50 protein-coding genes, 1 tRNA gene and 1 pseudogene (2 of these 52 only partly in view) are annotated in these 56,995 nt (G+C 60.7%); 28 read left to right on the top strand and 24 right to left on the bottom strand.

Annotated elements, in window-relative coordinates; translation table 11 throughout:
• The 5 genes from mnmE to rpmH all read right to left on the bottom strand — a co-directional run.
• Positions 1-1,118 carry the 5' portion of a tRNA uridine-5-carboxymethylaminomethyl(34) synthesis GTPase MnmE gene (mnmE, locus tag BUC24_RS24960; RefSeq protein WP_073223203.1) on the bottom strand. It extends 262 nt beyond the left edge of the window, so only the first 1,118 of its 1,380 coding nucleotides appear in the window; it begins with the start codon at positions 1,116-1,118; its stop codon lies off the left edge, out of view.
• 159 nt (positions 1,119-1,277) lie between these two features.
• Positions 1,278-2,951: a membrane protein insertase YidC gene (yidC, locus tag BUC24_RS24955; protein ID WP_073223201.1), complete on the bottom strand. Its 1,674-nt coding sequence runs from the start codon at positions 2,949-2,951 to the stop codon at positions 1,278-1,280.
• Positions 2,952-2,962: 11 nt separating this feature from the next.
• Positions 2,963-3,223: a membrane protein insertion efficiency factor YidD gene (yidD, locus tag BUC24_RS24950; protein WP_073223199.1), complete on the bottom strand. Its 261-nt coding sequence runs from the start codon at positions 3,221-3,223 to the stop codon at positions 2,963-2,965.
• Positions 3,220-3,612, bottom strand: a complete 393-nt coding sequence (gene rnpA / locus BUC24_RS24945) for a ribonuclease P protein component (RefSeq protein WP_073223198.1) — start codon at positions 3,610-3,612, stop codon at positions 3,220-3,222. Before rnpA ends, yidD begins: the two co-directional genes overlap by 4 nt.
• Before the next feature lie 32 nt (positions 3,613-3,644).
• Positions 3,645-3,779, bottom strand: a complete 135-nt coding sequence (gene rpmH / locus BUC24_RS24940) for a 50S ribosomal protein L34 (RefSeq protein ID WP_010401996.1) — start codon at positions 3,777-3,779, stop codon at positions 3,645-3,647.
• Between the two features lie 435 nt (positions 3,780-4,214).
• On the opposite strand from rpmH, the gene dnaA reads away from it, so the two are divergent.
• The 4 genes from dnaA (at position 4,215) to BUC24_RS24920 (ending at position 10,425) form a co-directional block, all read left to right on the top strand.
• Positions 4,215-5,618 carry a chromosomal replication initiator protein DnaA gene (dnaA, locus tag BUC24_RS24935; protein ID WP_073223196.1) on the top strand — a complete coding sequence of 468 codons (1,404 nt, stop codon included), beginning with the start codon at positions 4,215-4,217 and terminating at the stop codon, positions 5,616-5,618.
• Between the two features lie 179 nt (positions 5,619-5,797).
• Positions 5,798-6,904 carry a DNA polymerase III subunit beta gene (gene dnaN, locus BUC24_RS24930; protein WP_026172098.1) on the top strand — a complete coding sequence of 369 codons (1,107 nt, stop codon included), beginning with the start codon at positions 5,798-5,800 and terminating at the stop codon, positions 6,902-6,904.
• Between the two features lie 174 nt (positions 6,905-7,078).
• The gene (gene gyrB, locus BUC24_RS24925; RefSeq protein WP_073223194.1) at positions 7,079-9,571 is read left to right on the top strand and encodes a DNA topoisomerase (ATP-hydrolyzing) subunit B; all 2,493 of its coding nucleotides are present in this window, start codon (positions 7,079-7,081) and stop codon (positions 9,569-9,571) included.
• Positions 9,572-9,696: 125 nt separating this feature from the next.
• Complete coding sequence (locus tag BUC24_RS24920) at positions 9,697-10,425, top strand: hypothetical protein (RefSeq protein ID WP_073223192.1); 729 nt, start codon at positions 9,697-9,699, stop codon at positions 10,423-10,425.
• 18 nt (positions 10,426-10,443) lie between these two features.
• Here BUC24_RS24920 and BUC24_RS24915 read toward each other — a convergent pair whose 3' ends face one another.
• A complete protein-coding gene (locus BUC24_RS24915) occupies positions 10,444-11,586 on the bottom strand; it encodes an alpha/beta fold hydrolase (protein WP_083599142.1) in 1,143 nt (380 codons plus the stop codon).
• 455 nt (positions 11,587-12,041) lie between these two features.
• Between BUC24_RS24915 and BUC24_RS24910 the strand changes: the two genes are divergently transcribed.
• A complete protein-coding gene (locus BUC24_RS24910; RefSeq protein WP_073223191.1) occupies positions 12,042-14,036 on the top strand; it encodes a histone H1-like repetitive region-containing protein in 1,995 nt (664 codons plus the stop codon).
• Positions 14,037-14,208: 172 nt separating this feature from the next.
• Here BUC24_RS24910 and BUC24_RS24905 read toward each other — a convergent pair whose 3' ends face one another.
• Complete coding sequence (locus BUC24_RS24905; protein ID WP_073223189.1) at positions 14,209-14,976, bottom strand: hypothetical protein; 768 nt, start codon at positions 14,974-14,976, stop codon at positions 14,209-14,211.
• Between the two features lie 195 nt (positions 14,977-15,171).
• On the opposite strand from BUC24_RS24905, the gene BUC24_RS24900 reads away from it, so the two are divergent.
• Complete coding sequence (locus tag BUC24_RS24900; protein ID WP_073223187.1) at positions 15,172-15,486, top strand: TM2 domain-containing protein; 315 nt, start codon at positions 15,172-15,174, stop codon at positions 15,484-15,486.
• The gene (locus tag BUC24_RS24895; RefSeq protein WP_073223186.1) at positions 15,464-15,781 is read left to right on the top strand and encodes a DUF2752 domain-containing protein; all 318 of its coding nucleotides are present in this window, start codon (positions 15,464-15,466) and stop codon (positions 15,779-15,781) included. The genes BUC24_RS24900 and BUC24_RS24895 overlap by 23 nt, the downstream gene beginning before the upstream one ends.
• Here the strand turns inward: BUC24_RS24895 and BUC24_RS24890 are convergent.
• On the bottom strand, positions 15,778-16,671 hold the full coding sequence (locus BUC24_RS24890) for an SDR family NAD(P)-dependent oxidoreductase (protein WP_073223184.1): 894 nt from the start codon (positions 16,669-16,671) through the stop codon (positions 15,778-15,780). The two genes, BUC24_RS24895 and BUC24_RS24890, sit on opposite strands and share 4 nt — an antisense overlap.
• A 149-nt stretch (positions 16,672-16,820) precedes the next feature.
• Between BUC24_RS24890 and BUC24_RS24885 the strand changes: the two genes are divergently transcribed.
• On the top strand, positions 16,821-17,621 hold the full coding sequence (locus BUC24_RS24885; RefSeq protein ID WP_083599140.1) for an HNH endonuclease: 801 nt from the start codon (positions 16,821-16,823) through the stop codon (positions 17,619-17,621).
• Between the two features lie 42 nt (positions 17,622-17,663).
• Here the strand turns inward: BUC24_RS24885 and BUC24_RS24880 are convergent, their stop codons facing one another.
• The 3 genes from BUC24_RS24880 to BUC24_RS24870 form a co-directional block, all read right to left on the bottom strand.
• Positions 17,664-18,857, bottom strand: coding sequence for a DUF3103 family protein (locus BUC24_RS24880; RefSeq protein ID WP_073223180.1), 1,194 nt, complete (start codon positions 18,855-18,857; stop codon positions 17,664-17,666).
• Between the two features lie 204 nt (positions 18,858-19,061).
• Positions 19,062-20,276 (bottom strand): GGDEF domain-containing protein, encoded by a 1,215-nt coding sequence (locus tag BUC24_RS24875; RefSeq protein WP_073223178.1) that lies wholly within the window; start codon positions 20,274-20,276, stop codon positions 19,062-19,064.
• 156 nt (positions 20,277-20,432) lie between these two features.
• Positions 20,433-20,987 carry a DUF4142 domain-containing protein gene (locus tag BUC24_RS24870; RefSeq protein ID WP_229448724.1) on the bottom strand — a complete coding sequence of 185 codons (555 nt, stop codon included), beginning with the start codon at positions 20,985-20,987 and terminating at the stop codon, positions 20,433-20,435.
• Positions 20,988-21,162: 175 nt separating this feature from the next.
• Between BUC24_RS24870 and BUC24_RS24865 the strand changes: the two genes are divergently transcribed.
• The 7 genes from BUC24_RS24865 (at position 21,163) to BUC24_RS24835 (ending at position 28,376) form a co-directional block, all read left to right on the top strand.
• The gene (locus BUC24_RS24865) at positions 21,163-21,753 is read left to right on the top strand and encodes a DUF4410 domain-containing protein (protein ID WP_083599138.1); all 591 of its coding nucleotides are present in this window, start codon (positions 21,163-21,165) and stop codon (positions 21,751-21,753) included.
• A gap of 141 nt (positions 21,754-21,894) precedes the next feature.
• Positions 21,895-21,968 (top strand) — tRNA-Cys (locus BUC24_RS24860).
• 26 nt (positions 21,969-21,994) lie between these two features.
• Complete coding sequence (locus tag BUC24_RS24855) at positions 21,995-23,122, top strand: right-handed parallel beta-helix repeat-containing protein (RefSeq protein WP_073223176.1); 1,128 nt, start codon at positions 21,995-21,997, stop codon at positions 23,120-23,122.
• Positions 23,123-23,462: 340 nt separating this feature from the next.
• A complete protein-coding gene (locus tag BUC24_RS24850; protein WP_073223174.1) occupies positions 23,463-25,343 on the top strand; it encodes a carbohydrate-binding module family 20 domain-containing protein in 1,881 nt (626 codons plus the stop codon).
• Between the two features lie 68 nt (positions 25,344-25,411).
• Positions 25,412-26,704 carry a cation:proton antiporter gene (locus tag BUC24_RS24845; protein ID WP_073223172.1) on the top strand — a complete coding sequence of 431 codons (1,293 nt, stop codon included), beginning with the start codon at positions 25,412-25,414 and terminating at the stop codon, positions 26,702-26,704.
• 95 nt (positions 26,705-26,799) lie between these two features.
• Complete coding sequence (locus BUC24_RS24840; RefSeq protein WP_229448720.1) at positions 26,800-27,876, top strand: lipid A deacylase LpxR family protein; 1,077 nt, start codon at positions 26,800-26,802, stop codon at positions 27,874-27,876.
• 38 nt (positions 27,877-27,914) lie between these two features.
• A complete protein-coding gene (locus BUC24_RS24835) occupies positions 27,915-28,376 on the top strand; it encodes a hypothetical protein (RefSeq protein ID WP_073223170.1) in 462 nt (153 codons plus the stop codon).
• Positions 28,377-28,387: 11 nt separating this feature from the next.
• Here BUC24_RS24835 and BUC24_RS24830 read toward each other — a convergent pair whose 3' ends face one another.
• Complete coding sequence (locus BUC24_RS24830) at positions 28,388-29,401, bottom strand: aldo/keto reductase (protein ID WP_073223168.1); 1,014 nt, start codon at positions 29,399-29,401, stop codon at positions 28,388-28,390.
• 100 nt (positions 29,402-29,501) lie between these two features.
• Here BUC24_RS24830 and BUC24_RS24825 point away from each other — a divergent pair, with 100 nt between their 5' ends.
• Positions 29,502-30,386: a LysR family transcriptional regulator gene (locus BUC24_RS24825; protein WP_073223166.1), complete on the top strand. Its 885-nt coding sequence runs from the start codon at positions 29,502-29,504 to the stop codon at positions 30,384-30,386.
• A 44-nt stretch (positions 30,387-30,430) separates the two neighbouring features.
• On the opposite strand, the pseudogene BUC24_RS24820 reads toward BUC24_RS24825, so the two are convergent.
• Positions 30,431-30,706: pseudogene (locus BUC24_RS24820) on the bottom strand (transposase); the annotation flags it as partial.
• Between the two features lie 56 nt (positions 30,707-30,762).
• Positions 30,763-32,130 (bottom strand): thioredoxin family protein, encoded by a 1,368-nt coding sequence (locus BUC24_RS24815; RefSeq protein ID WP_073223162.1) that lies wholly within the window; start codon positions 32,128-32,130, stop codon positions 30,763-30,765.
• Positions 32,131-32,320: 190 nt separating this feature from the next.
• Here BUC24_RS24815 and BUC24_RS24810 point away from each other — a divergent pair, with 190 nt between their 5' ends.
• Complete coding sequence (locus BUC24_RS24810; RefSeq protein WP_073223160.1) at positions 32,321-34,054, top strand: AsmA family protein; 1,734 nt, start codon at positions 32,321-32,323, stop codon at positions 34,052-34,054.
• A 78-nt stretch (positions 34,055-34,132) separates the two neighbouring features.
• On the top strand, positions 34,133-34,924 hold the full coding sequence (locus BUC24_RS24805) for a hypothetical protein (RefSeq protein WP_073223158.1): 792 nt from the start codon (positions 34,133-34,135) through the stop codon (positions 34,922-34,924).
• Positions 34,925-34,928: 4 nt separating this feature from the next.
• Here the strand turns inward: BUC24_RS24805 and nudC are convergent, their stop codons facing one another.
• Positions 34,929-35,741 carry an NAD(+) diphosphatase gene (gene nudC / locus BUC24_RS24800; RefSeq protein WP_073223260.1) on the bottom strand — a complete coding sequence of 271 codons (813 nt, stop codon included), beginning with the start codon at positions 35,739-35,741 and terminating at the stop codon, positions 34,929-34,931.
• Between the two features lie 115 nt (positions 35,742-35,856).
• Here nudC and BUC24_RS24795 point away from each other — a divergent pair, with 115 nt between their 5' ends.
• The 3 genes from BUC24_RS24795 to BUC24_RS24785 are packed head-to-tail and all read left to right on the top strand — an operon-like array spanning position 35,857 to position 39,913.
• Complete coding sequence (locus BUC24_RS24795; RefSeq protein ID WP_073223156.1) at positions 35,857-37,539, top strand: carbamoyltransferase family protein; 1,683 nt, start codon at positions 35,857-35,859, stop codon at positions 37,537-37,539.
• Positions 37,536-38,885, top strand: a complete 1,350-nt coding sequence (locus BUC24_RS24790) for a N,N-dimethylformamidase beta subunit family domain-containing protein (protein WP_073223155.1) — start codon at positions 37,536-37,538, stop codon at positions 38,883-38,885. Before BUC24_RS24795 ends, BUC24_RS24790 begins: the two co-directional genes overlap by 4 nt.
• Complete coding sequence (locus tag BUC24_RS24785; protein ID WP_073223153.1) at positions 38,876-39,913, top strand: glycosyltransferase family 9 protein; 1,038 nt, start codon at positions 38,876-38,878, stop codon at positions 39,911-39,913. Before BUC24_RS24790 ends, BUC24_RS24785 begins: the two co-directional genes overlap by 10 nt.
• Before the next feature lie 230 nt (positions 39,914-40,143).
• Here BUC24_RS24785 and BUC24_RS24780 read toward each other — a convergent pair whose 3' ends face one another.
• From BUC24_RS24780 to BUC24_RS24755, 6 genes are all read right to left on the bottom strand, one after another.
• Positions 40,144-41,208 carry a glycosyltransferase family 9 protein gene (locus BUC24_RS24780; RefSeq protein WP_073223151.1) on the bottom strand — a complete coding sequence of 355 codons (1,065 nt, stop codon included), beginning with the start codon at positions 41,206-41,208 and terminating at the stop codon, positions 40,144-40,146.
• Positions 41,205-42,017 carry a glycosyltransferase family A protein gene (locus BUC24_RS27415; protein WP_073223149.1) on the bottom strand — a complete coding sequence of 271 codons (813 nt, stop codon included), beginning with the start codon at positions 42,015-42,017 and terminating at the stop codon, positions 41,205-41,207. Before BUC24_RS27415 ends, BUC24_RS24780 begins: the two co-directional genes overlap by 4 nt.
• Entirely contained in the window at positions 42,014-42,631 is a 618-nt protein-coding gene (locus BUC24_RS27410) for a DUF4254 domain-containing protein (protein ID WP_073223147.1), read from the bottom strand. Before BUC24_RS27410 ends, BUC24_RS27415 begins: the two co-directional genes overlap by 4 nt.
• Positions 42,632-42,743: 112 nt before the next feature.
• Entirely contained in the window at positions 42,744-42,980 is a 237-nt protein-coding gene (locus BUC24_RS24765) for a DUF2795 domain-containing protein (RefSeq protein WP_083599148.1), read from the bottom strand.
• 65 nt (positions 42,981-43,045) lie between these two features.
• Positions 43,046-44,185, bottom strand: coding sequence for a GGDEF domain-containing protein (locus BUC24_RS24760; protein WP_073223143.1), 1,140 nt, complete (start codon positions 44,183-44,185; stop codon positions 43,046-43,048).
• Between the two features lie 85 nt (positions 44,186-44,270).
• A complete protein-coding gene (locus tag BUC24_RS24755; RefSeq protein WP_073223141.1) occupies positions 44,271-45,020 on the bottom strand; it encodes a substrate-binding periplasmic protein in 750 nt (249 codons plus the stop codon).
• A 200-nt stretch (positions 45,021-45,220) separates the two neighbouring features.
• Between BUC24_RS24755 and BUC24_RS24750 the strand changes: the two genes are divergently transcribed.
• The 4 genes from BUC24_RS24750 to BUC24_RS24735 all read left to right on the top strand — a co-directional run bounded on the left by BUC24_RS24750 (position 45,221) and on the right by BUC24_RS24735 (position 49,762).
• Positions 45,221-46,270: a DUF3466 family protein gene (locus BUC24_RS24750; RefSeq protein WP_073223139.1), complete on the top strand. Its 1,050-nt coding sequence runs from the start codon at positions 45,221-45,223 to the stop codon at positions 46,268-46,270.
• 243 nt (positions 46,271-46,513) lie between these two features.
• Positions 46,514-47,920, top strand: coding sequence for an N-acetylglucosamine-binding protein GbpA (gene gbpA, locus BUC24_RS24745; RefSeq protein WP_073223137.1), 1,407 nt, complete (start codon positions 46,514-46,516; stop codon positions 47,918-47,920).
• Between the two features lie 76 nt (positions 47,921-47,996).
• Positions 47,997-48,536 (top strand): PadR family transcriptional regulator, encoded by a 540-nt coding sequence (locus tag BUC24_RS24740; protein WP_073223135.1) that lies wholly within the window; start codon positions 47,997-47,999, stop codon positions 48,534-48,536.
• Positions 48,533-49,762: an MFS transporter gene (locus BUC24_RS24735; protein WP_073223133.1), complete on the top strand. Its 1,230-nt coding sequence runs from the start codon at positions 48,533-48,535 to the stop codon at positions 49,760-49,762. The genes BUC24_RS24740 and BUC24_RS24735 overlap by 4 nt, the downstream gene beginning before the upstream one ends.
• An 11-nt stretch (positions 49,763-49,773) precedes the next feature.
• Here BUC24_RS24735 and BUC24_RS24730 read toward each other — a convergent pair whose 3' ends face one another.
• The 3 genes from BUC24_RS24730 to BUC24_RS24715 all read right to left on the bottom strand — a co-directional run bounded on the left by BUC24_RS24730 (position 49,774) and on the right by BUC24_RS24715 (position 53,261).
• A complete protein-coding gene (locus tag BUC24_RS24730; protein WP_178372617.1) occupies positions 49,774-51,384 on the bottom strand; it encodes a hypothetical protein in 1,611 nt (536 codons plus the stop codon).
• A 109-nt stretch (positions 51,385-51,493) separates the two neighbouring features.
• The gene (locus tag BUC24_RS24720) at positions 51,494-52,438 is read right to left on the bottom strand and encodes a PEP-CTERM sorting domain-containing protein (RefSeq protein ID WP_073223127.1); all 945 of its coding nucleotides are present in this window, start codon (positions 52,436-52,438) and stop codon (positions 51,494-51,496) included.
• A 58-nt stretch (positions 52,439-52,496) separates the two neighbouring features.
• Complete coding sequence (locus BUC24_RS24715) at positions 52,497-53,261, bottom strand: SDR family oxidoreductase (RefSeq protein ID WP_073223125.1); 765 nt, start codon at positions 53,259-53,261, stop codon at positions 52,497-52,499.
• Positions 53,262-53,557: 296 nt separating this feature from the next.
• Between BUC24_RS24715 and BUC24_RS24710 the strand changes: the two genes are divergently transcribed.
• The 3 genes in view from BUC24_RS24710 to BUC24_RS24700 are tightly spaced (at most 57 nt apart) and all read left to right on the top strand, a layout consistent with a single transcriptional unit that may run on beyond the window.
• The gene (locus BUC24_RS24710; protein WP_178372616.1) at positions 53,558-54,403 is read left to right on the top strand and encodes a c-type cytochrome; all 846 of its coding nucleotides are present in this window, start codon (positions 53,558-53,560) and stop codon (positions 54,401-54,403) included.
• Positions 54,404-54,436: 33 nt separating this feature from the next.
• On the top strand, positions 54,437-56,572 hold the full coding sequence (locus tag BUC24_RS26780; protein ID WP_073223121.1) for a DNRLRE domain-containing protein: 2,136 nt from the start codon (positions 54,437-54,439) through the stop codon (positions 56,570-56,572).
• Positions 56,573-56,629: 57 nt separating this feature from the next.
• Positions 56,630-56,995: the 5' portion of a tetratricopeptide repeat protein gene (locus tag BUC24_RS24700; RefSeq protein ID WP_073223120.1), read on the top strand. 459 nt of this gene lie beyond the right edge of the window; 366 of the gene's 825 nt are visible here — the first part of the coding sequence; it begins with the start codon at positions 56,630-56,632; its stop codon lies beyond the right edge, outside the window.

Below are 56,995 nucleotides of genomic sequence, written 5' to 3'. Positions count from 1 at the left end.
CGCAGCAGATCGATGCCAATGTGCTCGTGCGCGGACAGGTAGACATGGGTGGCATCCGCCGCTTCCGCGACCGACGGCTTGTGCCCCGACAAGTCGATCTTGTTCCAGATGCGAATGACGGGAATGCCGTCCGGGAAGGCTTTGATGATGTCGTCATCGGCCCTGGCAGGACCGTGGGCGGCGTCGAGCAAATGCATGATGACGTCGGCCTTGGCCACTTCGCCCCAGGTCCGTTCAATGCCAATGCGTTCAACCACATCCACCTGGTCATCAATGAGGCGAATGCCGGCGGTGTCGATGATGTTGAGCGGAATGCCTTCGATTTGAATGGTTTCACTGACCTTGTCGCGCGTGGTGCCGGCGATGGGTGTCACGATGGCCACATCGGCGCCAGCCAGCGCATTTAGTAGTGAGGACTTACCTACGTTGGGTTGCCCCACCAGCACCACATTCAGGCCCTCGCGCAGCAGCGCACCTTGCGATGCCTGCTGGAACACGGCTTCCAGCGAATCGACGATCACGGCCAGCTGGCCGCGCGCGTCTGACTTTTCCAGGAAGTCGATTTCTTCTTCCGGGAAATCCAGCGTTGCTTCCACCAGCATGCGTAAGCCGATGGTCTGCTCGACCAGCTTGTTGACCGTCTTGGAGAACGCGCCCGACAGCGACTGTGTCGCCGAGCGGGCCGCTGCCTCGGTCGAAGCATCGATCAGATCAGCCACGGCTTCTGCCTGGGCCAGATCGAGCTTGTCGTTCAGATAGGCGCGGCGCGTGAATTCTCCGGGCTCGGCCAGACGCAGACCGCTTTCCACACCCGCTTCCAGCACGCGCGTGAGCAGCATCTGCAGCACCACCGGGCCGCCGTGGCCTTGTAGTTCGAGCACATCTTCGCCCGTGTAGGAATGGGGACCGCGGAAGTAGAGCGCAATGCCCTGATCAATGATGCTGCCATCGGCACTGCGAAACGGCAGATAGGTCGCGCGCCGCGGTGCCAGCGTGACGTCAGGGAACAGGGCGGTCATCAGCGGCGCCAGCGACTTGCCGGAGGCGCGGACGACGCCAATCCCGCCGCGGCCGGGTGCGGTGGCAATGGCGGCGATGGGGGAAGTGTCGAGTTTCATGGGGCGATTGTATGTTATTCACGCTGGAAAGCAAAAAGCCCGTGCATAGGCACGGGCTTTTTGCACCGTCGCCCTCGCGGAGGCGGGGGCCTATAGCACGTTACCGAATTCGTTCAGCGTGCTATGGGCCCCCGCCTCCGCGAGGGCGATGGTGTGGCATTACTTTTTCTTGGCAGCAGCGTCTTCGAACTTCTTGGTGATGACCCACTGCTGGGCAATCGACAAGATGTTGTTGACCACCCAGTACAGCACCAGGCCGGACGGGAAGAAGATGAACATGACCGAGAACGCCAGTGGCATGAACAGCATCATCTTGGCTTGAATCGGATCGGCCGGGGCCGGATTCAGCTTGGTGGTGATGAACATCGAAATTGCGTACAGCACCGGCAGGATGAACAGCGGATCGGGCTGGGTCAGATCGGTGATCCAGCTGATCCACGGCGCGCCGCGCATCTCGGCCGAGGCCGACAGCACGTAGTACAGCGCAATGAACACCGGCATCTGCACCAGAATCGGCAGACAGCCGCCGAGCGGGTTGATCTTCTCGGTCTTGTACAGTTCCATGGTGGCCTGGTTCATCTTGGCCGGGTCGCCTTTGTACTTTTCGCGGATCGCCTGCATCTTTGGCGTCACCACCTTGATGCGCGCCATGCTCTTGTAGCCAGCGGCGGACAGCGGGAAGAACAGCAGCTTGATGGCGATCGTGAAGGCAATGATGGTCCAGCCCCAGTTACCGATGTAGCTGTGCATCTTGTCCATCACCCAGAAGATCGGCTTGGCGATCATCACCAGCCAGCCATAGTCCTTGACCAGTTCCAGGCCAGGGGCAATCTGCTCGAGCCGGTTCTCGTCTTGTGGACCCGAGTACAGGCGCACATCGGTCGACACAGTCGCGCCCGGTGCGATCTGGCCCAGCGGCAGCTTGGTGGCGATGGCGTACAGGTTGGCGGCATCGGTGCGGGTTTCAATATCACGCGGCATATTTTGCGGCGGCAGGAAAGCCGACACGAAATAGTGCTGCGAAATAGCGATCCAGCCATCGTTGGCCTTCTTGACGTGGTCGGCCTTCTTCTTTTCAATATCCTTGAACTGCAGCTTTTCGTACTTGTTGATCGAGGTATACATGGTCGGACCGGTGTAGCTCGAAGTAAAGAACGAGTCGCCTTCCGGTGGGTTGCCATCGTGTTGCAGCTGCAGATACAGCAGCGGGCTGATCGGCGCGCTACCGTTGTTGGTGACCTGGTGCAGCATGTCGATCACATAATTGCCGCGCTTGAAGGTGAAGGTCTTGGTCAGCTTGATGCCGTCCTGCACTGCCTCCAGAACCAGCTTGACCTCGTTTGCATCGTTGAGCATGCGCGGACCTGGCACAGCCACGAATGGCGTGGTGTGATTCGGTGGCACCGGGCCAGCAACGGTATTGACCAGGCCGGTCTGGGCCAGGTACGTACCTTTGTCGCTCACGTTCATCAGGACTTGATTCTTCTTCTGGTCGATCTTGTCGCGGAACTTCAGCAGTTCCAGACGTTTGATCACGCCACCATTGGTGTCGATGTCGACCTTGACCACGTCAGTGGTGATGGTCACGACTTCGGTCTTGATGGGCGCTGCGGCGCCCGGCACCGCAGGAATGGCCGCGCCCGTGATACCCGAAGGCACACCAGAATTGGTCTGGGCTGCTGCGCCGGCCGGCGTTGCAGGCGCGACCTTGGCTGGCGGCGGCGTCATCGAGAAGAAGGATGGATTTCCTTGCGAAACCATCCAGCTGTCCCACAGGAACGCCAGCGAAATGGAAAACACGATCCACAGGATAGTACGTTTATTGATATCCATTGAGGTATTGGTCAGGAGTGGTGGCAACCGCAAGCGGTTGTAGATGAATTCTTGTCATGCGCGGGCGGCACCGGATCGAAACCGCCCTCGTTCCATGGATGGCAGCGGCCAACGCGGCGTGCCGCGAGCCAACTGCCGCGCGCGGCGCCATGGGTGTTGATCGCCTCGATGGCGTAGTGCGAACAGCTGGGATAAAAACGGCAACGCTGGCCCAGCATGGGCGACAGCACCAGCTGGTAGGCGCGCAGGATCCAGACCAGCAAGGTGTTCACGACGCCGCTTTCGGCGGTCGCCCGGCCTGCGAAGAGAACAGGCGCGCAATTTCAGCGCGCAGGGCGGCCTTGAGCGCGGCCGTCGTGGCCGGCCCGTCCTTGCTGTTGACCGGCCGCGCCAGACGCACGATGCAATCCATCGCGGGCAGCTTGGCACAGCGGAACAGTTCGCGGGTGACGCGCTTGATCGTGTTGCGCGTGACTGCGCGCGGGGCAAAGCGCTTGGCCACCACGACGCCCAGCCGCGCATGCGGCAATTCATTCGAGCGTGTGTAGAGCACAAAGTGCGCCGACTTTTGGGCAGGGCGCAAACGAAAAACGGATGAAAATTCATCCGTTTTAACGATACGCCGAACGCGCGCGAAGTCTTGTGAGTCTTCGCTAGTCATAGCCAACCGCGATCCAGCAGTAAGTGCCAGACTTATACAGCCAGGCGTTTGCGACCCTTGGCGCGGCGTGCGTTGAGCACATCGCGACCGCCACGGGTAGCCATACGTGCGCGGAAGCCGTGCGTGCGCTTGCGACGAACGACGGAAGGTTGGTAAGTACGTTTCATGGTGGTCTCGCTTAAAGCAAAATTAAATGCAAAATCGGGTCTGACGTCCCGTCAGTCTCTTTTACCCGCTAAGCCAAACCAACAAGCCGTAAAAGACCTATTTGCACGGAGTACGGGCGGGGAACCCTGAATTAGACACGATTTTGAGTCCCGCTGTCAAGGTATTGGGGTGATTAGAGGAGTCTCTCTGTGCACGGATGCTATAGGCCCCCGCCTGCGCGAGGGCGATGTACTGACAAAACATCGTCCTCGCGAAGGCGGGGACCTATACCACGGTTGAGCTTGCCACTTAATCAATTAATTCCTCTCTCCCACCCCCAAAATACCGCACGTGCCTGTGGATAACTCGGCCCATGGCGGGTAGAATAGCGTGTTACGTGTGGCGCACCGCTATCATCGAACCGCCCCTCCACACCTTATTCAGACAGACGATTCATGGAAAATTTCTGGCAGACCTGTTCCGCGCAGTTGGAACTGGAGCTGACACCGCAACAATTCAGTGCGTGGATCAAACCGCTGGTCGCTCTCGATTACGAAGACGGCAAGCTGCGCATCGCTGCGCCCAATCGATTCAAGCTGGACTGGGTCAAGACGCAATTCGCCACCCGCATTACCGAGCTGGCCTGCCAGTTCTGGGAAGCGCCGACCGAAGTGCAGTTCGTGCTCGACCCCAAGAATGCCCTGCCGAAAAAAGCGGTGGCGCCCCATCCGGCCCCGAACGACGGCCCCATGCCAGGCACCATCAACAACGGCAACAGCAACGAAGCGCAGCCAGGTACGCCAGAGATGTTCAACATCGGCAATCCGCCCCGGCGTGAACAAAGCCGCGTGAACACCGAGCTGACCTTTGACAGCTTTGTGACCGGTAAGGCCAACCAGCTGGCGCGCGCTGCCGCGATTCAGGTTGCCAACAACCCGGGCGTGTCGTACAACCCGCTGTTCTTCTACGGTGGCGTGGGCCTGGGCAAAACCCACTTGATCCATGCGATCGGCAACCAGGTGATGGCAGACCAGCCAGGCGCGCGCATTCGCTACATCCACGCCGAGCAGTATGTGCGTGATGTTGTGACAGCGTACCAGCGCAAAGGTTTCGACGATTTCAAGCATTACTATCATTCGCTGGACATGCTCCTGATCGATGATATTCAATTCTTTGGCGGCAAAAGCCGTACCCAGGAAGAGTTCTTCTATGCGTTCGAGGCACTGATTGCCGCGAAGAAGCAAATCATCATCACCAGCGATACCTATCCCAAAGAAATCACGGGCATGGACGACCGCCTGATCTCGCGTTTCGATTCCGGCCTGACGGTGGCCATCGAGCCGCCGGAGCTGGAAATGCGGGTGGCGATTCTGCTGAAAAAGGCGCAGTCGGAAGGCGTGACCTTCTCCGATGACGTGGCCTTCTTTGTGGCCAAGCACCTGCGTTCGAACGTGCGCGAACTGGAAGGCGCGCTGCGCAAGATCCTGGCGTATTCGCGCTTCCACGGCAAGGACATCACCATCGATGTGGTGAAAGAAGCGCTGAAAGATTTGCTGTCAGTGCAGAACCGCCAGATTTCTGTTGAGAACATCCAGAAGACAGTGGCGGACTTCTTCAGCATCAAGGTGGCGGACATGTATTCGAAGCGCCGGCCCGCCAATATTGCGCGCCCACGCCAGATTGCGATGTATCTGGCCAAGGAGTTGACGCAGAAGAGCTTGCCGGAAATTGGCGAGCTGTTTGGCGGACGCGACCATACGACCGTGCTGCACGCAGTGCGCAAGATTGCGCTGGACCGTACCAAGAATGCCGAGTGCAACCACGAGCTGCACGTGCTGGAACAGACCTTGAAAGGTTGAGTCGCTCACATCGCCCTCGCGAAGGCGGGGGGCCATGCCATGCTGAACAACTTCGGCGCAGTGGTATAGGCCCCCGCCTTCGCGAGGGCGATGTAGAGGTAGGCTCAAAAATTTCTGGCAAAATATAGTGTTTGAAGCAAGCTTATAAGTAACATTCTGACAACCTACCGAGGATTACTATGCAATTGGTCAAAACCACCCGAGATACCCTTCTCCGGCCACTGCAGATCGTGAGCGGTATTGTCGAGCGTCGGCACACTATGCCGATTCTGGCCAATATCCTCATCCGCAAGGACGGCGAAAGCGTCTCGTTCCTTTCAACCGACACCGAAGTGCAGATCACCACGCACGCCAACATCGGCTCGGGTGCCGAAGTTGCCGGTACCACCGTCGCGGCGCGCAAGCTGCTCGACATCCTGCGCGCGCTGCCGGAATCGGGCGACGTGACGATGAAGCTGGAAAACAAGCGCCTGACGGTCCAGACCGGCAAGTCGCGCTTCGCCCTGCAAACCCTGGCGGCCGAAGAGTTCCCGACGGTTGCCGTCGCTGACACCTACAACGCCACCGTCACGCTGCCGCAAAAGACCTTGAAGCACCTGTTCAACATGGTGCACTTCTCGATGGCGCAGCAAGACATTCGCTATTACCTGAACGGTCTGCTGCTGGTGCTGGACGGCCGCAACGTGATTGCCGTGGCAACTGACGGCCACCGCCTTGCCTTCTGCCAGGTTGAAACCGAACAGGAATTCACGCGCCAGGAAGTCATCATTCCGCGCAAGACCATCATTGAACTGCAGCGTCTGCTGGAAGAAAGCGACGAGACCGTGCAGCTGGATATTTCCGCATCCCAGGTCAAACTGACGTTTGCCGACATCGAGCTGGTCTCCAAGCTGGTGGAAGGCAAGTTCCCTGACTACACGCGCGTGATTCCAAAGGGTTACAAGAACGACTTCACGATTGGCCGCGACGAACTGCTGCGTTCCCTGCAGCGCGCCGCGATCATGACGAGCGACAAATTCAAGGGCGTGCGCTGCATCATCACCCCAGGCAGCATGAAGATCAGCTCGACCAATGCCGACCAGGAAGAAGCGGTTGAAGAACTCGAGATCGACTACGGTGGCGACAGCGTGGACATCGGCTTCAACGTGACCTATCTGCTTGACGTGCTGAACAACCTGAAGTGCGACCAGATCAACATCTCGTTGGGCGACTCGAACTCGTCGGCGCTGATTTCGATTCCGGATAACGCCGACTTCAAGTACGTCGTGATGCCGATGCGTATTTAAAAATAGGGGCGGAGCATGCTCCGCCACTTATATCGCCCTCGCGCAGGCGGGCTCGCATGCGAGCCCCCCATACCACGGTACCGAATTCGGTGACATGGTATAGGTCCCCGCCTTCGCGAGGACGACGGCAACACCCCCAGTACCCGATACATCAGTTATTTGAGAAAGCAGTCCATGTCCGAGAACACACCAGCAATTCCCGCCAAGATCGAAGAATACGGCGCCGCCTCGATTCAGATCCTCGAAGGTCTGGAAGCGGTGCGCAAACGCCCCGGCATGTACATTGGCGACACTTCGGATGGCACCGGCTTGCACCACCTGGTGTTCGAAGTACTGGACAACTCGATCGACGAATCGCTGGCCGGTCACTGCACCGAGATCCACGTCACGATCCACTCGGATAACTCGATCTCCATCACCGACAACGGCCGCGGCGTACCAACGGGCCTGAAGTTCGACGACAAGCACGAGCCAAAGCGCAGCGCGGCCGAAATCGTGATGACCGAACTGCACGCCGGCGGCAAGTTCGACCAGAACTCGTACAAGGTATCGGGCGGCCTGCACGGCGTGGGGGTGTCTTGCGTGAACGGCTTGTCCAAGCTGCTCAAACTGACCATCCGCCGCGACGGCAAAGTCCACTACATGGAATTTGTGCGCGGCGTACCGCAGAACCGCGAAATCGAAATCCGCGACGGCGTAGCTGTCTCCCCGATCAAAGTCATCGGCGAAACCGACAAGCGCGGCACCGACGTGCACTTCTGGGCTGACGAAGAAATCTTCACCCACGTCGAATTCCACTACGAGATTCTGGCCAAGCGGATTCGCGAACTGTCGTTCCTGAATAACGGCGTGAACATCAAGCTGACCGACCAGCGCACCGGCAAGGAAGAAGTATTCGCCTTCGAAGGCGGCACCCGCGGCTTCGTTGAATACATCAACAGCGCCAAGACCGTGCTGCACCCAACGGTGTTCCAGGCCACTGGCGAACGCATGTCGGACCAGAGCACCAACATCACAGTGGACGTGTCAATGCAATGGAACGACACCTACAACGAACAGGTACTGTGCTTCACCAATAACATCCCGCAGCGCGATGGCGGCACCCACCTGACCGGTTTGCGCGCGGCCATGACGCGCGTGATTAACAAGTACATCGACGAACACGAGTACGCCAAAAAAGCCAAGGTGGAAATCACCGGCGACGACATGCGCGAAGGCCTGACCTGCGTGCTGTCGGTCAAAGTGCCCGAGCCGAAGTTCTCGTCGCAGACCAAGGACAAGCTGGTGTCGTCAGAAGTACGCGGCCCGGTTGAAGAGATCGTCGCCAAGACCCTGACCGACTACCTGGCCGAAAAGCCAAACGACGCCAAGATCATCTGCGGCAAAATCGTCGAAGCCGCGCGTGCGCGCGAAGCGTCGCGCAAGGCGCGCGACCTGACCCGCCGCAAAGGCGTGCTCGATGGCCTGGGCCTGTCGGCCAAGCTGGCCGACTGCCAGGAAAAAGACCCTGCCCTGTCCGAACTGTACATCGTCGAGGGTGACTCCGCAGGCGGCTCCGCCAAGCAGGGCCGCGACCGTAAGTTCCAGGCGATTCTGCCACTGCGCGGTAAAGTGCTGAACGTGGAAAAGGCGCGCTTCGAAAAAATGCTGTCGTCGGAACAGATCACCACCCTGATCGCCACGCTGGGCACCTCGATCGGCCCGGACGAATTCAACGTTGAAAAACTGCGCTACCACCGCATCATCATCATGACCGATGCGGACGTCGACGGCGCCCACATCCGCACCCTGCTGCTGACGCTGTTCTATCGCCAGATGCCGCAGCTGGTCGAACGTGGCCACATCTACATTGCGCAGCCACCGCTGTACAAGGTCAAGGCCGGCCGCGACGAACGTTATCTGAAAGATGACGTCGAAGAAGCGAGCTACATGATGACCGTGGCGCTGAACACCGCAGCGCTGACGCCGCGCGAAGGCGCGCCCGCGATTGAAGGTGAAGCGCTGGCCGAACTGGTACGCCAGTTCAACCTGGCCAACGCGATCATGATGCGCCTGACCCGCGTGATCGACCGCGCTGCGCTGACTGCCATCATGACCGGTGTTGAACTGAACCTGGACACGATCGAAAACGCGGAAGCGTCGGCCAAGGCCATGGAAGCGACCATTGGCGACAAGGCGGTCAAGATCCTGGTGCGCTCCGATGACCTGAGCGAAAAGCACGCGCTGCGCATCGAGCGTATGCATCACGGTAATGTGAAGGTCAGCTCGATCGACGCCGACTTTGTACAGGGCGGCGACTACGCCACCCTGGCCAATGCAGCGGCCACGTTCAAGGGCTTGATCGGTGAAGGCGCATTCATTCGCCGCGGTGAAGGCGACCGGGTGAAAGAATCGGCAGTCGACGACTTCCACCACGCGATGCAGTGGCTGCGTGATGAAGCCGAGCGGACCGTGACGAAGCAGCGCTACAAGGGTCTGGGCGAGATGAATCCAGAGCAGCTGTGGGAAACCACCATGGATCCAACCGTGCGCCGTTTGCTGAAGGTGCAGATTGAAGACGCGATTGCTGCGGACCAGATCTTCACCACGCTAATGGGTGATGAGGTGGAACCGCGCCGGAACTTTATTGAGTCGAATGCGCTGCGCGCGGGGAATATCGACGCGTAATCGCGTCGGGCTGCTGTCCCATCCTGCATAAAAACGCCCGGTCACACCGGGCGTTTTCGTTTTCGGCGGAGGAGATTCAGTTTACATGCTGACGACATGCCTGGCTTCGTCATCCATAACGTCCTATGATCCACGTTTTCGATGCATACATTGATTCGATGAACGAAATTATTGACCCGTTGAATATTCACACACGCGAGACGGCATCCCCTGCCGGGCCATTGCTCTTGCGTTCCACCATTGATTCCGCCAGCATTGGCCGCCTGGAGGAAGCGCTCACCGATTTGTTCTATGGGCGCTTGTTGGAAGACCGTCGACGACGGTTTGGCCGCGCCGAGGGCTTAATCCGGACTCAACCAAAAATCGTTCTTTGGCTAAGTGTTACTGGTATTTTAGTAGCGCTCGGTCTCGCCATGACAGGCGGCCTGCCTTACCAGGGCTATCGCTTGGAATTGCTGTTTGCCTTGTTTTTTGCAGCGACCGGTATGCTGAGCTTCCTCCTCACGCGTTGCCACCGGTGGCTCATCACGCCATCTCCTTCGTTCTGGCGCAGCATCGCAAAAAAGCTCGCGCGCAATTTGCTCAAGGCAGCGCGCGAGGCAGCGCCGTTCGATGCGGAGTACACGTTGGACGGCGATTCCGTGACGTATTTCCGAACCGTCAACGGAGTTAAGAAGGTGGCTTGGCAGAGGCCATTGCGCGGACGGCGTGTTTCCGGTGCCGGGTTCACACTGCTCCTCAACGACGAGCGTGCGATCGCGCCGTCGCTCATCATCCTGCATCAGCCATCGGCAGAGATGGACGCCTGGCTCGACCGGCACGGTTGTTTCGCCCCTTCCGTCGAGCAGGTGTGAGCGGCGCGACGCCCGGCTTCATTCCGTTTGCTTCGTAATCGGCACAACTCGCGTCGCCAGGGTGCGCAACTGCGTGTCAAGCATGGTCGCGTTTGGATCATGTCCGGTATGCGGCAACCAAATGAACTCTTTCACTGGCCCGACGATCGAATCGAAATAGCGCTTGGCCACTGCGGGCGTGGTAACCAGATCTTCCGTTCCCTGCAGCAGAAAAACAGGCACATCAAAGTTCGCACCCAGCTTGTGCAGGTCAATCGTTGACAGCATACCGTCGCCCTTAAACCCAACAAACTGCAGGAACGAATATTCCTCGCCTGCTTCATAGTCCAGCTCCGCTTCGCGAGTGGAATACAAGTCGGCTGGCGTCCACCAAGATTTGGGCGGCGGGGTGCTTGTTTTTGCCTCGTACACCCGGGTCGCTTTGCGAACCATGCCGAACGCCCGTGGGTTTTTCCACGGTGGTGCGCCCAACGATTCGAGCATGGCAACGGTCTTGGTATCCGTGGCAGCCCGCGCCATGACCAACAATGTCTCGTAAGTGCTCCGTTCATTCTCGGTGTAATGCACTATCTGGCCAGTGCCCATGTACGCGTGGAACAGCTCAGGGCGCACTTTAACCATGTGTACGCCCAGCGCCGATCCCCACGAACCACCCACCAGGATCACCTTGCGCTGCCCCAGCCGGGCCGCCGAGTAACTGGCCACTTCCACGCCATCCTGGGTCAGCTGTGCGATCGTCAGCGGCGGAAGCGCTTCGAGTTGTTCGGGTGTCCATTTACGGGAATCGGGTTCGGGCAGCAGCCGGTTGCGGCCGTAGGTCCGGCCGGCACCGCGCTGGTCCCACTGGACGATGGTGAACTGTTTGGTCCAGGAACCGTAAATAGCGTCGCTGTAAGGGGTCATCGGGTTGCCCGGTCCGCCATGAACGATCAGAACGATGGGATTGGCGCAGTTGGTGCCGCTGATCGTGACCCACTGTTCGATTCCACCAATGCGCACGAACTTCTCTTCGCGGATTGATCGGGGCGCTGAGTCCTTCGTGTCGGTCGGGCACAAACTGCCGGACGCCGCCAGCGCATCAGTGCCAGCCAGGCTGGCTAAAAGAAATGCGAAAGGCGCGATAAAGCGGCGAACGCTAGTGGCAAAAAAAGAATGGATCATGCTGGGCCTCAAGGTGAGTGGAAAGTGACCCGAGTATGGTTTTGGCAGCCAAAGCTGGCGCCTCAACTTATGATTTGCGCCCTTTTGCGACTGATTCCCGTCACAGACAGAAATAAAATCCGCCAATGACTGCGCGATTGCCTCTCTTTTTTACAATAAAAAAAGACATTCAACATGGGGCGGAAATTCACGGCTCTGCGTTTGCATCGCGACGTTTTCGCCGACAGAGCGGGTGCTTACCGTACGAGGACGCGCTGTGACAGCGACGATTCAGTTCCAATCTATCAACAAATCAATCCCTTGTGATAGCATCGCGGGATTCCTTGCCTTCTTGGCATCTCTGCGATCACAGTCATGGCCAAGTTTTTCTACCTTGAACCAACATCAAGCACCGCCCTGAAGCGCCTGAATACGCCGCCGCATGAAAGGTTTTCGGTTTGAGCTCGGCGCTTTACATGCCGGCCGACCCAAGACGAATGAGCACGGCGTTGGTGATTTCGCTGCTCATGCACGCGCTGCTTTTAAGTCTGGCGATTGGCGGTCAGACTTTCGGGCTGCCCGGTTTGCAATTCCCATGGAAAGAAAAGCGCCTGGGCGCAAGTGACTTGCGTATTCTTCTTGCGCCTGCAGTATCGCCAACGCCTCCCCCGGTTCAAGCCGAGATTTCTCCTGCAGAGCCGGCCAAGATCGCGCAGCCACCGGTATCGCGCCCGTTTGATGCGCCGTCGGCCAAGGTTCCCGCCACTGAACCTAAGGCGGCCGCCGCGCACCTCGTCCCAGCACCAGTGCCTGTTCAGGCTCCATTGCCGCCGAGTGCCCCTGCGGCTGCCGTCGAACCAGTCACGACCGCGAACAAACGTCCAGATGTGAATCTGCCTGTCGCCCCGAATGCGCCAAAGGTCCGGGCGCCGGCGAACAATATCGAACAGGATATTCCTGTTCAGGCAAGCGAGATGCCCGTTCCTGCGGATGCGGGCGACGCGGCACAGAAGAAATTGGAGCAGCAAACCAGGGCGCGGGCGCTGGAGCAAGCCCGGGTGGAACAAGAAAAGGAAATGGCGGACCGGCAGCGTCTGGCAGAAACGGCCTTGGCCGCACAGCGCGAGGTGGCGCGGCAAGAACAACTGCGACAGGAGACGGCGCGCGCGGAACAAGCCGCCATGAACGAAGCGGCACGAGTCGAATCTGAACGTAGAGAGTCGGCACGCCTGGAAAATCTGCAGCAGGAAGCGCAACGACAAGAGCAAGCCAGACGGGCCGAGAAAGCACTGCAAGATGCAGCGCGCACAGAGCAGGAGCGGGTCGAGACTGCGCGTCTCGACGCTGCGCGCAAAGAAACCATGCGACAGGAGCAGGCAAAGCAAGCGCAACTTGAAACGGCCCGCCGGGAACAAGCACTCGCTGACGCGAAACAAAAGGCGCTCGAGCAGGAAGCGGCACGCCAAGAAGTATTGAAGCAGGAGTTAGCCCGGCAGGAAGCAGCCAAGCAAGAGGCCGCGCGTCAGGATGCTGTTCGCCGTGAAGCTACCCGTCAAGAAACTGCAAGGCAAGAGGCGGCAAGACAGGACGCACTGAATCAAGAAGCTGCACGACGTGAAGCAGCCAAGCAAGAGGCTGCGCGCCAGGAAGCTGCGCGGCAAGAAATAGCGCGCCAGGAAGCGGCCAGACAGGAAGCCGCGCGCCAGGATGCAGTGCGCCGCGAAGCAGCACGACAAGAAACAGCACGACAGGAAGCCGCTCGGCAAGAGGCAGCGCGGCAGGACGCACAGAATCAAGAGTCAGCACGCCGAGAGGCAGCAAAACAGGAAGCGGCGCGTCAGGAAGCAGCAAAGCAAGAGGCCGCGCGTCAGGACGCCCAGAATCAGGAAACTGTGCGCCGGGAGGCGGCAAGACAGGAAGTCGCGCGTCAGGAAGCCGCAAAACAGGAGGCTGCCCGCCAGGAGCGCGCAAAGCAAGACCAGGCACAGCAGGATCGCGCCAAGCAGGAAGCGGACCGCGAAGAGCGTCTGCGCGCCATCGGCAAACAGCTGAACGAAGAAGCCGCCCAGCGCGATGCGGCGAATACGCCGTCCAAGTCACTGCTGCCGACGGTCAGCGGTTTGCGCCGAGGCTGGCTGCTCGGCCGTGCTGATCCCAATGCGGATCTGGTGCTCTATGCAGAAACCATGAGCCGCAAGATCGAGATGAACATGACTCTGGACATGATCCGGAACATCGTCAGGCAACGCCATGTGGCGCCGACTGTCACCGTGGCGGTTCGTGCTGACGGTACCGTGGAAAAAATCACGTTCGTGGTGTCGAGCGGGGTGCCGGCGATTGATGAGGCCATCCGAAATGTCGTGGCCAGTCAGGCGCCGTATGGGGCGTTCCCACCTGCGTTGGCACGGCAGTATGACGTAATCGAGATCCGGCGTACCTGGATCTTTGACACCGCGATTCGGCTTCAGTGAGTTGCGATCACCCCAGGAGCGGTGACATCGTTCACTGTTGCATCAGGCAGTGACCATCCCACGTAAAGCCAGGGGAGCAACAGAAAGCCACACCGACGGCTTCCTCAAGACTCCATTGATCAATCATGCTTCCCCTGCCTTTAACTACCGGTTATCCTCGCTTCACCATGCGTCAAGGGACAACAAACCGCTTTGTCCCGAACGCGATCCTTTTTGCCGCTCCGTCATTGACCATTGCTGCAACGATGTACTCTTTTCCCTTGGCCAGAACGGCGGGCATGGCAGCAACGTTGAGCGACGCTGTCTTGCCCATTACGATCGTTTGAAACTTGACTGGATTGCCAGCGCCCGCTTTCGCCGCAGCGGGATCAATGACGTACACGAGCGTCATCGCAGCATTGGGCAGTGCATTCCAGGAAACTTTCGACGGCGATACTGCCACCTTGAATGAGGCCGGCTGATTCTGCTCGACCGGGAACATCTCCCAGGTTCCGTTCGGACCAATGTAATACTGAACGCAGTTTTCAATCTTCTTGAACTGCTTCCCCCCGGATACCGAATACACACCCTTGTAGGAGCCGGTCGCAGGATCGTATGTGCCCTTGTATGGGCCTGACTGCATGCTGTTGTCCACGTTGCCCGACCACGTGCCGCTCAAGTTATAGCCTGCTTTTGCACCCTTCACGTCACCCACGTTGCTGTTCTGGCAGCCTACAAACGTAAAGAACATCGCACCGCCAAATGCAGCATCGCTCTCGGGCAGGGTCAGCACGAACGCACCAGGCGTGGGATCTTCCGGATTGGCGAGTGGGTCTTCCTGGTAGTAGCCCACATAAAGGCCACCGGGTGCGGCCTTGTCGGCCGCAAGAGCACCACTTGCCGTGGTGATGGCCAGACACGCCAAAGCAGTTCGGGCAAATTTGGACAGGGCTGCAGTCATCGTTGTTTCTTCCTTTGGGTTGGGTTTGACTGATGCCAGGATCGATCATCGTCGCACTTATTTTATCAACCAGAATGAACAAGGAAGATTCAAATCCATGGCAAAAGAATCATGCTTTAACCGATGTATTTGATTACCACATCGGTTATTCTGTCTCTAAATTGCTAGTCGGCAATTCATAAGGAGATTTTAACCATGCCGTTCTGTCATTCCTGTGGTGCTGAAGTCGGCAACAATGCCGTTGTTTGCGTCAAATGCGGCGTCGCCGTCAATAACGCTAATATCTCGACGCAAACGGGCCCGGTCTCCGACAAGGAATGGATCGTCGCACTGCTGCTGTCATTCTTCCTCGGCGTGTTTGGCGTACACCGCTTCTACACCGGCCATATCGGTATTGGCGTTGCGCAGCTGCTGACCCTTGGTGGTTGCGGTATCTGGGCGTTTATCGACTTTATCCTGATCGCCGTTGGTTCCTACACCGATGTGGATGGCCGCCAACTCAAGAAGTAATGCAGCCGATATCGGCATCGCGCTCGGCGTCGCTCTGCTGGGAGCGGCCGCCGTCGCCATGCCGGATATGCTGCTGCGCGTGACGCCGCCGTGCCTGATTTCACTCGTCTTCGACGATGTGTGCTGGGGCTGCGGCATCACGCGCGCACTCGTCGCGCTGGTGCACGGCAATTTCGCCGCGGCGTGGGCGTTCAACAAAGCAGTTTTCATCGTGTTACCCATGCTGATGTACCTGTACATCAAGCACCTGCACACACTGTGGCGCCGCTACACGCCACTTCCAAAACAGAGTTAGCCGTTCGATGCGGCCATGGCTTTGCCAACTTCATTCATCGCCTGCGCGCTGCCGTCTTTAGGAACGACTTCGCCAATGCGGTCCGAAATGGCGTCAAACTTGGCAGCAACCTGTTCGGCTGCATCCGCACCGGTGCCGATATGCACGCCGCCGGTCAAGGTAATGTAGGCACGTTCGAAGGTTCCCGCACCTGCACACAGAATTGCACGCGTTGGCGCATCCCTGGAGACCAGATGCAGCAAACCTGGCGTGACCGAATCAGGGGTCAGCTTTTCCAGCACGGCCGGTGGCATCAGGCCTTCGGTCATTTTGGTTGCGGCGGTCGGCGCCAGGCAGTTAACGTGAATACCGTCTTTGGCGCCTTCGATGGACAGCGTTTGCATCAGGCCGACCAGTGCCATTTTGGCTGCGCCATAATTCGCCTGACCGAAGTTTCCGTATAAGCCGGACGATGAAGTGGTCATGACGATGCGGCCGTATTTTTGCTCGCGCATGATGTTCCAGACCGCCTGCGTGCAAATAGCCGCGCCCATCAAATGAACATCAATGATGAGGCGGAAATCGTCGAGCGCCATTTTCGAGAAGCTTTTATCGCGCAGGATGCCGGCGTTGTTAACCAGGATATCGATGCGACCCCATTTGGCCATGGTTGCGGTGACCATTGCGGCAACTCCGGCTTCATCTGTAACTGAAGTATTCCAGGCCATTGCGGTCCCACCTGCGGCCTCGATTTCTTGGACCACTGATTCAGCCGCCGTAGCCGCGGCAGGGCTAAAGTCATTCACAACCACCTTGGCGCCGCGCTTTGCCAGTGCCAGCGCGTGCTCTCGTCCCAATCCCCCACCCGCGCCAGTGACAATTGCTACTTGGCCGTCGAATTTAATCGCCATATTTGATACTCCTAGTGACTGCCGCGTCGCCCATATGGACCACGAACCATCTGTGTTAAAAAATTTAGAGCTGACTCCAAAAGCCTTCGAAACGATACCTTAGATTTGATTAGTCGCGGCTGGCCGGCCGCGCAATGCCATAGCCTTTGATGTTATCGTATCCAAAAGATATTGAACAAGGTCTGGATATGGATTTTGAAGAGTGGCTCTATGCGGATGGAATGTCCGCGTCGACAGTGAAAAAATACGCCGGGGCGCTTAGAGGGCCACTCACAACTTGGGCAAACACCTATAGGTTAACAGAGAGCGCACTGGACGAGATTTTTGATCTCAATGAATTTGCCGAGATCGCCGACAGAGTCGCCGATACCCCAGAATTCGCGAGCCGTAACAAGACCGGCCATCAAATGTATAGTGCCGCCTTGCAAAAATATGCCGCATTTCTCGAGACGATTTTCGAACCGGCCCACGCTCCACGGGGTCCCTGGTCAAACGAGCTAGCGGAAATACTGGTAGAAAATCGTACGTATCCGGCGTTCGATCCTACGGATCAAATTGATGCCCGCGCGAAGGTGCTTCGGCAAGTGGTACAGCGACAAGGCCAATCGAAATTTCGTGCCCGCCTCATTACGGCATATGCAGCGAAATGCGCGTTTAGTGGCTGCGCAGTACTTCCCACACTTGAAGCAGCCCATATCACACCTTATCTGGGAGCTGCAACAAACCTGACTTCCAACGGCCTTCTTCTACGCGCAGACATTCATACTTTATGGGATCTTGGACTGCTTGCGATTGACCCTGAGCGCATGCAGGTTACTGTGGCTCAGAGTATCGTTGACGATGCCTACCGAGCAATGCATGGAACGGTTCCTTTCCAGCCAGTTGAGCAAATATGCAGACCAGCCTTGGCTGCCCTAAATCAGCAGTGGCGAATATTTCAAGGCATATGACGAAAGCCCCCCACTTCGAAAAACGAGGGGCTCAATAATGAATTACTGCGATTGCAGCGTGTACGGCGACAAACTCACAGTCGCATTCCCAGCCGCTCCCCGATACCCGGTATAGGTCCGGCCCTTCTCCAGCGTGTAGAAGCTGTCGACATAATCATCGTCGTTGGCAAACCATCCCGCTGGCATTGCCTGCAGAATCGCCGTCGCGACCTGACCAATCACGGCATAGGTTGGCGCGAACGCGCCCAGGATCGAGGTCACGCCTTGTGCCAACGCCACGGCCAGGTCCTTGTAGTTCGTATTGTCGTCATGCTCAAACAGCTGCACATTGGCGGCGGCATAGCGATATTCAGGCCAGAAAATCATGATCTGATTTGGCGTGTAATCGGTGCCGTCATGATCGAGGTAAGGCATGTCGACAATGGTCAGCGTGGCCTTGGCCTGATCTGGCTGTACGCCAGACACCACCGCAAAAATCTCCGCCGCACCCGACACCCACGGTTCCTGGTCGTTATTGAGGCGAATGCGATCGAGCTTGCTGGTTTCGATGCCCGCACTCAGCGCCGCCGGTGTGGCCATCGCGGCGGGGCCACTCAGCTTGGCCATGGTTTTGCCCTGCATGCCCACCGCTTGCAGATGCTTGTTCATCAGTTCCACGCCGGCGCGGTGGGCTTCCTTGCGGTTGATGCCAACAATCAGGACCGGCACATTTGGCGCGCTGCGGCCGTCCAGCATGTGCGAACCGCCTTTGCGGTCGAACGCTTCTACAGCTGCATATTCATTTTTCTTGCTGCTTGGTGGATAAGCAACCAGCAAGTTTTTCCAGTCAACCTTGCCGGCAAATTTCTTTGGCGTGTAGAGACGCACATCCATCACGCTATCGGTTTCGGCAGCGATGGCTTTGCTTTGACGGACCACCAGGTCAGTGCTGCGCAGGCTGTCCGCCGCGGCCTCGGCTTGCACGCTGGTATTGGCGTAGTTGCCAAGCAGTGGCTTGAGCATGACTGCGTCATCCTTGCCTGCCAGCTCGCGCTCGACCAGTGCGCTGAAGTTGCGGTCGCCCAGCATGCCGGCCACTTTGTACGCGGCGAAGCGCTTGGCCTGGTCGACAGGCTGCGGTTTTACTGGCTTGGCCGCTTCGGGGGAACTGCCGATATAGACAGTTTGCGCCGATGCCGATGCGCTGCAGGCGAGGGCGACAGTGATGCCCGCCAGTGTTTTTAATACCAAATTCATGTGCAACCTCCGTGTTGAAATGTGGCTCGCAGCCGGCGGTCCCGGCTGGGCGAGCACTAGGTAATCACGGAAGAGGCCACGGGTCTTGTCCAAATGCGCAAAACCTTGCTTTTTTGCGCCAATGACACAATTATTAATGTTAATTAATGTGCAATAGCAGGGGAAGCGCGATGTTGGCGACGAAAGCGTCGCCATATCCATACGTCAGGATTTGGCGTTGACTCTACGCGGGGATGCGGCATGGTCTTCGGGCACGGCCACCACCACCCGGTTGCGGCCCTGGGCTTTGGCATCGTACAGGGCACCATCGGCTGCGCGCAGCAAGTCGGCGCTGCTTTGCTCGGCGCTTGGCGTCATCATGGCAACGCCCACGCTGATGCTGAGCTTGCCTATTTCATTGTCTGCATGCGGCATGTCAAGCGCGACGATTGCGCGGGTGAGAATTTCGGCCATGCGGGCCAGTTCGGAGGCGGACGGGTGGTACCAGACCACGGCAAACTCTTCGCCGCCGTATCTGGCGGTAATGTCGAGCGGGCGGCGGGCATGGTGGGCGATCACGTCGGCCACGGCGCGCAATGCCGCATCGCCTTGCGCGTGGCCATAGCGGTCGTTGTATTTTTTAAAGTGGTCCACGTCAATCATGGCAATCGCCACGGCTTGCTGATCGCGTATGGCCTGGCGCCAGATGCGGTCGAGATGGATATTCAGTGTGCGCCGGTTGGACAAGCCGGTCAGCCCGTCGAGTTCCGCCAATTCATTGAGCAGGTTATTCACCAGGAACATGGTGCGGGCACTGTGTTCCAGAAAGTAGCCGCCATATGCCCCCACCGCATTTGCCGCGATCATGAAAATGATCTGATACAGGCGGAATTGCGGATTGGACTGGTACATGAATTCCATGGCGATAAAGGCCGCCAGTGTGACGCCATTGGCAAACAGGGCGCGCCGCCATTGCAGGCAAGCGATCAGATAGATAAACAAGGCAACCAGCAAAATGCCTTCGTACGGAATCTGCGTGCCCAGCCGGTAAGCCGCGCCAATGACGGCAGTGGTGCCCACACCGGCCGTAATGGCAGCGAAGGGGACGACTTTCCTGACCCAGCCGCGTAACGCGGGCTGATAGCTCACATACAGCATCAGGAAAAACGGCGGGATGATAAAGAAGATGCGGATACGCGTGGTCCAGTAGGCCACTTCCGCCGGCAGCGTGGTGATATCGATGATCACAAACGCGGCATACAGCACGATGATCAGGTACGCAGCCAGACGTACCCGCATCAGATGGCCTTCGGTATAAAAGGCCTGGAATTCCTGCTCGATCGGCTCGTCGAAACGCAGCGCTCGATAACCTTTTTCGAACGCCGTGCGGTAAGGCGAGGGACTCGCATTACTCAACAATTCCGGATCGATATTCAACATTATTGCCACGCGTAAATTACTGTGTGTTTTTCGATCTTACACTGTGACGCAATTTCACACAGTTGAAATGCAAGTTAAAGACACACTTTTGCGGCCCATATGACCTTGAAACAACAGCGAAAAACAAAAGGCCCCGCAGGGCCTTTGGTGCTGTCTTTACTTGGCCGCTTGATCGTGCGGTTTGCCGCTGGCGGTGTGCAGGTGCTGCTCCACCGTCGGCAGCATTTTTGCTGCCAGCGCCTTGACGTCGGGATCCTTGGCGCGCGCTTCATCTTTTTTCAGGGTGGCGTGCACTTTTTTGTGGTCCGCCACACCAGCCTGCGCCATGTAGCTCTTGTCGAAGGCGTCACCCTTCAGCTTTGCCAGTTTGGCGGCCATGGCTTTATGTTTTGCATCTGGCTCGGTGGGTAAAGTCACGCCCTTATTCTGCGCCAGCGTGGTCACGTCGTTCAGGGCCTTGGTGTGATCGTCAATCATTTGCTGCGCAAATGCCTTGACCTCGGCGCTCTGGCCGTTGGCCAGCGCCAGCTTGCCCGCTTCAATTTCCGCCATATTCGCGCGCGCCATGCCTTCGACGATTTGCTGGTCGGCCTTGGTCAGTGCGCTGGCGGCGGGCGTATTCATGGTTTGCGCGCTGACGGCAAATGGCACACTCAATGCGGCGGCAATGGCGGCGCTCAACAGGGCTTTCGATACGGTCTGTTTCTTCATAATCGGTCTCCAATAAGAGTAAGGAACACCGGCGCAGTCTAGCCTTAGCCTTTCTTCGGCAGCGCCCGGTAGCCAATGCGCAACCATGCTTGAGCAGAGTTAATAACCGCCAGCCAATCGCGCTGCTGTAATATGATCCGCGTAAAGACGACTTAACCAAAACAGAAAGGGATGTATGAACCATTTATTCAAAGGCGTGATCGCCACCACCATGGTTGCCACCATGATGCTGAGCGGCTGCGCTACCAGCATCAAGCCATCGTCCTCCACCAATCCCCCACCGTCAGAAGCGTTTTCATCGTTCGGAAGAATTGAATTGAAACCGGCCGTTTTTACTTCGAATATCAAGGGGAATGAAGCCGCGCTGGCCAAGATTAACGAAAACATTCAAAAGGAATTAGCGCCTTCGCTGGCCGAGTGGAACAAGCGTTCGGACAATGGCCGCGCGCTGGTGATCGAGCCCGTCGTCGAGCAATTCAGCTTCAAGCACGGGGCCAAGCGCGTCCTGCTTGGCCCCATGGCAGGCAGTTCCGGGGTTCTGATGCGCGTGACATTCAAGGATAACGGCGGCCGCGTGGTGGCCAGCCCGGAATTCTTCCAGCGTGCGGCCGCCATGGCGGGTGGCTGGACCTTTGGCGTGCACGACAATCTGATGCTCACCCGTGTTGCGCAACTGTCGACTAACTACGTCAAGGCAAACTACGCCAACGCGGTCGGCGGCCCCACCGGTGGCGATGATCCTGTGGTGACGCCAGAGAGCAAATAAGCCAGGCGCACATGCACAAGCCGGCCCGCGTGGCCGGCTTTTTTACGCCTGACCGCAGCGCGCTCGGGCGGGCAAGTTCGAACACCATGTTTGATCCAATCGGATGCCACTTGGTTCACCATCGGGGAAACTAGTCTTACTGGCGGAGTAGCAAAATGGCAATGCACCAGCTTGCAAAGCTGGGGAAGTTGGTTCGATTCCAACATCCGCCTCCACATTTTTCAGCAGAGGAACAGAGTCGATGAACCTCGCGCCGCGTCTGATTTCCCTGCTTGTCGTCACCCTGCCGGCGATCGCCGCCGACACACCGCCCGCGCTCAGCGCCACCACCTACAACTACTACGTTGCCACCCATGGTGCCGATTCCAACCCCGGCACCTTCAAGCAACCGTTTGCCACCATTTTGCGTGCGTCCAAGGTGGCCTTGCCGGGCACCACCATTCACGTCTTGCCAGGGGTCTACGCGGGCGGGTTCAAAACCACCATGAACGGCACCGAACCGCAGCGCATCTACTACATCTCATCGGTCCGCTGGGGCGCCAGGCTGGTGCCCCCCATGAGCTCCGATACCAAGGCTGGCTGGGACAACCGCGGCGATTTTGTCGACATTGTCGGTTTTGAAGTCGATGGCAGCGTCGCGCGCAATGGCACCAAATGGACGCATGGCATCTACAACGGCGGCTCTCACGTTGTCATCAAGGGCAATCGCGTTCATCACATCGCGCAAGATATGCCGTGCTCGTCTGTTGGCGGCGCAGGCATCGGGGTCGACAGCTACTATCATGGCGAGCACAGCGCTGTGCTCGGCAATACGGTGCACGATATCGGACCGGAGAATTGCCGTTTCGTGCACGGTATCTATATCAGCAGCGAAGGCAGCGCCAAGAACAATATCGTGCACAACATCGGCGGCGCTGCCATTCAGCTTTGGCACGACGCCAACAATGTGGTGATCAGCAATAATACGGTGGCCGCGTCCCAGACGGGCATCGTGGTGGGCGGCGGCGACTTTTACCATACCCGCGGCCCCAACGATTACACGAGCGTCCACAACAACATCGTGTTCGACAACAAATACGGCATTTCCGAACAAGGCGCGACCGGTCCCAACAATACGTATCGCAACAATCTCGTGTTTCAGAACAGCGCTGCTGACTGGCAACTGAGAAACGGCCTGAGCCACTCAGGCACAGTCGCGCAAGCGCCACAGTTCGTGCGCTATGCGCGGCGCGGCGGCAGCGATTTCCGCTTGCGCGCCAATTCCCCCGCGATTGCCAAAGGCACTGAGCAACTCGCCCCCTTGAACGATGCGCTTGGCAATGTACGACTCCGCGCTGCCATTGATATCGGCGCTTATCAGTTCCGCTGAGACACCCACGCCGCATCAGGGCCAGCCATCTCCGGATGCCTGGCCCTCATTTTTACCACGCAACTTTTCATGTAGATTGGCTACACATGCAAAAAGCGCGCGCGTGACAATCCGAATCTACGCCCTAGAAACTCACGTAAATGCAAAGTCGCGGTTTACATTTCATGTAGTTGTGCTACATTGGTTTGGCGGGCCCGGCAGCAAAAAAGGACATCAGTCCAGCGCCATCCAGTCCGCACACCATCGTTTCAACGTCGCTTCCCCTTGATGGAGACAACCGGGGTCGTCGTCGGGCAGTCATTTTTTTGCATTCCATTACCTAAAACCATAAGGAAGCAACATGAAAAAACGCATCAGCGCCAAGTTGATTGGCAGCCTTTTTGCCGCCGGTACATTGTTTGCCGGCCTCGCCACCCCGGCGCAAGCCGCCTTCAATCCACCCGATACCTCAGTCCAGATGTTCCGCTGGAAGTGGAACGACATTGCCAAGGAATGCACCAACTATCTGGGGCCGCAAGGCTACGGCGCGGTGCAGGTGTCGCCGCCGCAAGCGTCAAACAGTGTCGGAACCTGGTGGGATGTGTATCAGCCGGTGAACTTTACGTCCCTCAATAGCCGCATGGGAACGGAAGCGGAATTCCAGAGCATGATCAACACTTGCCACGCCGCCGGTGTGCGCATTTACGTCGATGCGGTGGTCAACCACATGTCGGCCGGGGCCGGCACGGCAACCAATGGCAACACCTGGAACTCGGCATCGCTTAGCTATCCGAATTTCAGCGGCCCTGACTTCCACAACGCCTGCGACATCCAGGGCGGTGACTACGGCTATCCCGGCAACCGCAACAACGTGATGAACTGCCGCCTGGTCGGCCTGCCCGATCTGAAAACCGAGAGCAGCTATGTGCAGGGCCAGATTCGCAATTATTTCAACAAGCTGGTGGCCATGGGCGCGGACGGGATCCGCATTGATGCGGCCAAGCACATTCAGCCGTCACACATCAGCGCCATTCTGTCGGGCACCAATCGCACCACGAACTCGGGCGAGTCCCTGTGGATTACCCAGGAAGTGATACCGGACAGCAACGCGGTGCGCGCCGATTATTTTTCGAACGGCACGCTGAACGAATTCCAGTTCACCTTTGCCATGAAGTCGGTGTTCCGCAACGAGGGCAGCAGCATTTCGCAAATTCGCACGATCATGGGCACGCCGGGCAACTGGGGCGGCAGCTGGGGCTTTGTACCCAGTGACAAGGCCACCGTGTTCGTGAATAACTGGGATACCGAACGCAACGGCAGCTCGCTGGTGGCAAGCGATTACATTGCCGGCCACGTCAATGATACCCAGGGCACCAAGCGCTACGACCTGGCCAATATCTTCATGCTGGCATGGCCGTACGGACACGCGCAGCTGCATTCCGGCTACCGCTTCAGCGACGGCGACCAGGGGCCACCGGGCGCCAGCCCCTTCGACGCCAGCGGCAATCCCTTGATCAACCAGTCGTGGGACTTTATCCACCGTTGGTCTGACATTTCGAACATGGTCAAGTTCCGCTCCACAGTGGCGGGCACGGGCGTGGACAACTTTGTGCAAGGCAACGGTAATCAGATTGCCTTCGCGCGCGGCAACAAGGGCTTCCTGGCCTTGAACAATGACGGTGCAGCCTGGAATGCATCGCTGCAGACGCAACTGCCCGCTGGCACCTACTGCAATGTGGTGACCGGCAAACTCACGGCCGACGGCAGCGGCTGTACCGGCGGCAGCCTGACCGTGGCCAGCAACGGCATTGTGACCGTCAGTATTGGCGGCAACAATGGCGGGAGCGTGCCTGCCGTGGCCTTGCATGTGAATCAGAAGGTCAACGGTGGCGTGACGCCGCCGCCCGTCTGCACCACGGTCCCCGTCAAGTTCCGCGTGGCCAATGCCAATACCGTGGTCGGGCAAAACGTGCACGTGGTGGGTAACCGCAACGAACTGGGCAATTGGACCGGCACCACCAACAACCAGCTGAGCATTGAGGGCAGTGGCGCCAATGTGCCCTGGTCGCGCACGCTCAATTTGCCGCCGTTAACGCCCATCCAGTTCAAGTTCCTGAAGAAGGGCGCGGTTGCTGATGTGTGGGAGCGCAATCAGTCCACAGGCAGCGGCAATCGCGAAGCGGTGACGGCAGCTTGCGGCCAGCCAACGCAAGTCATTGACGTGGGCAGTTTCGCCTTCTAAATCACAGCACGCGCCTTGCGTGTGCTAGCGGACGGTTCGCTCTTGCTTTCCTGAGTAGAATCGTCCGCATGACAACAACCCACTGGTTCATTCTGATCGGCTGCCTGATGCTGGCGCGCGGCCTTGCCGCGACCACCATCTCGCGCTCGCCGTTTACGTCTGCCATTGTGTATTTGTGCGTGGGCCTGCTGCTCGGGCCCATGGTATTGGGTTTCTTTCGCTTCAACCCGATCGAAGAATCGCATCTGCTGGAAACCCTGACCGAGGTGGCTGTTTTGGTGTCGCTGTTTTCCGCCGGCGTGAAGATGCCGGTGCCGATCACGCGCCAGCGCTGGGCCCCGGCCATTCGCCTGGCCTGGGTCTCGATGTCCATCAGCGTGGGTCTGGTGGCGGCATTTGCCTATTACGTACTACATCTGCCGCTCGGCGTAGGCGTCTTGCTGGGCGCCATCCTGGCGCCCACCGATCCGGTCCTGGCCACCGATATCCAGGTGCGCCACGCCGACGACCGCGATCAGTTGCGCAATACCCTCACCTGCGAAGCAGGCATGAACGATGGCTCGGCGTTTCCTTTCGTAATGCTCGGACTGGGTTTGCTGGGCGCGCATGAGCTGGGGCCCTATGGCATGGGCTGGGTGCTGGTCGATGTGCTGTGGGCCACCTTTGGCGCGATCGGTATTGGCGCGCTGGGCGGCGCTGCACTGGGCAAGCTGAGCTGGATGCTGCGCGGCCGCGACCCCAAGCACGAGGTCCTCGACGATTTCGTCGGGCTGGGCCTGATCGCCGTGGTGTATGGTTTGTGCGTGGTATGCAAGGCCTGGGGATTCCTTGCGGTCTTTTTTGCCGGGGTTGCCTTGCGTCAGACCGAACTGGTCTTGTCCGGTGCCCACAAGGATCGCCAGGGGCTGCTGGTCACCGAAGACGGCCAGCAAGACCCGCAGGAGTCAACCCGCACCGTCAGTGCCGAATCGCTGGTGTTCAAGGAACACATCGAACGCCTGTCGGAATTAACGCTGGTACTGCTGCTGGGCGGCATGGTGTCCTTCCAAAACTGGAACTGGGACACCATCGGCATGGCCGCCTTCCTGTTCATCGTGGCACGCCCCGTGAGCGTGATGCTGGGCTTGATCGGATCAAGCAGTTCGATGCGGGTGCGCGGCATTACGGGCTGGTTTGGCGTACGCGGCATCGGCTCCATCTATTACTTGATGTTCGCAATCAACCATGGCTTGCCGCGCAATTTCGCGCAAGACTTGATCCAGATTACGGTGGTGGTCGTGATGCTCTCCATCGTGGTGCACGGCACCAGCGTCAAGCCCTTGTTCGACCGCTTCTGGCCCAAACGCAAGCAAGAGAAATAGCCCACGATAAGCAGACTGAGCAAAGCCAAACCCTGGCAGGATGCGCGGCGTAAGATCGATTTTGTCCGTGACAAATCCTTTCAGGGAGTACGGCAATGTCGCTATTTTCTCGCCCTATTTCTGCCGCAACGGCAGCCGTTCTGCAAGTCTGTGCCAGCGCAGCAGCACAGGAAGCGCCGCCTGCGCAAGAGCGTGTGCATTTTCTGACAATCGAAAACGATTCGCGCTACGGCACCGACCGCTTCTACACCAACGGCATTCAATTCTCGACCAAACTGTCCACCGACGAGCGCGGCCATTTCGCGCGCACCGTCACCCATTCCCTTTGTACCTGGCTGGACTGTGACGACAGCAAGGTCTTCACCGAACAAATCAATGTGGGCCAGCTGATGTACACCCCGCGCGACATTACCCGCCGCGCGCCGCAACCCCTGGACCGCCCCTGGGCCGGTTTGCTGTATTACGAGCAAGCTTATGCCTTTCTGTCTGCCGACCAGCGCAGCCTGACCACCTTCACCGGCCAGGTCGGCGTAACGGGCCCCGCCTCGCTGGCCGAACCGGCGCAGAAACTGTTCCACCATATATTCAATCGCAAGCAGCCCGAAGGCTGGGATAACCAGATCGGCGGCACCCTGGGCATCCTCGCCAGCGCCGAGCGCCGCACCGCGCGCGACAGTCTGTCCGGCCACCTTGGCAATGATGTGCATTTCAATACCGCCACCTACTGGCGCCTGACAGCCGGGAATATTCAAACCTATGCTGCCGCTGGCGTGGCGGTCGTGATCGGCAAAGACTTGCCGCTGGTGTCGCCGCCGCCACCCGGCATTGGCAACAAACTGCAGAACAATGCCCAAGCTAAATTGCCCGGCTTTACATCCTGCATGGCGCCATGGCTGCAGTGCACGGCCTTTGGCAGCGTGGAAGCGCGTGTGGTGGCCTACAATGTGTTTCTGGATGGCCGCCCGTTCGGGAACGACCCCAGCGTCAAGCGGCGCAACTTCGTCAACGATCTGGTGCTGGGGACGCGTTTCGACTTTCCGAATACGCGTACCGACAGCCACGGCCCCTGGTTCATCCAGCTCAAGATGACGCGCCGCTCGCCCGAGTTCCGCTCCTCCATTCCCGTCCCGCGCCACCGGGTGGCGGCACTGACCATCGGCACCGAGTTCTGATCTATACTCCGGATAACAAGAACCCCGGGGACTTCGCCATGCGCAAGACTTTGCTTCTCCTGTCGCCCCTGCTGCTGGCCGGATGCGTCAAACAGTCGGCCACCTACTACGCCAACGAGGCGCGCGATCAGGTGATCACGGTGCGGGCGGAGCAAGCCTATTTTTGGGACAAGAACATCACGCTGCAACTGGTAATTGGCAATCTGCCCAATTGCCAGCGTGCGATTCCGATGCAGCAAGTACCGGTGGACGATGTGGCGGTGGAAGTGTTCGCCAAAGGCGATGCTGTGTACAGCATTCGTTCCGGCAGCGAAGTGCTGCAGGTGGAACTGAACGACTGTACCGAGCTCCCCGAGCCGCCGCAGGAGGCCATGGGGGACGCGGTGGGAATTTTCCGCGTCGGTACCCAGAAAGAAAAAATGGATTTCGAGGCCGTTGCCGCGCCCAAGGCCGCACCTGCCCCGGCCCCTGAAGCGCCCGCGCCAGAAGCGCCCCAGTAAAGCCTGCGCCGTCAGGCCGCTTTTTCGCTGTCCAGATGCCCCATCTGGTAGGCGTTATAGCGCGTGCCCGCGGCCGCATCCTTTGGCACGGCCGCCTCGAGCCGCTGCAAGTCGGCCTCGGACAACAGCACGTCAAGCGCGCCCAGTGATTCCTGCAGCCGGTCGCGGCGGCGTGCGCCAATGACGGGCACAATCGTGACCCCGCGCGCCCGGCCTTGCGCCATGACCCAGGCAATGGCCACTTGCGCCACGCTCACACCCAGATCGTTGGCGATCTGGCGCACCCGTTCCACCAGGGCCAGGTTGGCGGCGAGATTGTCGCCCTGGAAGCGCGGGCTGTTGTTGTCGCGGAAATCGCCCTCGCCCGCACGCGCTGCCGACCAGTGACCACTGATCAAGCCGCGCGACAGCACGCCGTAGGCCGTGACCGCCACGCCCAGTTCGCGCGCCACGGGCAGCAGGCCGTTTTCGATCCCGCGCGAGATCATGGAATATTCAATTTGCACGTCGGTGATGGGATGGACGGCGTGGGCGCGGCGCAAGGTTTCACCACTGACTTCCGACAAGCCTACTTGTTTGACATGGCCGGCCTGGATCAGTTCAGCGATCGCGCCAATGGTGTCTTCAATCGGCACGGCAGGATCAACGCGGGCCGGACGGTAGATGTCGATGTAATCGGTGCCCAGCCGTTTCAGCGAGTAGGCCAGGAAATTGCCCACCGCACCAGGACGCGCATCATAGCCAAGGAAACTGCCGTTCGGCGCGCGCAGGGCGCCAAACTTCACGCTGATCACCGCTTGTTCGCGGGCACGCCCCGCCAGCGCTTCGCCAATCAGCATTTCGTTGTGGCCCATGCCGTAAAAGTCGCCCGTGTCGAGCAGGTTGATACCCGCTTCCAGCGCAGCGTGCAGGGTGGCGATGCTTTCGCCGCGGTCGGCCGGGCCGTACAGGTCCGACATGCCCATGCAGCCAAGGCCGAGTTCGGCGACCAGGGGACCAGTGTTGCCCAGTTGGGTGGTACGCATCGTGTTTCTCCAGTGAGTGAATGGTGAAATCAGTATGCTATTATTTAAATCATTAATAAATACTGCATTTACTATTAGATCATTCGAGGAACGGTAATAATTGGACCAGTTAAAAGCCATGCAAATCTTCCGCGCCGTCGCGGAATGCAAAAGCTTCGCCCAGGCGGCCGAGCTGCTTGATTTGCCGCGCCCCACAGTCACGAATGCCGTGCAGAGCGTGGAACAGCACCTCGGCGTGCGCTTGCTCCAGCGCACCACGCGCAAGGTCAGCCTGACCATGGAAGGCGAAATCTATCTGGCCCGCTGCATCCGCCTGCTGACGGAACTGGAAGACATGGATGGCTTGTTTGCCGGCCCCGGCCCTGGCACCATCCGCGCCGACATGCCAGAACGGCTGGCGCGCACCCAGATCCTGCCGCGGCTGCCCGAATTTTTGCGCCTGTATCCGGGCATGAAGGTGCGCATCGGTTCGCGCGACCGCTTTGTCGACCTGGTGGGCGAAGGCATTGACTGCGCCATCCGCGTGGGCAAGTTGCGCGACTCGAGCCTGATCGCCAGGCCCTTGGGCGCCCTGGAGCAAATCAACCTGGCCTCCCCCGCTTACCTGCAACAACATGGCACACCCGACACGCCAGCCGATCTGGATCAGCACATGGCAGTCAATTTTTTCTCCAGCCAGACCGGGCGCGACCTGGACTGGGAATACGTTGAAGATGGCAAGGAACATCGTGTGCCGATGCGCAGCGTGGTCAGCGTGTCCAGTACCGAAGCCTACACGGGTGCCTGCCTCGCCGGGCTGGGCATGATCCAGGCGCCCCGCCTGGGAGTGGAAGACGCGCTGGCCAGTGGGGCGCTGGTGGAAGTGCTGCCGGCGTGGCGCGCGCCGCCCTTGCCCGTGGCAATTGTTTATTCGCACAACCGGCACCTGTCACCACGCGTGCGCGCCTTCGTCGACTGGGTGGCCAGCGTGCTGGTGGTGCACTAACGCGGCTGCATCAGCAACTGCAGGCGCTCGACGGCCTCATAGCGGCCCAGCTGGCGCAGGACTTCTTCCAGCAGCGTGGTCTTGCCGCCACGGGAACTGGTCCATTGGGTAAAGTATTCGTGCACCGTGCGCCAGGGCGGGAACTCGTGGGGCAAGCTGCGCCAGGCGCTGCCGGCAGCGATAAAGTACAGCACCGCGCAAAACACGTCGTACAGATCGTGTTTGCGTGGCCGCGTACGCCGGCGCGCCGCTTCCAGCATGGGCCGGATGGTTTCGAATTCTTCTCGCGAAATATCGCTGGGATACGCGGTTCGTGCCATGGTCTGCCCCAAAATCCATTGGAGGGCAGGATCTGGAACAGGTTCCCTCGACCGCGCTAATTCGTCACGGCATTGCCCACGGCGGCACGCAGGGCGGCGGCAGGCGCGCTGGCGCCATGCCAGAGCGCGAGCTTGCTGTCGATCCGGTCGAGCTGGCTGCGGTTGCGCTGGCACGCGGCATCGCCCATGGTGCCCAGCTCTTCCAGCATGCGGCTGGCAAAGCGGTCAATCCGGGGCACTTCGTGCGGCGCGAAATCGATCAGCGCCTGCAGGTAGGTGGCGCCCCACTGCAGGCGCGTGGCCGCTCCCTGCGCGCTGTCCCAGGCTTGCTCGTACCAGGCCACGGCGCTGGCTGCATCACCGCGCTTCTTGGCGATGGTCGCCAGGTTATGCATGAAGTAGTACGGAGCGTGCGAGCGCACCAGCTCGGCGCGCAGCAGTTGTTCGGCCTCGTCCAGCAGGCCGGCGTCGGACAGCATGCCGGCTGCCGTGTTGATGATCTGATGCCGCATGGCCGGCGCGCTGACTGCCAGCACAGCCTGGGCCACACGCGCGCGCACCACGCGTTCCATATCGGCCATGGGCACCCCCAGACGGGCAATGCGCACCCGCGTGCGCAGCGCCGCCAGTTGGTCGGCCATTGTCAGGCTGGGATCGGTTTCAAGCTGCGCCAGCGCGTTGGACCAGCAGGCAATCAAGTGCAGCCGGGTGGCCGACTGCGGCACTGTCAGGTGACGGATGAAATCGATCGCATGATGGCTCACCATATCCATCTGGGCGCGCACGGTGCGTGCATCGATCAGCGTTTCTTCAAGCCGCTTGACGGCCGCGCGCTGGTCAAGCCCGCCCTTGCCTGCGGTCGCGGCTGCGTGCAAGGCATGCCATTGCAGGCGCAGCGCCGCTTCCGGCACCGGGCAGGCAAGCGCCAGGCTGGCCAGCGTGGACGGCAGATCGCGGCCCCGAAGCAGCTGGTTTTCATCGGTATCCCAGGCATAGAAACCCAGCAGCTGCCAGGCCGCGTCCGTCACATCCTGCTGAGCGGACAGCGCTGCGTCCAGCGCATCGGCAGCACGAACGCGGCTTTCCAGCGACAGCCTGAGCAGCTCGACGAAACGCGCGCCGTCCACTTCGCACGGCAAACGGGTGATTTCAGCGCCATCGGGCTGATAGACGATCAGAGTGGGGTAGCTGCGCACCTGAAAACGCGCGGCCAGGCGCTGGGCGCCGGGGCTGTCGCCATCGATGTGCAGTGCCACCATGGCATCGTTCAGAGCAATAAAATCGGGCCGCTCGAACACGGACGCCCTGATCCGGTTGCAAGGTGGGCACCATCCCGCTCCCCAGTACAGGAACAACGGCAGGCCGCGCGCGGCCGCGGCCGAAAACGCCGCGTCGGCGCCGCCTTGATGCCAGTTGACGCTCATCGGGCGCTCGGGTAGATGTTGCTCATGGGTAAAGCCTGTTCAAATTGCATAGGGCTTAGTATATAGTAAATGTTACTTTAAAGCATTCTTACCACGCTTTTTGGCATTGCCGCCACAGCCAGTGACTCTTTTCCTGGTGGCACGGAAGTACGGTGCTACACTCGGCGTCGTTCCCACGCTCAAGCTTGTCATGGCCCGATATTTGAAGTTCGCCGCGCTCACGGCAGGCATGTTGCTGCTCGTTTTGCTGGCTGCGGCGGCCATTTTCCGAGCCTGCTTCAATCCGAACGATTACAAGACCCAGATTGTCCAATTGGTGCAGCAACAGCATCAGCGTACCTTGTCCATTCCCGGCAACATCACGCTGATCCTTGCGCCGCGCCTGGGTGCCAACCTGGGGCGGGTCACGCTGTCTGAACGCGGCGGTGCTGGCGAGTTCGCCGCCATCGACAGTGCCCGCTTTTCCGTGGCGTGGTTGCCCTTGCTGCTGGAACAAAAGGTCGTGATCGACCGGGTGGACGTGCGCGGTATGCGGGCCAGCGTCGTGCGCCATGCCGACGGCAGCATGAATACCGGCGACCTCACCTCCGGCCGCGGCACGCGCGCGGCGGCCCCGCAGGCAGCCCCGGGCGGCATCGGCCTGGCCATCGACAGCATCCGGTTCGACAACGCGCGTCTGCTGTTTGACGACCGCAAGACCGGCCGCACGCTCGACATTTCCCACCTGAATATCGATTCCGGCGCCATCGCGCCGGGGGTGGCCAGCCGTCTTGCCATGTCCGCCAACATTCGCATCAACAAGCCGGCCATGCAGACCGCGCTCACCCTGACCGGCAAGTTTGTGCCGGACCCGGCGCTGCGCCGGGTGGCGTTTTCCGAGCTTGATGCGAATCTGGATTTGTCGCTCAAGAACGCCAAGGTCAAGCTCGGTGGCCAGATGGCGCTGGACCTGGAGCGCGATGAATTTGCCGCCGATCTCAAAGGCCGCTTCGATGACAGCGCGTTCGACGTCAAAACCGGCCTGCGCGCAGGTGCCTACCATTTGACCTTGCATGTCGACAAGCTCGACCTGGGCCGCTATCAGGACCGGCTGGTGCCCGATGTGCTGCCCAACGATCCCACCCCGCCCGCACCGGGCGATGCCTTTGATTTGTCGCCGCTGGCCAACCTGCGCGCCAGCGGCGGTATTCATGTCGGGCAATTGCAAGTGGGAACACTACACGCCAGCAATGTGCGCGCCGCGCTGCGTTCCGTGCCCGGCAAGCTGATGCTCGAACCGGTGGTGGCCAAGCTGTACGAAGGCAGTGGCAGCGGTAGTGTCATGCTCGATTTTTCGCGCAGCGCCAGCATGCCGCACATCACCGTCGTGCAAACCCTGACCGGCGTGCGCCTGGGTGCGCTTCTGCGCGATTTGATGGGCAAGGCACCGGTGGATGGCCGCGGTGATGTCCTGATTGACGTCAACATGGAAGGCTCGAGCACGGCGCAAATGCGCCAGGCGCTGGCGGGCAGCGCCGCACTACGTCTGAAAGATGCCAGTGTGCACGGCATCGATGTCCCCGCGATCCTGGCAGACGGACCACAGGCACATGGCATGGCCAGCGCGCATGAGCGCAGCAGCTTTGGGTTCTTGAACGCCAGCTTCACGATTGCCAACGGCGTGGCCCACAATGCCGATCTGGCAGGCGAAACGGCGCTGATCAGCGTGGCCGGTGCCGGCGACATCGACCTGGCGCGTGAGCAACTTGACTACACCTTTGCCGCAACCCTCAAGGCAACGGGACTGAGCATGCCGATCCGGCTAAGTGGCCCATGGACGGCGCTGGCATGGCAGGTCGAGCCCCAGGCCGGGTCGGGTGCGGCGGTCAGCCAGAAAGCGCGCGACAAGCTCAAAAAAACCATCCGCGGCCTCCTCAAACGCTGAGCCGGCTTGATACAGGCGGACGCATCAAACGGCACTCTCCGTTAGCGTAGACCATCTGTTCGCCAGCGGGAGAGCGCCATGTTTGGCAGTACCGTCCTTGAAGTTGCAGCCGGCCTGACTTTTTGCTACGCCTCGGTGGCCCTGATTGTCAGCACGGTCCAGGAAGCACTGGCTTCCTTGTTGCGCTTGCGTGCGCGCACGCTTTTGTCCGGCATCAAATCCATGCTGGGCGACCCCAACTTCAATGCGCTGGCACGCGCCGTGTACGGGCACGCGCTGGTCAGTCCGCGCATCGGCGACAGCCTCCCTTCTTATATCGCGCCCCGCAATTTCGCCATTGCCCTGATCGAAACATTACAGACAGTGCCAGGCGCCATAGCGCATCTGAAACAGCAAATCGATACGCTCGACGACCCCCAGCTGCGGCGCGCCTTGCAAGGCATCTACGAGCGCGCCGCCGGCGACGCGGCCGGCATGGAAATCGACATCGCGCTGTGGTTCGACAGTGCCATGGAACGTGTCTCGGTGTCCTACAAACGGCGCTCGATGGCCATCAGCCTGCTGCTATCGCTGTTGCTGGCGGTATTGTTCAACATCGACAGCATTCACCTGTTTCGTTCACTGTGGCAGCATCCAGCACTGACCGCACAACTGGCGGCCGTACCCGACACCATGAACGCGGCCACCATCGATGCCTTGTTCCAGCTGCCCATTGGCTGGCATACGTTTCCGCCACGCTGGGACCAGGCCTTCGTAATCCAACTGGCCGGCTGGCTGATTACCGCCGCGACCGCCCTGTTCGGCGCCCCGTTCTGGTTCAACCTCATGAAGCGCACCATGCAGCTGCGCGACCACAGCGCCAAACCTTGAACCCTCAAGGCCGGTGCGCGTCCACCAGGATGCTTGAAATGGAAATGTGGGGCACCTTCTCGGGCCATGCATCGCCTGGACCGAACCAACGCGCCTCGGACAATTCGTTCTTGTCGATGCGGATGTCGCCGTCCAGATAATCGGCAGTAAAGGCAATCATCAGGGAATGAGGGAAAGGCCAGGACTGGCTGGCAAAATACGTCAGATTGTGCACGCGCAACCCGACTTCCTCGAACACTTCGCGGTGGACCGCTTCTTCGATCGATTCACCTGCTTCCAGAAAGCCGGCCAGAGGCGTGAAACGCTTGGCTGCCGATGCCGTGTGCATCGCCAGCAACACGCTGTCGCCCTTGCGGATCAATACCATCATGGCGGGTGAAATGCGCGGATACGCCATCATGCCGCAGGCCGGACACTTGAAGCAGCGCTCGCCCTGCAGCATCGCCATCGGGGTGGCGCAAACGCCGCAGAACTGGTGCGTGCGGGCCCAGTCTGCAATCTGGCTGGCGCGTCCGGCCACACCCATGAAGCCATCGTCGTGCGCGCCAAACAGGCTGCGCATGCCGCGCCATTCATAGCCGGGCGGGGCGGGCGTATCGCGCGCGCACCAGGTGCTCTGGCAATAGCGTCCCGCAAGGCTGCCCACCGGGTACAGCCGGGCCGCATCGACGCCCAGTGCGGGCAGCAGCGCGGAGGGCGGCAGCGCAAGATCGTCGGTGCGCACCAGCATCTGTCCCGCCAGGAACACGAAATTGAGCGGGTCGGGGTCGTCCTGCGGCGCCATCAGGGGAATGAATGTGGCGGGCGTCTCGAGCATGCTGCGGCCTTTCGGAAATTGTTCTTCGAGAATCATACCGTTCTTTGCGCCAGCTGGCAGGCACTGAACTAATTGACGGGTTGCGGTTCAAACAAGCACACACGGGAGAACGCGCATGAATGCAGCACCGCTGGTACTGGGAATCAACCGCACGCAAGACGCCAGCATCTGCCTGATGCACGGCTCCCAGCTCGCCTGGGCCATCCAGAAGGAGCGCCTGACGCGCCAAAAACACCATTGGGGCCGCACCGGCGACCTGGCCGCCATCTACGCGCCGCGCCTGCCCGGGCTGGACCAGCCGCTCGACGTGCTGGTCGAATGCTATTCCTCCGACCCCGAGCAGGACAAGCTGGCAGTCTACGAGCAGGAAATCGCCTCGTCCCTGCGCATGGCCAGCCAATCGCAGCGCATCCGCATTTCGCACCACCTGGCCCACGTCTACAGCGCGTTTCATCCATCGCCGTTTGCCAGCGCCGCCGTCATGATTGTCGACGGGCAGGGCAGTGCGGTGTCCGCCCTCACCGAACATTGGACCGGCGCCAGTGCAGTCCCTGGCCACTGGTGCGAGGTCGCTTCGTTCTACCACGCCGACCGCGCCCGCGTGCACTGCCTGGCCAAGCAAGTGTGGGACCGGGACGACCAGCATCTGGTCGGTCTTGGCATGTTCTACTTCTTGCTCACGCAGGCCATTTTCCCGGGCCACGGCAACGAGGGCAAGGTCATGGGACTGGCGCCGCATGGCAATCCCGCTGCACTGGGGCTGCCGCCGCTGCAGGTCGATGGCTGCCAGGTCACCATTCCCGCCGCCTGGACGTCCATGCTGCATGCGCGCGGCCGCTTCCGCTACGCCGAGCAGGCCGCCACCGGCTTTGCCGACATTGCCGCCCTTGCCGCCGCCGGTCAGCGCGCCTTTGAAGATGCGCTGGTCAAGGTAGCGCGCTGGCTGCAGCGTGAAAGCGGCGCCGAAGACCTGTGCTTTGCCGGCGGCACGGCACTGAACTGCTCGGCCAACCAGCGTTTGCTGCGCGAGAGCGGCTTTCGCCGCCTGTTCATTCCGCCGGCGCCGAGCGACGCCGGCACCGCGCTGGGCTGTGCGGTGTATGGTCTGACCGAAGTGGCCGGCCAGCCTTGCCACTTCCGCTGGGAACACGACTACCTGGGCCCCGAACAAAGCGTGGCCGACATTGATCTGGTGCTGGCCGGGGCGCGCGATCTGCGCATCGACTGCCTCGACCAGGCAACCGCAATGCGCACGCGCATTGTCGACCTGATCGAGGACGGCCAGGTCGTCGGTCTGTTCCAGGGCCGCAGCGAATTCGGTCCGCGTGCGCTCGGTCACCGCAGCATTCTGGCCGATCCACGTCCAGCCGCCATGCGCGAGCGCATCAACAGCCAGGTCAAGCAGCGCGAGTGGTTCCGGCCGCTGGCGCCGGTGGTCCTGCTCGAGCATGCGGAGCGCTATTTCGATATCAGCACCGCCTCGCCCTTCATGCAATTTGCCGCACCGGTCCGGGCTGACGCTGCCGGGGCCATCGCCGCCGTCACCCACGTCGACTGCAGTGCCCGCCTGCAAACCGTGGGCCCGCACGACGATCCCTTGCTGCGCGGGCTCCTGCAAACCTTTTACGAGCGCAGCGGCATTCCGGTCCTGCTCAACACCTCGTTCAACGGCAAGGACGAACCGATCGTCGAAACCGCAGCCGAAGCCCTGCACACGTTCCGGCATACGCCCATGGATGCGCTGGTCATGCCGCCATATCTGATCCGCAAACCGCACATGTCGGATCGGCCCGCATGATGTTCGGTTACGCAGGCAAAGCCAGCGTCTGGCCGGGCGAAGCGCTGGCCCTGCATGTGTCGGCCACGGGGCGCTTCCGGGTCGCCATCTACCGCTGGGCTGGCCGCCTTGTGCCAATGGCCACGTCGGCATGGCTCGCCGGCGCACCGCATGCCATGCGCGATCCCGCGCTGGACTGGGAATGGCCCGCCTACCACTTCAAGGTACCGCATTCCTGGCCGGGCGGCGTCTACCTGGCGCATCTCGAGGATGGCAAGGCGGCGCCGCTGCACCTGGCGCAAGAGCACGGCGCCATTCTGTTCGTGGTGCGCGGCGGCGGCAGTGCGCTACTCTACAAGCTGCCACTGGCAACCTATAACGCCTACAACCACACTGGTGGCGGCTGCTACTACGACAGGCCGCCCCGCTCGCTTGACCCGCCAGGCGCGCGCCTGTCGTTCCAGCGGCCGGGCATCGGCATTGGCGGCCCCACCTTCGGCGCTGCCGACCATTACGACCGCAGTTCACCACGCCAGAGTTTTGCGCACTGGGATGCGCGCTTCATCGCCTGGCTGCTCAGGCATGGCTATGCCTGCGACTTTTGCACCGATCTCGACATCGACGACGATCCCGGCCTGTGCACGGCCTACCGCTTGCTCATCAGTGCAGGGCACGACGAGTACTGGAGCACGGCCATGCGCGACGGGGTCGAACGCTTTATCGCCGCCGGCGGCAACGCCGCCTTCTTCAGTGCCAATCTGTGCTGGTGGCGCATCCATCTGGTGGACGCGGGCGCGGCCATGGTCTGCCATCAAGGCGGACCCGACGGGCCGCATGATCACTGGTGGCCCGATCGCCCCGAAGAGGCGCTGGCCGGCGTCAGCTACCGCCACGGCGGCGGCTGGTGGGATGGGCCGCGCGGCGCGCATGGCTATACCGTGCTCGAACCGGCGCACTGGCTGTTTGCGGGAACCGGTCTGGGCCATGGCGACACGGTGGGCGCCGATACCTGGCCGCCCGTGGTCGGCTACGAATGCGACGGCGCGCCGCTGGCCCACTTCGACCCGGCGCGCGGTCTGGCAAGGCTGGCACCGTCGGCAGCGCGCTGCGGGGTGCCGCCAGGCTATCTGCCGCTGGCTGCCTGCGCGCTGGACGCGCGCTGGCAAGAGCGCCCACCGCGCGCCCCAGAGATGGGCGACCTGCATGCGGCCACCATGGGCGTGTTCACGGCCGGCGGCACCGTCTTCAATGCCGGCACCACCGACTGGGTGCAGGCCCTGGCCAGCGGCAAAGACCCGCACCTGTCCACCATCACCCACAACGTCATCCAGCGCCTGCTTGAACACAGGAGTCCATCATGCAACTGACCGCTTCATACTGGCTGCCCACCCACACCAGTGCCAGCATTGTCATTTTTCGTGCGCTGCAACTGGGGGACATGCTGTGCGCCGTTCCCGCTCTGCGCGCTTTGCGCCACGCCATGCCAGGCACGCGCATCGCTCTGGTGGGCTTGCCATGGGCGGCGCAATTTGTCGCCAGGTTCAGCCAGTACGTGGATGAGTTCATTTCCTTTCCCGGACACGCGGCATTTCCTGAACAAACCATGCGCACGGAAGAGCTGGCAGATTTTTACGCGGCCATGCGCGCCCGGCGTTTCGACCTGGCGCTGCAAATGCACGGTAGTGGTGAGCACAGCAATCCGGTCACGCGCGCATTCGGCGCGCGTAAGCTGGCCGGCTACGGCGAGCGGCGCGGCGCCGTGGGCGAACTCTTCATTCCCTTTCCCGAGCAGGGCGCCGAACCGCTGCGCTTGCTGGAACTGAGCAAACGCCTCGGCGCCAGCGATTGTGGCACGGCGCTTGAATTTCCGCTGACCGATGCAGACCAGCGCGAACTGGGCGCCAGCGGCTTGTCGTCCGGCCTCCAGAAAGACAGCTACATCTGCATCCACGCAGGTGCGCGCGACCCCGAAAAATGCTGGCCACCCATGCGCTTTGCCCAGGTCGCCGACCGCCTCGCGACGGAGTTCGGTCTCAAGGTCGTTCTGACTGGTTCCGCAAGCGAGGCACCGTTCACCGCTGCCGTTGCAAGCCGCATGCGCACCCCGGCCATTGACGCAGCCGCGCCCATTTCCATCGGTGCCATGGCCGCGCTGATGCGGGATGCGCGCTTGCTGGTATCGAACGACACTGGTGTCTCGCATATTGCGGCCGGGCTGCGCCTGAACAGTGTCGTCATTTTCAGCAAGGCCGACATGACGCGCTGGGCCCCGCTGGACCGCAAAAGGCATCGCTGCCTGTGGGATCCCGGCGGCGAGCGGGTGGCCGACGTGATCGCGCATGCGCGCGAATTGCTCGACCATGGAAGTAGCGCTCACGATCGCGGCCAACGATGAAGCACTGAGTGACTCTCTTATCCGACCCCGCTCCGCTGACCAACATCGCCCTCGCGCAGGGCGCCTCGCATGCGAGGCCCCTATTCCCTGTTTCCGAATTTGGTGAAGTGGAATAGGCCCCCGCCTGCGCGAGGGCGATGTTGGTCAGCGGAGCACCGCCAGATACGCATGCAATTGCCGCCCCCAATCTGCAGCACCTTGCATGGCGCGTCGGCATTGGCGCGCCCAAACTACGCGGTGTCGCGGTACAAGGCCATTGCCAACGCCGTTACTTCTTCCAGCGCCACATCTGCGACAAAACTGACGTCGTGTTCGCACCGATGCGCCAGATTTTCAGCCCCACAGACGGGGCAGGCCACACGCAGCGAAACGGCAGCACGGTGGTGTTCCTGCCTGAGCGGCGCCGATTCGATGAGATTGGTAAACCAGTAGATACCTACCGATGGAACGCCGATCTCAAGCGCCAGATGCAGCGGCCCGGTGTCGTTGGAGACCACCATGCTACAGCGCTGCAACAAACCGCATAGCCCCGCCAGTGACAATTTGCCGCTTAAATCGAGCGCTCGATGGCGCATGCTTTGCAGCACGGCACGCACCAAGGGCGCCTCAGCCGCACTGCCATTGATGGCAACACAAGCACCTTGCTCTGTCAAAGCGTCGGCCAGGGCTGCGTAGCGCGCGGCAGGCCAGCAGCGGCGTGCATCGTTGCTGCCCGGTTGCAACAGCACCAGCGCGCGCTTGCCCAGATCGGGCAGCACCTGTGCCGCCAGTTCACGGTCGACCGCGGTGACGTGCAGGCGCGCTGACATGGGCCAGTGCTGCGCTCCTGCCAGGGACGCCACTTCCAGCAACTGCAAACGGCGGTTGACCGCACCCTGATAGGGTAGCGTGCGCGACAGCGGCGCCGCATCCGGCGTGCGCATGCCGACGCTCATACACGCTTCGAAGCGCTGCACCACCGGGTTGGCATGGCGTCCGCCGCCATACATTTGCAAGGCAAGATCGAAGCGTTCGCTCTGCATTGCTTCATAAAATGCCACCGCTGGCGGCGCCGTACTGCTGTCGTCTGGCGCGCCGATGCCGGGCAGGGGTGGCACCACGGCCACACGGTCGACCGGCCCGCGCCGCTGCTCGAGGAATGCCACATGCCAGCGCTGCCCCAGATACACGATTTCCGCACCAGGATAGGCGCCACGCAAGGCATGCAGGGCGGGCAGGCAAAAGATAAAGTCGCCCAGCGCGCTCGGCCGAAAGACCGCGATTTTTCTGACCTTGCCGAGCGCGCGCGCCGTCATCGGTGCAAGACTTTGGGCGCGTCGACCTGGCGTTCGCTGATGGTGGTGGGCAATTCCATGTGATAAGCGCCGGAAGGGACAATGCCGCAGCCGCCAAATTGCTCCATGACGCGCAATTGGGCCAGCACGTCTTCGCCGCAGTGCGCGGCAGGTAGGTCGCGCCAGAAATCGAAGCCGCCTGCAGCGCGCAACTTTTGCGTATCGAACATCACGCAGCCTCCCACCCAGGCCACCTTGTACGGCCGCGTTGCAGCGCCTTCCAGCGCCAGCCGTGACTGCACGTGATACAGATTGGCCGCGCTGTGCAAATGGTGGCGCGACCAGCCCGGGCTGGACGGATCGAGCCGCTCGGGTGCCACTTCGGCGTCCCAGAACTCGATGTATTGCTGCTCGGGCCGGTGGTCGCCAACATAGCTTAAGCCGTGCAGGGCACTGCCGACAAAGCCGCAACGCTGCAGCTGCAAGGCACGGTGCAGCCTGCCGACCAGATCGGTTTCGAGGATGACATCGTCGTCAAGAAACAAACAGGCGGGGGCACGTGCGTGCGAGAGCAGGAAAGCGCGCTGCTCTGCCATGCCCAGGCGCGGCAAATGGCTCAGTGTCAGCACCCGCAGGCCGCGCGCGGCAAGATAACGCAGCACCGCGCGAATTTCGGGATTGGCAAACGTGCCAGGCATATCGGACTGGTCGGACACGATGATGCGAAAGTCGCGGAAATCCTGGGCCGACAATGCCGTGAGCGTGACGGCGAGCGCCGCATCGCGATTGCGCGTTGGTATCAGGATGTCGAGAGCGTGCTGCGGGCTCATGGGGCCGGAGCCGGCGCCGGCGCACCGTACAGATAGGGATTCAGGGTGGGATCGTTGTACATTTTGAACTGGAGATAGACCTTGAAGTAAGCCTGCCCCTGGCGCGCCTCGCGCAGCAGTTGCTCGAAGCAGGCGGCCAGGTCCTGGCGCTGCACCAGCAGACGCCGCAGTTTGCGGGTGCAGGCCTCGATGTGCGCGGGGCCGGCCTCGGCACGGGCGCTCTGCAGGCGCATGTGAAAGATTTTGAGTGCCAGAATGGAAAGCCGGTCCACCATGGCCCCGGCGGTCTCGCTGCTCATGCGTGCGCCATCGCCGTGGGCGACGGCGGCCAGCTGATCGAGGATGGCTTCGTCGATGGCTTCGACCGCATTGTTGCGGTCCTGGTTGTAGCGGTCGATCAGGCGCTTGCTGGCCGCGATTTCGTGCGCGCCGACATCGGTGCGGCGCGCTTTGTCTTCCTCGTGCCAGAGCAAGGTGTTGCAGCGGTGATTGGCGTGAATCCAGGGCCACGGTCCGTGACTTGGCGCACGCGGCCCGGCCTGCGGCCAGCCTGCGCTGGCCAGCGCGCTGTCATGAAAGTGCACAAGGGCTGCTGCGTTGAGCTCGTCTGACATGGGAACTCCAAATAGGGGCCATCGATTTAAACCGTGCCCATGTTGGAGTTAGCCCGCCGTCCTGCAGTTCCGGCGCACACCGGTGTTTGACTGCGCTGGGTCAAATGTGCTGCTAGTGCGGCCTGGCGCCTTGCTCGTCGCTGTCGACCGCGTCGCTGGACGGACCGCTGAAGGCCTTGCTGACCTGCGCTGGTGTGTCAAATTCGTCGTCTGGCAACTGTTCGAGCGAGGCGCATACATTGTCGTCCGCGCCGAGCCTGCGCGCGTTTTCAATCAGCTGCGCTTTGTTGGCCGGGTAATCGACACCCTTGAGGTATTTTTGAATTTGAATCGGATTGGAATGTTCCATGGCACCCTCGTCCACGATGAAAAGGCAGGAAGCCATATGACAGCCACGCCAGCGCGGAGTTTCCGCTATTCGGCGACGGCAACCCGATCGCGACCGGCCAGTTTGGCCAGATACAGCTGGGCATCGGCAACCGAGATCAGGCTCGACACATCGAATTGCGCATCAATGAAGCTGCGTCCGATGCCCACGCTGACGGTGCGCCCCGATCCCAGAACACCCAGCTCGGCAGTGCCCTGCTGAAAACTTTTGCGGATATGTTCCGCCATTTGCACCATGTAGTCGCGGCTTTGCCCCTCGACCACGATGCAGAATTCCTCGCCGCCCCAGCGGCATGGCGTGGCGCTGGGAAAGCCCATTTTCAGCAGGACCTCGCCCATCACCGTCAGCACCTTGTCGCCCACTTCGTGGCCATGGGTATCGTTGATCTGCTTGAAATGGTCAATATCCAGAATCATGATGCCAATCGCGCCGCCATGCGCTTCGCCACGGCGCAAAATGGCGTCGATGTGGGGACGCAGGCCGCGCCGGTTCAGCAGGCCGGTCAGCACATCGCGCTCGGCCACCACGCGCAAGTCAGCGACCAGGCGCAGCATGATCAGGAGGAACATCAGCCAGTTGCCGGCAATAATATTAAGCATGGCACCGCCCCAGCTGATCATGTTGGCCACCGGCAGCTGGGGCGAAGCGTACGTGATCGACACCGCGCTCAGGCTCACCAGCACGCCCTGCGCCAGGGCAGCCAGGGCCTGCAGCAGGGCCACGATGCTGCTGGCAATGAACACCGGGCGTGAAAAGGGATCCGGATAGCGGAACAGCAGGTAGGCCGTCGCCAGGTTCGCCGCGCCCTGGCAGCAGCAAAGCGACCAGATGCGCCACTTGTCGTCCGGCGTGATGTAAGTGAACATGACCGTAAGCACCACTGCCAGCACGGCAAACACGCGCAGCACGCGATGGGCATGGGGCCGGTTGCAGAACTGCATGGTGCCGGCCAGGATGAAGGCTTGCCCGGTGGTGAAGGGAATGTTGAACATCAAGGAGGCCAGACGCCAGTCCGCAATCAGGCGCGGCCCATCAAGGACGGTGGCAAAGCCCACCGCCAGCGCACCGGCGGCCCAGTAACGAACGCCCGGAATCTGACGCGCAAAAATTGCCAGCGCGATGAACATGGCGCTGGCAGTCAGGGCGGCCAGGCCAAGGGCAGTCATTAAGGTCGGCTCGTCGATCGTCAAGATGCGCAGTCCTCCATGAACACACAATACCTGAGTTTTTAGCTTCGGTCCTGCAACTTTTTCAGTAGCGGCCTGCCGCCAGTTCGGCCATAAGCTGGTCGTAGCGGCCGCTCTCGCGCAAGCGCCGCAAACCCTGGTTGAACTGCGCCAGGCGGCGCGGGCTGGCCGCCAGCCGGCGCGGCAATATCAGATGGTAGCGGGGCTGGTTATAGGGGCGGCCACGGTACTCGCTGATGGCTGCCGCCTCAGCGGCGCTGAACTGGGTATGCAAGGTGTACCAGCCCACTTCGCGTATGGTCGGGTAAACGTCGAACCGCCCTGCCAGCAACTTGCGCATGCTTAACTGCTCGCTGGGGGCGCGGTCGATGCGTACGCCAGGCGTGCCTTCGAAATCATATTCGTAGCCCGCGACGCCACCAATGCGGAACTTGGCCAGATCGGCATAGGTCTTCCATGCAAAGGGAAAGCCGGTGCGCTGAAAGAACACGGCCTTGCCTTCGAACACCACGTCACTGTAGATAAAATTGCGGTTGCGTGCGGAGCCCGGCTTGCCCTTGCTCCACACGATGGATCCCTGCGCGGGGCCATCTTGCGCCTCGGCCATGGCGCGCGGCCAGGGCCGGAACAGGTAATGCACCGTGACGCCCTCCAGCGCAAACGCTTCCGTCACCACGCGCGACAGCACCCCGTAGCCCGCCAGCTTCTCGGACTGAAACGGCAGCCATTCGCCATTGGTCAGCGTGATGTCCTCTGCCCGCACGCCAACCGAGGCCAGTGCCAGGCAGATCCCGAACCACCATGTGCGGAACACGTTCCGTCCTTGTCGGACGTCACTTGATCAGTCACCTATATTACTATGCGGCCTGGGTACCCTCGTTTTTGGCCGGTCCGGCGCCGACAAGCGGGTACTGAGGCGTTTCAAACGCCCTGCCTGCGCTGGCGCACGCCGAGCTCGGCCAGCGCGCCTATTCTGGGAAGCTTGATTGCTGTCTTGCTTCCAAGGAGAGCGCCATGTCGCTTCGCCACACTCTGTCCATCCTCAGCCTGACCCTGTTTGCTACCCTGCCGCCGAGCGCCAGCGCGGCGCCCAAGTATGCCGTTTCCATCGTCGGCATTGCCGGCAGCCGCGCGACCGGCATCAACGCCGCCGGAACGGTAATTGGCAATCAACCGTCCGGCGCCAACACCCATGCGTTCAAACACCAGAACGGCGTGATTACCGACCTGGGGACGCTGGGTGGGCCCAATGCCAGAGCCGCAGGCATCAACAACGCTGGAAAAATCGTCGGCAATGCGGACGATGGACTGGGACATACCCGCGCCTTTCTGTGGGTCGCTGGCAGCATGACCGACCTGGGCACCTTTGGCGGCGACAACAGCGGCGCCAGCGCCATCAATAACCACGACGATATTGTTGGCTCGGCCGACATGCCGCCCGGACCAAATTCGTATTCCAGCGCCTTTCTGTTGCGTCCGGGTGTGCTGATGCAGGACCTGGGCCGCATCGAGGCGGCCGATCCGGAAGGCGGCAGCCATGCGGCCGGCATCAATGACAAGCGCAAGGTGGTGGGCGGCTCGGTGGTGGGCGAGTTCACGCCGCCGGAAAGTCCCTTCCACGCCTTTTTGTATGCCTGCGAGGAAATGAAAGACCTGGGCACCCTGGGGGGCCAGTTCAGCACCGCCTACGCCATCAATGCCCATGGCAAAGTGGTGGGCGAAGCATCCACACCCGAGCTGATGAACAACCGGGCATTTTCATACTTTCTGGGCGTGATGAAAAACCTTGGCACCTTGCCTGGTGGTGGGCTTAGTTCAGCAAGAGCCATCAATGATAAAGGCGAGATCGTCGGCTACGCGCTGGCCGAACTCGGCGGCGGCAGCAGCTGGCAAAAGGCCTTCCTGTACCGCTTTGGCACGATGCACGACCTGAACACACTGATCAACCCGGCACTGGGCTGGTCACTGCGCGAAGCAAATGCCATTAACAACAAAAGCCAGATCGCCGCCACCGGCTGCAAAGCGGGCGTTTGCCATGCATTGCGATTGGATCCGCTTCCATAGGACCAGACCACCTGCGCCACCTGCCTCACTGGTATTGCCAGGGCGGGCACGACCGTGACGCACGCCGCCACGCAGCGCCCGCCAGTACAGGCGATTGAAGGTGCAAGGGCTAGTGCCGCCTTGCACTGGTAGCGCGTTGATAGGCAAGACGCAAAACCAGTTGACCCCGCCTGGTCACCCTCGCATGCTGAAAAGTCCGCCTTTTTTTTGGGCGGCAATGTTCGCTTTGCGAGAGGAGACAAGATGAAAAAATTAATGCTCGGCGCCGTTCTGTGCGCCGTCGGGGCCAGTCAGGCCGCATGGGCGCACGGTTATTTGACGATGCCGGAAGCGCGTGGTTTCTTGTGCAAGCAAGGGGGTAACAGCAATTGCGGCGCCATCCAGTGGGAGCCGCAAAGCCTGGAGGCGCCAACCGGGTTTCCCAATGGCGGACCAGCCGACGGCAGCATCGCCAGCGCCGGCCTGGTGCAGTTCAATGAATTGAACGAGCAAACCAGCAGCCGCTGGACCAAGCGCGCGCTGCAGGCCGGGCCAAACAACTTCAGCTGGCAATTCACCGCCAATCATGCCACGCGTAACTGGCGCTATTACATCACCAAAACGGGCTGGAACGAGAACCAGAAGCTCAGCCGCGCCGCCTTCGATCTGACGCCGTTTTGCGTGATCGATGGCGGCAACCGCCAGCCGCCCTTGCAGGTCACCCATGCCTGCACCGTGCCGCAGCGCAGCGGCTACCATGTGATCCTGGCCGTCTGGGAAGTGGCGGACACCACCAACAGTTTTTACAACGTGATCGATGTGCTATTCAAGGACGGTACGCCGGTGCCGGCATGGAGCCAGCGCGGCGTGATTTATCCTTCGGTCGACCTGGCCGTGGGCGACAGCGTTGCCACCCGCGTCTTCGATGCTGCCGGTGAAAAGCCCGAGTTGCAGACCCTTGTGCGGATCGCCAGCGCCAGCGAAGGCTTGCGCAACAACTGGTCGTATAACCTGGCCACGCGCATCAATGCCGAGCAACCATTGCTGCAGGCGGGACAACAAGGCAGCAACGGGGCCATCACGCCAGTGTATGGCCAGAACACGATATTCGCGCGCAGCAATAGCGCGCTGACGCGGGTAGAAGTCCAGATCAACAAGGAGCAATTGCCCAGCGCAGATGTAAGCGTCAGCAACCTCGCCGCTGCCTATGTGATTCGCAACGGCCAGTTGACCATCGACTTCAATGTCAGCGGCAATGCCGAGATGGATGTCAGCGCCTACGTGTATGACCAGGCGGGCGTCTCGAAGGGTTTCGATACGGCCCCCTTGAACAACAATAGCGCACCGCTGTCGATTGCGCTGAACCAGCCCAGGGCAGGTGCCCATCAGCTGGTACTCAAGGCGGTGGTCAAGAACGGCGGGGCAGTGCTGCAAAAGACCTTCAACCTCAGCCTGACGGAAGAGGGCGGCACCCAGGCCTACGATTTTGTCTTCCCCGCGTCGGTGGCCAGCTACAAGGCCGGCACCCGCGTCTTGCAGCCAAAAACCGGCAAAGTCTACACCTGCAAACCCTTCCCCTACAGCGGCTGGTGTGCGCAGTGGTCAGCCAATGCCACCCATTATGAACCAGGCGTTGGCGCGGCCTGGCAGGATGCCTGGACCGGGCCCTGATGCAAAAATAATTCCTTGCAATCGGTGAAAACTGGTTTAAGATATATCTAATCACGATATATCTTAAGGAGTTCCCATGTTTCATTTTCTGCGTCACCACCGCGTTCACATGCATGCCCACGGCCACCACCACGGTGGTGGCCGCGAGCGCGGCCCCAAGATGTTCGACGCCGGCGCCCTGCGCTACGTGGTACTGCATCTGATTGCACAAAAGCCGCGCCACGGCTACGAACTGATCAAGGAAATCGAGCAGCTGGCCGGCGGTGGCTACGCCCCCAGCCCGGGCGCGATCTACCCGCTGCTGGCCATGCTGCTGGACCTGGGCCACATCGACAGTTCAGCCGATGGCAACAAGAAGCTGCATACCATCACTGCCGAGGGTCAAGCCTTCCTGGACGAAAACCGGCAACTGCTCGACGCCATCCTGGCCCGCCTGCACAATCCTGGCGAAGGCGGCCGCGGCGGCTTGCGCACAGCCATGCATGCCCTGAAGGTGGCCGTGATCGAGCAAGCCCGCAGCGGCCCGCATGACGACGCCAAGGTAGCGCGCATCATCGCCATCTTGCAGCGCGCCATGCATGACATCACCCACCTGGACCAGGACGGCGCCCGATGAACGAAGCGGTCCTGCCACCGAAACGCGAGCGCATGCTGTTGTGGCTGCTCGCGTTCACCCAATTTACCGTGATCATGGACTTCATGATCATGATGCCGCTGGCCCCCCAGCTGATGCGCGCGTTTGCAGTCGATCCAGCCGCCATTTCGGGCGCGGTGTCGGTGTATGCCTGGTGTGCCGGCCTGTCAGGCTTGTTTGCGGCCACTTACATCGACCGCTTCTCGCGCAAGCGGCTGATGCTGACCATGTTCTGCCTGTTCACGGTGTCGAATCTGGCCTGCGCGCTGGCGCCCACCTTCGACATGCTGCTGTTGTCGCGCGCCTTTGCCGGCCTGACCGGCGGCGTGCTGTCGTCGATCAGCATGGCCATCATTGGTGACGTGATTCCGCCCCAGCGGCGCGGTGCAGCGGCGGGGATTGTGATGACCTCGTTCGGCATGGCAGCAGTGGCGGGCGTGCCGGCAGGCGTGCTGCTTGGTGCGCACTACAACTGGTCTGCTCCCTTCCTGCTGCTGGTGCTGCTGTCGGCCGTGGTGTGGTGTGGCGCCGCGCTGGTCATGCCGCGCCTGGATGCCCACCTGGCAGCGGTGCCACGCAAGCTGGCCGATATCCTGCCCGACCTGCTGGGCCTGTTCAAAGTGCAGCGCCAGCGCGATGCCTTCCTGCTCTCGGGCACCAACATGCTGGGCGGGATGATGATCATTCCCTTTATTGCGCCTACGCTGGTGGGCAACCTGGGCGTGCAGCCAGCCGACATGTCATGGATTTATCTGGCCGGTGGCGCGGTCTCGCTGCTGACCTCGCGCTGGCTGGGTGGTCTGGCCGACCGGGTCGGCGCGCTGCGCATGTTCCGTGTGGCAGTGCTATGGTCAATCGTGCCGTTCCTGCTGCTGACCCATCTGGTGCCGCTGCCAATGGCGCTGATCGTGCTGTGCTTCGTGCTGTTCATGACGTCCATGGCCGCGCGCAATATTCCGATGCAGGCGCTGCTGACGACCATTCCCGCACCCGCCCAGCGCGGCGCCTTCCTCAGCGTCAACTCAGCGATCCAGCAACTGGGCACCGGACTGGGCGCATGGATTGGCGGCCAGTTCCTGATCAGCGACAGCGCCGGTCATATCAGTCACTACGGCACCAATGGCTGGATTGCAGCGGGACTGGCCCTGTTCGGGGCATTCTGGGCGCTGCGGCTGCGCCCCACCAGGCTGGTAGCGGCGCCAGCCTAGCGAGCGCCAGCTCAGAAGCGCAGAGCGAAAATGCGCAGGTTGAATGGGTCTGGCGACAGTCCCGGCACGCCGTTGACGCGCGTCAGATCGGTGCCCGAATAGACGACCAGTGCCTGACCGCTGGCATTGATTGCCACGGCGGGCACGGACAGACCGGCTTTGTTGGCGATCACTTTAGGCGCACTCCAGCCGGACTGGAAGTCAAAGCGGGTGGTGGTGATCACCGGATTGAGCGAGTCGACCAGCAGCGCAAGAACGGCCTGACCGTTGGCATTCATGGCCAGCGAAATGGGATTGCGGCGGGTGGAATACTTGGTCAGATCGACGCCGGGGCCGAACACCGAAACAGGGGTCGACCAGCCACCACCGTACATCGACTTGGACCACATCATCTGCACCTTGTCACTGTCCTGATACTTGTTGCGCTCGCCCGTGAACTCAAGCCACACCATCAGCGCATTGCCATCCTTGTCGACGCGAATCACGGGTGCGACGGGCAGGTAAGTGCTAGGCGAATTCAGAATGCGACTGTCGACGCTGAGGGTGTTCAGGGTATAGATGCGCACCGCGTGCAGCGCATGCGTGGTGCAGCCGGACAACTTCCCCACCGTCACTGCCAGCACACCTTCGGTTTTGGACGTCGTCGCCGCCACCAGTGGCCCTTCTTCATTCAGTGCCGAACACAGCTGGCCGAAGTTACCGATCGGGAAAGTCGCGAAAGCCGTTCCGTCGACCGCCGCCAGGCGTGCGATGAGGTCGGAGCTGTAGTCATTGCGCTGCTTGGTGGTGTACCACAGCCCGAAGCCGTCCGGCCGGGGCGCAAAATTGCTGTGTTCATCGGTACTGGAAAACGCGTTGGCACTGGTGTCGAGCACGCTTTTCTGCTGGCCATCCGGTGCGGTCTGGACGACAGAAAAGTAGTCGCCCGTGCGACCGCTACTGGTCACGGCATTACTGTCCAGGATACTCAAATCCCAACCAGCTCCAGTCACCGTGCGCCTGGCCTCGCCAAACGCGCCCAGTGGCTTGTAGCTGCTCGCATCCCAGCCGCTGCCCTGGATGAAACGCAAAGTACGGGGCGAGGACGCCTCTGTGAGTGTTCCTTCTGTCACCATGCCGAGCGCCGCGTTGCCTGCCGCGTTGGTGCGCAACGTCAGGCGGTACAAAGCGTTGCCACTCCCCGCCTGAGGGATGGCCTTGCCCGCCGGCCAAGCCCCTGCCGCATCCGATTGCGACCAGGCGACAATACGGTCAGCTTTATTCTGGGCGCCCACCAACTGCCAGACTGCCAAGCCACGGCCGTCATCGGCCAGGGCGGCTGCCATGGCCAAACTGCGCTGGTCGGGGGTGCCGTACGGTGCTTGAATGTTGGCCTCGATTCGCACCGTCCCGTCCACATGGCCCCAGGCGCCCAAACCGTCGGGCGTCGCCGGTGTGACCGGGACCACGGGGACCACCGGCGTCGCTGGCGGAACTGGTACGACCGGCGCGGACGGGGCTACAGGCGAGCCGGGCGCTGGCGCTGGCGCTGGCGCGCTGCCACCGCCACCGCCGCAGGCGCTCAAACTGGCGATCAACAAAGCGGCGGAAAGGGAAAGCAACGGAGTGCGGGTAACAGTCATGAACGGTCCGGAAGTTGTTAGTTTTACAAAGACCGGTGATTATAGCCAGTAAAGAATTCCAGATAACCAATTTTTCCGTTCGTACACAAAAAACAACAGCGGGACCCGCTTACCGGGCATGCAGATGCCGGCGGCGCGTCGCAAGCAAGGCCGCCAAGCCTGCCAACAGCAACGCGGCGCTGGCTGGCGCAGGCACGGCGAAAGCCGGCCTTACGTACTGCGCAAGGAAGATATCCGCATCACCGGGCAGCGTGCCCTGGAAGTTCAAATTCAGATCGAATAGCCCGGCGGCTTGCGCTTGACTTCCAACAATTAATTCGCGCGCATCGGTGAGCAGCAAATCGGCCCCATACCAGTAGCTGGACGTGGCTTCCACTTCACCGGTCGTACCATCCACACGAGTCAGCTGGAAAAAGCTGCCGGGAGAACCAACCATGGTCACGAACAGATCATTGTTGACCGGGTCGTATTCGAGGCCACGGCCATAGCTCAGCCACGGCGCATTGATTGAACGCACCCATTGGCCGGACGGCGTGATTTCCTCCAGCGCGTCGACGGTAAGCACCATCAAGTTACCGGATGGAAGAACCTGCACGTCGTAGACTTGATTGTTCTGGTAAATCACGCGGCCCACGCGATCGCCCGGCGTAAATGCGACCAGATTTTCCGCGCCCGCGACATAGAATTGACCGTTCCTGCCAAACGCGATGTTCCCGTACGACAGATCTCCTGCGATAAAGCCCGGGCCGGAATAGGTGGCGTGCACCTTGCCCTCGCTATCGAGCGCTGTGACTGCCATGTCGCGGTCTTTCGAGCTGACCGCATACAGCAGGCCGTTCGCACCAAACGCCATGCCTTTGACGTCATCTCCGTACGCCGCCCCCAATGTCAGGGAGTCGAGGTAATTGCCCTTCGCATCGTAGTGGCGAATCGTTGAAGAAAATGCGGTCGAGCTGTACAAATCGCCGACCGTCCAGACACTGGCCTGCGCCGCCGGCCAGTAAAGCAAGACGGTGGCGCAGGCCAGCGCGCGGATGATGGAAGAAATTTTCACGTCGGGCTCCTTCTACAATGTTGTATTCACCATCATTGTAGTCAAGACGGGGCCGCTTTCAGCTACGCGTGATGGAGGCGCCCCCATCAACCAGCATTGCCGTTCCGGTCGTAAACGTTGCATCATCGGATGCCAAATACAAAACCGAGCGCGCCAGTTCATCGGGCAGGGCGGCGCGCTTCAAGGCATGCAAACCCTTGATGTAGGCTTGCGACTCTTCCGTATTATTCATCTCGCGATACATCTCGGTGTCCACCGCGCCCGGCAGTACTGCATTGACACGCACCCCGCTCGGGCCGTACTCGGCAGCCAGTGCCTGGGTCAGTCCGATCAGCCCCGATTTGCTTGCCGCATACGCCGCCACGCCAGGGAAAGCAAAGCTGTGGCCGACAAAGGTGGACGTGAAAATCACTGAACCGCCGCCCGTTTTTTGCATCGCTGGAATCTGATACTTGGCACCGAGGAAGGCGCTGGTCAGATTGGTATGCAGCGTGTCGGTCCAGCCCGCCAGGCTGACCTGGCTGCTGTCACCCATTTCGCCCAGGGTACCGGCGTTGTTGAAGGCAATGTCCAGACGGCCAAATTGTTCCAGCGCCGTCGCGACCAGCGCCTGCGCATACGCCTCGTCGCGGACATCGCCGGCCAGTGCCACCGCGCGTCCGCCGGCGGTCGCAATCTCTTGTACCAAACTGTCGAGTTCGGCCTGGCGGCGCGCGCCGACGACCAGCTGCGCGCCTTCGCTGGCGAACAAAAGCGCAGTGGCGCGGCCGATGCCGGAACTGGCGCCAGTAATGATGGCGACTTTGGATTGAAGACGTTGCATGGTGAGACTCCTTTGTGGTGGATGAGCAGCCCCGCTTTGCGTGAGCCGATGCATGCACTGTATGACGGCCCGGAATCGGAATCAAAGCCTTGCATCTGAATGATAGATTCAGAAAACCTGAATTGATGCGAGCAACATTGTTATTTCCATGACACAAAAACGGTCACTGCGTTCGATTTTTTAGCGCGCTGTCTCGGATCGCCCACGCCTTGCCATTGTCATTGACACGTCATTTCGCGTATGTACACTCGTCGGTTCCAGCGTTTCTTTCAGTACATTCCATGATCGATAGAACTTTGGCTGCATCCTCCCTTCTTGCGTCCGTGGCGCTGTCGACCTTGCTCCTGTACGGTAGCGTGGCGCCCGACGCCTCTGCGCAGGAAAGTATCCGCCCCGCGTACACGGCCGATTTCGTGGCGCAAATGCTCGATTACGTTTCTCGCGACTACGCGCTGGCCGTGGCGAACGGCAAAGTCATCGACGAAGATGAATACGTCGAGCAACTGGTGGTCAGCGGCTCCGCGCTGGAAGTGAGTGATCAGGTCAAGGCGATCAAAGCTGAGCCGGCCATCCGCACCGATATCGAAAGACTCATCGAGCTGATCAAGGAAAAAGCGCAGCCTGACGCCATCAAGAAGCAGGCATTGAAAGCGCGTGATGCCATCTATGTGGCCGGTGGCACGGCAACCGCGCCGCGCAACTGGCCCAGCCTGCTACAGGGGAAACAGCTGTTCGCAGCCAATTGTGCGTCCTGCCACGGCGCGTCGGGCAACGGCCAGGGCGCTGCAGCGCAGACACTGGCATCGAAACCCATGAATTTTCTCGATTCTGGCCGCATGGCATCCATGTCGCCCTTGTCCGTGTACACCTCCGCCAAATTGGGCGTGCAGAACACCGCCATGCCAAGCTTTGCGTCCTTGGCCGAGGACGAGTTGTGGGCCGTGTCGTTTTATGTGCTTGCGCTGCGGCCGCGCATGGATTTGCCCGTTGCAGCCAGGCTGGATCGGACGGCCGCCGATCTTTGGTTAAAGGCCGCGGCCACGCTGCCCGATGAGGAATTGATGCAAACACTACCCGGCTCGTCCAGTGAGCGCCTGAAGTCGCTGGCCCTGCTCAGAAGTTATTCCGAAGAGCGCAAGTAGTCGTTCTACAAACCGTGGATATGGAGAAAACAAATGCTGCATAAGAAAATGGATGGCGTTGTAAAGTCCTGCATCGTGCTTGTCGTTCTACTGTCGTCGTCGCTGGCATTTGCCGCCTCGGTCGTACGCGGGCCCTACCTGCAAAGCGCCAGCAGCGACAGCATCACCGTACGCTGGCGAACCGATACGGCGACGGATAGCCGCGTGCAATACGGCGCCAGCGCCAGCAGCCTGACATCGACTGCCTCGAGCGCCACGTCGACAAAGGAGCACATTGTCAAACTGACCGGCCTGAGCCCAAACACGAAGTATTTCTACAACGTGGGTGCCAGTGGCGCTGTGCAAGCTGGCGACGCGACCTACTATTTCAAAACCTCGCCCACAGCGGGCACGGCGGAACCCGCGCGCATCTGGGTCATCGGCGATGCAGGCACGGGTTCCTCCGGGCAAGCAGCGGTGTACAAGGCTTATCGCAATTACACCGGCAGCACGTACACGGATTTCTGGCTGATGCTGGGCGATAACGCCTACAACAGTGGCACCGATGCCGAATACCAGACCAATATGTTCAATGTGTACCCCGAGATGATGCGCCAGTCGCCGCTGTGGGCCACGATTGGCAACCATGACGGCACCAGCGCCGATTCCGCAACGCAGAGCGGCCCTTACTACGATATCCATACCTTTCCGAAGAACGCCGAAGCGGGCGGTGTGGCTTCCGGCACTGAAGCCTACTACTCCTTCAACTACGGCAATATCCACGTGATCGTGCTCGACTCGAACGAGACCAGCCGCGCCACCAATGGGGCGATGATGAACTGGATGAAAGCCGACCTGGCCAACGTCACCGCCACCTGGCTGATCGCCATCTGGCACCATCCGCCCTATACCAAGGGCTCGCACAATTCAGACACCGAAACGAACCTGATTGAAATGCGCAAGAACTTCCTGCCGATCCTGGAAAACTATGGCGTCGATCTGGTTCTTACTGGCCACAGCCATTCGTACGAGCGCTCCAAATTCATCGACGGCCACTATGGCGTCTCCAGCACCTACAGCAGCTCGTTTGAAGTCAACGGCGGCAGCGGCCGCGTCGATGGCACGGGCGCTTATACAAAAACGGCCAGCCTGCCGCACTCCGGCGCCGTGTATTCGGTCGTGGGCGCATCCGGCCAGGTCAGTGGCGGGACCTTGAATCACCCTGCCATGTTCTTGTCATTGAATGAACTGGGCTCGATGGTCATTGATGTATCGAACCAGACCATGGACATCAAATACCTGAACAACAACGGCGCGGTACGCGATTATTTCACCATCAGCAAAAACACCACACCGCCGACCACACCTGCCGCGCCTGGCGCGCTGACGGCAACAGCCGCTTCCTCGTCCGCCATCAACCTGGCATGGACCGACAATGCCAACAATGAAACCGGCTTCGACGTCGAACGCTCCAGCGACAATGTCAACTGGGCAGCGCTGTCTTCCGTCGGCAGCAATGTGCAGGCCTATGCCAGCACAGGCCTGGCCGCCAGCACGACCTACTACTACCGCGTGCGCGCCAAAAACAGTGCCGGTCCCTCGGCTTACTCCAACGTGGCCAATGCCACCACGCTCGGTGCCGGCAGCACAACGGTCACGGTGGACTTGCGCGACGGCTTGAACGGTTATGCTGGCACCCAGGATACGTATGTGGCCAGCGGTGCCAGCGGCTCCAACTTCGGCAGCGCCAGCGCGGTGATGGCGGATGGGTCGGATGGCTCGCGCGGCGAACTGGTGTCCCTCCTCAAATGGGGCGTGACTGGCATCCCGACCAGCGCGACCGTCAAGTCCGTACGTGTGGGTTTGCAAGCGTTCAATCCAAGCGCTGGCACTTACCGGCTGTATGCGCGCAACGCGGCCTGGACTGAAAGCACGGCCACCTGGAGCAACGCCAACATCGCCGGCGCGCAGGGTACCGAGATCGGCAACTTTGTACCGAGTGCCAATGGCGCCCACACGATCACGCTCAACGCCGCCGGCATCGCCATGGTGCAGGGATGGTTGAACGGGTCGGTTGCCAATCACGGCTTGACGGTGCGCTCCAGCAGTTCCGACGGCGTAGACTTGCGCTCCAGCGAGTACGGCACGGTCTCGCAACGGCCGACCCTGAGCATCACGTATCAAAATTAATCGCTGAAAAGCACGACGGCGGGGGACGACTCCCGCCGCTTTCATGGAGAGGATCGCATGATGCAGTTGAACCGCCTATTATTGGCTTTGCTGTTGTGCACTGGGCCGGCGTTGGCCCATGGCGCCCTGCACGATCAAATCCGCGATCTGAATGCGACGATGCGGCGCGAAGGCCAAAGTGCGCCGCTGCTGGTCCAGCGTGGGCGGCTGCAACTTGAACATGGCAACAACAAGGCGGCAACGCAGGATTTCCTTTCTGCGCTGAAGCGCAATCCGCAGGAGCGGTCGGCCTACTATTACCTGGCCGAACAGGCTTTCAATCAGAAGCGATTCCCCGATGCGCAGCGGCACGCTGAGAAGTTCTTATCGATGCTGCATGGTGAACCTGGCGCCATCGTGCGAGGTCAAAGCTTGTACGGGCAA

It is taken from the genome of Massilia sp. CF038 (assembly GCF_900129765.1).
In the GTDB taxonomy this organism is placed as follows: domain Bacteria; phylum Pseudomonadota; class Gammaproteobacteria; order Burkholderiales; family Burkholderiaceae_D; genus Telluria_A.
The sequence above is the reverse complement of the archived record's forward strand: the minus strand, read 5'-3'. Positions and strand labels throughout refer to the sequence as shown.

What these genes read in the sequence shown, in the direction of transcription:
- yidC (WP_073223201.1), bottom strand. Translation starts at nt 2,951, where the DNA reads ATGGATATCAATAAACGTACTATCCTGTGGATCGTGTTTTCCATTTCG.
- rnpA (WP_073223198.1), bottom strand. Translation starts at nt 3,612, where the DNA reads ATGACTAGCGAAGACTCACAAGACTTCGCGCGCGTTCGGCGTATCGTT.
- rpmH (WP_010401996.1), bottom strand. Translation starts at nt 3,779, where the DNA reads ATGAAACGTACTTACCAACCTTCCGTCGTTCGTCGCAAGCGCACGCAC.
- dnaA (WP_073223196.1), top strand. Translation starts at nt 4,215, where the DNA reads ATGGAAAATTTCTGGCAGACCTGTTCCGCGCAGTTGGAACTGGAGCTG.
- dnaN (WP_026172098.1), top strand. Translation starts at nt 5,798, where the DNA reads ATGCAATTGGTCAAAACCACCCGAGATACCCTTCTCCGGCCACTGCAG.
- gyrB (WP_073223194.1), top strand. Translation starts at nt 7,079, where the DNA reads ATGTCCGAGAACACACCAGCAATTCCCGCCAAGATCGAAGAATACGGC.
- BUC24_RS24920 (WP_073223192.1), top strand. Translation starts at nt 9,697, where the DNA reads ATGATCCACGTTTTCGATGCATACATTGATTCGATGAACGAAATTATT.
- BUC24_RS24915 (WP_083599142.1), bottom strand. Translation starts at nt 11,586, where the DNA reads ATGATCCATTCTTTTTTTGCCACTAGCGTTCGCCGCTTTATCGCGCCT.
- BUC24_RS24910 (WP_073223191.1), top strand. Translation starts at nt 12,042, where the DNA reads ATGCCGGCCGACCCAAGACGAATGAGCACGGCGTTGGTGATTTCGCTG.
- BUC24_RS24905 (WP_073223189.1), bottom strand. Translation starts at nt 14,976, where the DNA reads ATGACTGCAGCCCTGTCCAAATTTGCCCGAACTGCTTTGGCGTGTCTG.
- BUC24_RS24900 (WP_073223187.1), top strand. Translation starts at nt 15,172, where the DNA reads ATGCCGTTCTGTCATTCCTGTGGTGCTGAAGTCGGCAACAATGCCGTT.
- BUC24_RS24895 (WP_073223186.1), top strand. Translation starts at nt 15,464, where the DNA reads ATGGCCGCCAACTCAAGAAGTAATGCAGCCGATATCGGCATCGCGCTC.
- BUC24_RS24890 (WP_073223184.1), bottom strand. Translation starts at nt 16,671, where the DNA reads ATGGCGATTAAATTCGACGGCCAAGTAGCAATTGTCACTGGCGCGGGT.
- BUC24_RS24885 (WP_083599140.1), top strand. Translation starts at nt 16,821, where the DNA reads ATGTTATCGTATCCAAAAGATATTGAACAAGGTCTGGATATGGATTTT.
- BUC24_RS24880 (WP_073223180.1), bottom strand. Translation starts at nt 18,857, where the DNA reads ATGAATTTGGTATTAAAAACACTGGCGGGCATCACTGTCGCCCTCGCC.
- BUC24_RS24875 (WP_073223178.1), bottom strand. Translation starts at nt 20,276, where the DNA reads ATGTTGAATATCGATCCGGAATTGTTGAGTAATGCGAGTCCCTCGCCT.
- BUC24_RS24870 (WP_229448724.1), bottom strand. Translation starts at nt 20,987, where the DNA reads ATGAAGAAACAGACCGTATCGAAAGCCCTGTTGAGCGCCGCCATTGCC.
- BUC24_RS24865 (WP_083599138.1), top strand. Translation starts at nt 21,163, where the DNA reads ATGAACCATTTATTCAAAGGCGTGATCGCCACCACCATGGTTGCCACC.
- BUC24_RS24855 (WP_073223176.1), top strand. Translation starts at nt 21,995, where the DNA reads ATGAACCTCGCGCCGCGTCTGATTTCCCTGCTTGTCGTCACCCTGCCG.
- BUC24_RS24850 (WP_073223174.1), top strand. Translation starts at nt 23,463, where the DNA reads ATGAAAAAACGCATCAGCGCCAAGTTGATTGGCAGCCTTTTTGCCGCC.
- BUC24_RS24845 (WP_073223172.1), top strand. Translation starts at nt 25,412, where the DNA reads ATGACAACAACCCACTGGTTCATTCTGATCGGCTGCCTGATGCTGGCG.
- BUC24_RS24840 (WP_229448720.1), top strand. Translation starts at nt 26,800, where the DNA reads ATGTCGCTATTTTCTCGCCCTATTTCTGCCGCAACGGCAGCCGTTCTG.
- BUC24_RS24835 (WP_073223170.1), top strand. Translation starts at nt 27,915, where the DNA reads ATGCGCAAGACTTTGCTTCTCCTGTCGCCCCTGCTGCTGGCCGGATGC.
- BUC24_RS24830 (WP_073223168.1), bottom strand. Translation starts at nt 29,401, where the DNA reads ATGCGTACCACCCAACTGGGCAACACTGGTCCCCTGGTCGCCGAACTC.
- BUC24_RS24815 (WP_073223162.1), bottom strand. Translation starts at nt 32,130, where the DNA reads ATGAGCGTCAACTGGCATCAAGGCGGCGCCGACGCGGCGTTTTCGGCC.
- BUC24_RS24810 (WP_073223160.1), top strand. Translation starts at nt 32,321, where the DNA reads ATGGCCCGATATTTGAAGTTCGCCGCGCTCACGGCAGGCATGTTGCTG.
- BUC24_RS24805 (WP_073223158.1), top strand. Translation starts at nt 34,133, where the DNA reads ATGTTTGGCAGTACCGTCCTTGAAGTTGCAGCCGGCCTGACTTTTTGC.
- nudC (WP_073223260.1), bottom strand. Translation starts at nt 35,741, where the DNA reads ATGCTCGAGACGCCCGCCACATTCATTCCCCTGATGGCGCCGCAGGAC.
- BUC24_RS24795 (WP_073223156.1), top strand. Translation starts at nt 35,857, where the DNA reads ATGAATGCAGCACCGCTGGTACTGGGAATCAACCGCACGCAAGACGCC.
- BUC24_RS24790 (WP_073223155.1), top strand. Translation starts at nt 37,536, where the DNA reads ATGATGTTCGGTTACGCAGGCAAAGCCAGCGTCTGGCCGGGCGAAGCG.
- BUC24_RS24785 (WP_073223153.1), top strand. Translation starts at nt 38,876, where the DNA reads ATGCAACTGACCGCTTCATACTGGCTGCCCACCCACACCAGTGCCAGC.
- BUC24_RS24780 (WP_073223151.1), bottom strand. Translation starts at nt 41,208, where the DNA reads ATGACGGCGCGCGCGCTCGGCAAGGTCAGAAAAATCGCGGTCTTTCGG.
- BUC24_RS27415 (WP_073223149.1), bottom strand. Translation starts at nt 42,017, where the DNA reads ATGAGCCCGCAGCACGCTCTCGACATCCTGATACCAACGCGCAATCGC.
- BUC24_RS27410 (WP_073223147.1), bottom strand. Translation starts at nt 42,631, where the DNA reads ATGTCAGACGAGCTCAACGCAGCAGCCCTTGTGCACTTTCATGACAGC.
- BUC24_RS24765 (WP_083599148.1), bottom strand. Translation starts at nt 42,980, where the DNA reads ATGGAACATTCCAATCCGATTCAAATTCAAAAATACCTCAAGGGTGTC.
- BUC24_RS24760 (WP_073223143.1), bottom strand. Translation starts at nt 44,185, where the DNA reads ATGACTGCCCTTGGCCTGGCCGCCCTGACTGCCAGCGCCATGTTCATC.
- BUC24_RS24750 (WP_073223139.1), top strand. Translation starts at nt 45,221, where the DNA reads ATGTCGCTTCGCCACACTCTGTCCATCCTCAGCCTGACCCTGTTTGCT.
- gbpA (WP_073223137.1), top strand. Translation starts at nt 46,514, where the DNA reads ATGAAAAAATTAATGCTCGGCGCCGTTCTGTGCGCCGTCGGGGCCAGT.
- BUC24_RS24740 (WP_073223135.1), top strand. Translation starts at nt 47,997, where the DNA reads ATGTTTCATTTTCTGCGTCACCACCGCGTTCACATGCATGCCCACGGC.
- BUC24_RS24735 (WP_073223133.1), top strand. Translation starts at nt 48,533, where the DNA reads ATGAACGAAGCGGTCCTGCCACCGAAACGCGAGCGCATGCTGTTGTGG.
- BUC24_RS24730 (WP_178372617.1), bottom strand. Translation starts at nt 51,384, where the DNA reads ATGACTGTTACCCGCACTCCGTTGCTTTCCCTTTCCGCCGCTTTGTTG.
- BUC24_RS24715 (WP_073223125.1), bottom strand. Translation starts at nt 53,261, where the DNA reads ATGCAACGTCTTCAATCCAAAGTCGCCATCATTACTGGCGCCAGTTCC.
- BUC24_RS26780 (WP_073223121.1), top strand. Translation starts at nt 54,437, where the DNA reads ATGCTGCATAAGAAAATGGATGGCGTTGTAAAGTCCTGCATCGTGCTT.